Raw genomic sequence first — 56,642 nt, forward strand, 5'->3', positions numbered from 1 at the left:
TTCCGATTCTCCCTCACCCTTTTCTCTCCTGCTCTTCCTTCCCCCTGTCCCGGCGCCCCCCCCCCCCCCCCCCCCCCCCCCCGGCACGCGTCTCAGGGCTGCAGGGGCATCGTCCAGCAGTTGGAGGTGGCCCGCCGGCCGGAGAGGCGGTCGGTCAGCCAGGAGATGGCGTCGCCCTGGTCGGTGATGAGGGGCGCGATGTGGTTGGTGAGCAGTCCGTCGCCGAGGTTCGGCAGGTTGATGGCGTCGTAGGTGATGTTCGCGCCCTTGCGGCACCAGTCGACGGCGAGTTGACGGGCCTGGCCGTGCGGGACGATGTCGTCCTGGATGCCGGTGGCCAGGCGTACCGGACTGGTCGGCTTCAGGTTGCCTATGCGCTGGTTGTCGAGTGTGGCCCGAAGTGCCGGTGTCCTCGCGACGAGGTCGCTGACGGACTCGCCGTCCGTCGTCCAGGACGTGCTCTTCTTGAACGCGTATCCGAGGATGGCGTCGCCGACGCACATCGTGGACAGGTCGTTCAGCGCGGCCTTCCCGGCGGCGTTGAGGTCGGCGTCGGCGACGGCCCGCAGGTCGGGGTCGGACTGCAGGAAGCCGTTGAGGGACCAGCCGAGAGCACCGGCGAGGGCGCTGCCGTCGATGCCCTTGATCACATCGGTGAGGTTGGCGGGCGGCGCTCCGGAGTAGGTGCCGGCCAGGGTGATGTCCGGGGCGTAGGAGGGCTGGAGTTCGGCCGCCGACGTGCTGGCGCCGCCGCCCTGGCTGTAGCCGAAGAGGCCGACGGGCGAGGCGGAGGTGATCGACGCCCCGGTCAGCGCGCGGGCCGCGCGGACGGCGTCGAGGAGTGCGTGGCCGCCGTCGAGGCGGTTGACGTACGTGTGGAGCCGGTCGGTCGCGCCCAGTCCCGCGTAGTCGGTGACGACCACCGCGGTGCCGGAGGCCAGGAGCCGGTAGATCGCGAGGTCCTCGTAACCGACCGACACCGTCTCGCCGTTCAGGGTGATCGGGTGCTCAAGGCCCATGGAGGCCGCGCACTGGTCGCCCTGGCCCATGGTGCCGGGGGCCACGGCCACCAGGGGTCGCGGTCCGCCGCCCTTCCAGGCGGCCGAGGGCTCGATGTAGGCGCCGGTCACCGCCACCGGCTGCCCGTTGGAGTCGGTCGACTTGTACATCAGGCGGGTCGCGGTGCCGGGGAGCGGACCGTCGAGGCCGGGCAGGCTGAGGGCGAGCGGAAGGGGTTCGCTGCGGACCAGGGTGCCGTTGGCCGAGGGGAGGCTCGCGGGCGGCGTGTAGAACGCGGGAATGGTCACGCCCCGGGAGACCACGTCGCCGGTACCGGCCGCCGCGGCGGGGATCGCCTGGACACCGAGGCAGGCGAGAGCCGCGATTGCGGTGGCGAGGAGGCGGCCGCGGTTCGCTGCGGCGGGCCCGGGGCGCGCGGCGGGGGAAGTCCGCTCCGGGTGGGGACGTCGGCTGGACGCCGGATGCGGCTGATGGGTGCTGTGGGGTCGTTCCATGCGGCTCACTCCCTGCTTCGTCAAAACGTGGGGGTCGTGCGGGCGGCCTACGGCGTCAATGGCGTGACACCGGCTCGGGCCGAGGTGCCGACCGGGCCGCCATCTCGGGACCGCTGATGGCGGATTCAGGTCGGTGCGGGGGAAAGGGCAGCGCCCGGAGTCGGACGGGGGCAGGTCGTGACCGCACCCGCCCGCGTCGCGGGGGTGGGCGGACAGAGGCACCGCACCGCGCGCCGTCGGCCGGGCGGCGCGCGCTGCGGTGCCCGCCCACGCGTCGTACGACGCCGGGCGAGGCGAATGTCCTGGGGGTTCCGTATACGGCGCGGCCCTGGTGCTCGTGGCTGTGGCTCCGCCGTCCCGTGCTGTCTGTGCTGCCCTGTTCCTGAACCTGTCCTCGACAGCGGCGGACGCCGAAGTCCCTTTCGACGCGCGCTAGTTACTCCCGAGTCACATAAGGAGAGTAGGAGCGGATGTCACCCAGTGACAAGATGTCTGCGTGCGTCATTTCCGAGGAGCCCGCTATGCTGCCGACGGTCGAAGAGACAGGGGCGGTGGGCAACGGTGCGCGATGCGGCACCCGCAGACCGGGCCACGACGGCCGCCTCGGCCGCGAGGCCGTCACTGGGCGAACGACGCAAGAAGGCTCTCCGCCTGGACATAGCCCGCGAGGCCGTCCGCCTGTTCGTCTCACAAGGCGTCACGAGCACCACGGGCGACCAGATCGCGGAGGCGGTGGGTGTCTCGACCCGCACGTTGTGGCGCCACTTCCCCACCAAGGAGAGCTGCGTACGCCCCTTGCTCACAGCGGGACTTGACGCCGCCACGGATCAACTGCGGCACTGGCCGCCGGAGACCGGCCTGCTGGACTTCCTCACCCATTCCTGCCGGCACGGGAAACTGCCGTCCGCCGACCCCGCGGTGCTCGACCTGATCCGCATGACCCCCACCGAGCCGGCACTGCGTGCCGTCTGGCTCCAGGCGCACGACGACGCGCTGCCCGTCCTCACCGAACTCCTCGCCCGGCGTTCCGGCAGGAGCGCCGACGATCTACGGGTGAAGGTGCACGCCGCCACCGTCAACGGCGCGCTGCGGGCGGCGGCGGAGGACTTCGCCGTGCGCTTCGCCGACGAGGCACGGGCCTCGGAAGAGGATCTCGCCGCATGCCTGCACGCCGCCCTGCACGCGGCGTCGGAGGGCCTGCCGTACTGACAACGGCCCACCGGACTTGGCCAGTTGAAGCCGGGTCGCACTTGAGCGGAGATCCCGCTCCGGCGAGGGCGCCCGGGCTCACGAGCGTGAATCGTCCCCTCGCGCCCCACAAGAGACGAGAAGAGAGGGCGGCCGGGTAAAGAGTTCACCTGGTCTAGTCCAAAGACCCGTCTGGTCTAGTCCAACAATATTGACGTGATCGCGACAGGGACCGGAAGCTGGGGCTCCCCCACCCCTCTGGAGGCACAGTGAGACGTTTTCGCGCATGTCTGGGCGCGGCAGCCGCCGTCAGCCTGGCTGCGGTCGGCACTACCGCGCTCGTCGCGGGCAGCGCCTCGGGCGCGACCAGCGCGCTCAGCAACCGGTGGTACGCCGCCGCCCCCTACCTGATGCCGCTGGACAACGATCCGCCGGACGCGGGCGCCATCATGGACGCGACCGGTCTCAAGGCATTCCAGCTCGCCTTCGTCCTCGCCCCCAACGGCGGTGGATGCTCGCCCACTTGGGGCGGGACGGCCGCGGTCTCCTCGGACACCGCCGTGCAGTCGGTCATCAACACCATCCGTGCCAAGGGCGGCGACGTCTCCATCTCCATCGGCGGCTACGGCGGCACCAAGCTCGGCCAGACCTGCTCGGACCCGGCCGCGACCGCTGCCGCGTACCAGCAGGTCATCACCAAGTACGGCCTGCACGCGATCGACTTCGACCTTGAGGAGCCGGAGTACGAGAACACGGCGGCCATCAAGAACGAGATCGGCGCCGCCAAGATCCTTCAGCAGAACAACGCGGGCCTGTACGTGTCCGTCACCACGCCCGGAACGGCGGACGGAACCGGCTGGTTCGGCAAGCAGATGCTGCTGGAGGCGAAGTCGCAGGGCTTCACTCCGAACAACTTCTCCATCATGCCGTTCGACGGCGGCTTCAACGGCGCCGCGTCCCAGACCAGCGCGCTCGCCAACTTCAACACCATCCTCCAGTCGACCTTCGGCTGGGACCAGGCGACCGCGTACGCCCATGAGGGCTTCTCGGGCATGAACGGCCGCAGCGACAGTGGCGAGTACTTCTCCCAGGCCGACTTCCAGACGGTGCTGGACTTCGCCACCAGCCACAACATGGACCGCTTCACCTTCTGGTCCCTCAACCGGGACCGTCAGTGCTCACCCGCCGACAACGGCGGCCGTACGTCGGGCACTTGCTCCAGCGTGGCCCAGAACTCCTGGGACTTCGCGAAGTACTCGGTGAAGTTCGCCGGCGCGACCCCGCCTACCGGCACACCCACCCCCACGCCCACGCCGACTCCGACCCCGACTCCCACGCCGCCGAGCACCGGCTGCAAGACGGCTTGGAACTCGACCACGGTCTACACGGCCGGCAACGAGGCGTCGTACAACAATCACAACTGGAAGGCCAAGTGGTGGACCCAGAACGAGACGCCGACCGGCGTTGACTGGGGTCCGTGGCAGGACGAAGGCGCCTGCTGACAGCTGATCGGCTCCGGACGGGGTTCCCCACGGGTGCCCCGCCCGGCTCCATCGGCTCCACGGCCCGCCGAGCGGTACCTCTGGGGGGGATGGCGTCACCCGAGTTCCGGGCGACGCCATCCCCCCAGTGCGTACGCCACTGGTCGGCACGCGGGCTACTCGGCCGGCGGGGCCTCCCGCATCGCCCTCGCGGTGGCCGTCGGGTCGTAGCCGTCGGGAACGCCCGGGACCAGGATGATGTCCCCCTCGACGTGCCGCGAGCGCAGCGGTGCGATCTCCCGGTACGCGGGTGAGTCCCACCAGGCACGCGCCTCGGCGATGGCGGGGAAGCCGATCACCACGACATGACCGGGCCAGCTGCCCTCCATCACCTCATGCCGTGCGGCGTGCACGAGGAATCGGCCACCGTACGGTTCGAAGGTGGCGCCGATCCGCTCGATGTACTCGGCGATCTCCGGATGCGGTGCGGCTTCCCGCAGGTGAGCTATGGCGTACGCGGTCATGGCGTCCTTCCGGCCGTTCGGGCTCCGTACACGGACGACCCTGCCGGAAGGGCACACCGGAGTCGATTACCCGAGAGGTAAGCGCCCCCCTCTGACCTGGCTCCGTGACGCGACGAGTGAGCACGGCCGTACTGATGTGTGGTCTTCCGGGGCCGGGCAGGACCACCTACGCGATGACGCTGGTGCGACGGGGCCATGCCCGGCTCTCGATCGACGAGGCCGGGTGGCGACGACTCGGGCGGCGCGACGCCGGCCTGGTTCTGGAAGCGGCGGCCTGAAGCCACGCCGCGGACAGCGGGTGACGCCGGCGCAGGCCCTTCTCGTCACGGCCTCGGGGGCGTTCGCGACATCGGGCGGCGACGATGCCAGGTGGCGGGCGTTGTTGCGCCGACGTACCCAGGCGCGGCCGCAGTTGAGGACCACGGACATGACTCCGGCGGTGACCGTCAGCCGCGCCCACACCACCGCCACCGAACACGTGAAGCTGCCCTGGAAACGCTTCAAGGGCTCTCCGACCTGCCGCTGACGTGACAGGACTCCGGCGGATGGCCACGGGTCCCTTCTCAGGGACCGGCTGCTCCTGCGCGATACGAATGCCCGCTTTGTCACCCAACTCCCGCCCGCGACGCGCGTTCTCGCTGTTCAGGGTCTTGTCGCTGCTCCCGTTGCCTGGTCTTCTGTACCCCCGGTGAGCAAATGGCGCCTCGCCTCACCACGGTCTCCCGGCAGCCCGGAACGAGGCGAGGCCGGCAGGAAAGGCGACAACGTGGACTCAGTGGCTGGGCAGGACGTGCGGAGGCCGCTGCCCGAAGGACTGGGCGCGGCGATACACGAGACCGCCGAGGAGATCGCCGCGCTGCTGCGGACCGACGCCGACATGGAACGCCGCATCCCCGGAGCGGAGTGGAGCGTCGGTGAGGCGGCGGCGCATCTGGCCCTGGCCAACGAACTGATGGCGGAACTGGCGGCGGGACATGCGCGCCCCTACGGGGACGGCACACCGCAGAGCCTCGCCGGGGCCAACGAGCGGTCGCTGGCGGAGTTCGGGGAGCGGACGGCCGAACCCTTGGCGGCGATGATCGTCGAACACGCCGATGCCTGTGTGAAGGCGTTGGAGGAAGGGGCGCAGGAGGGGCCCGTCGTCACTCCGCTGGGCTCGATGAGTCCCCAGGAACTGGGGTCGTACCTGCTCGCGCACATGCTCGGCCACGGCTACGACCTCGCCCGCGCGCTGGGCCGGGCGCACATGCTCGACCGGGCCCGGGTCGGGCTGACCCTGCCGTTCATGCTCACCGCGATGCCAAGGGTGACCGATCCGCTCCGCACCGCCGGCATGAACGCCCGCTACGGCATACGGCTGTGGGGCGGCGACGGGTTCGGCGTGACGCTGGCCGACGGCGTACTGACCGTCGACGGGCAGCCACCGGACAGGCCGGACTGCACCATCTCCATCGAGCCGGTCACCTTCCTCCTGATGGCGCTCGGCCGCCAAGGACAGGTGGGCCCCATCGCCCGCGGCCGCATCCTCGTCCGGGGCCGCAAGCCCTGGCTCGCGCCCCGCTTCCCGGGCCTCTTCACCGCGCCCTGAGCCGGGCAGGGGGTCAGCCGAGTTTGCGGTCGAGGTTGAAGGCGGCGCTGATCAGGGCGAGGTGGGTGAAGGCCTGGGGGAAGTTGCCGCACTGTTCACCGGTGTGGCCGATCTCCTCCGCGTAGAGGCCGAGGTGGTTGGCGTACGTGAGCATCTTCTCGAAGGCGAGTCGGGCCTCGTCGAGCCTGCCCGCGCGGGTGAGTGCCTCGACGTACCAGAAGGAGCAGATCGAGAACGTGCCCTCCTCGCCCTTGAGGCCGTCGGGGCTCGCCTGCGGGTCGTAGCGGTAGACCAGGGAGTCGGAGACCAGGTCCTCACCCAGGGCGTCGAGGGTGGCGAGCCATCTCGGGTCGGTCGGGGAGATGAACTTCCCGAGCGGCATCATCAGCAGCGACGCGTCGAGGATGTCGCTGTTCTCGGTCTGGGTGAAGGCGTTGCGTCTGGTGGACCAGCCCTGGCTCATGATCCGCCGGTAGATCGTGTCGCGGACGGTGCCCCACCGGATGACGTCGCCGGGCAGGCCGCGGTGCCGGGCCAGCCGCATGGCCCGTTCGATGGCCACCCAGCACATGAGCCGGGAGTAGAGGAAGGGTTTGCGGCCCCCGCGGGTCTCCCACACCCCCTCGTCGGGCTGGTCCCAGTTGTCGCACACCCAGTCGACGAGCCCGCTGACATTGTCCCAGTGCGCGCTGGAGAGGGGCTGCCCCCACTTGTCGTAGAGGTAGAGGCAGTCGACGAGGGCACCGTAGATGTCCAGCTGGAGCTGGCCGACGGCGCCGTTGCCGATGCGCACGGGAGCGGATCCCCGATAGCCCTCCAGGTGCGTCAGCTCGCGTTCGGGCAGGTCACGGCGCCCGTCGATGCCGTACATGATCTGCAGCGGGCCGTCCGGGCCGACACGTTCGGGAATGTCGCTCTGGACGTGCTCGGCGAGGAAGCCCATGAAGGCCTCGGCCTCGTCGGTGAAGCCGAGACGCAGCAGGGCGTACACACAGAACGCGGCGTCACGGATCCACACATAGCGGTAGTCCCAGTTCCGCTCACCGCCGATCCTTTCGGGCAGGCTGGTGGTCGGCGCGGCGATGATGGCGCCGGTGGGGGCGTACGTGAGCAGTTTCAGCGTGAGGGCGGAGCGGTGCACCATCTCCCGCCAGCGGCCGCGGTAGCGCGACTGGGACAGCCAGCGCCGCCAGTAGCGCACGGTGGCGTTGAAGTCCCGCTCGGCCTCGGTCACGGCGCAGAAGCGCGGGGCCACCTCGTCGTCGATCTGGTCGAGGGCGAAGACCGCGGTCTCCCCCTCGCGCAGCTTGAACAGGGACCACACGTCGTTGCCGGCGACCTCGATCGGCACGGTGGACGTCAGGGCCAGCTTGAGCGCGGGCGAGGTGAAGACGGCCTGGCCGCCGTCCACGCGCACGGTGTGCGGGACCGACCCGTACTCGAAGCGGGGGGCGACCCGCGCCCGAAAGGGCAGCGTTCCGCGGACGCACACCACACGGCGGATCAGGCGGTGCCGGTCGGCCTCGTGCGAGTCGTCGACGACCGGCATGAAGTCCTGGATCTCACCGACCCCGTCGTCCGCGAAGAACCGGGTGATCAGTACATTCGTGTCGGGAAAATAGAACTGCTTCGTACGCGCCGGGACGTCGGCGGCGAGTTCGAAGCAGCCGCCGCGGTCGGCGTCCAGGATCGAGGCGAAGACGCTGGGCGCGTCGAAGCGCGGGCAGCAGTACCAGTCGATGGTGCCGTCCGTGCCGACCAGGGCCGCGCTGCGCAGGTCGCCGATCAGACCGTGGTCGGCGATGGGCAGATAGCGGGGAGTGCCGGTGCCACGAGGTCCACCGGGCACACCACGAGTCTCATCGTTCACCCTGGCCTCAGGAGTCACATCAGCCATTCCGGCCTCCTCTGGGCCGCAGCCCGAGCCTCCCCCTCCGCTCCAGGCTAACGAGTTATCCGAGGTCCGGGGCGTTCGTACGTTCCCGGGCCTGGGTTTCGTACACGCGACCACGCGGCCGCTCGGCCGATGGCATCAGTGCTTCAGGACGACTTTGGCGGCCACGATGATCAGTCCGAGAAACAGGTTCACGAATCCCTCGGCGACGATCAGCCCGCGGGAGGCACCGGCGCGGGCGGCTCCGAGGCACGCCCACATGACCTGCTGGGCCACCGCGATGCCCAGAGCGATCCACAGGCCCGTGCTCACACTCATGTCGAACACGGCGGTGAGGGCCACGGCGGCGGCGGGAAGGGTGGCGGCCTCGACGATGGACCACTCGTGCCCACCGATCCGGCGGATCTCCCGCCAGGACCAGGGCTGACCGACCATGCGTTCCCCGGCGATCTGCGCGTAGACATGGGTCGCCCAGAAGACCAAGCCGGTGATCACCAGCAGCACGACGGCCTCGAGCCGTGGGTACTCCCCTCCCGTTCCGGCCGTGGCCACCACCGAGGCGGCCAGGATCGAGCCGTAGATGGCGCCCGCGTAGTCGGTTCGAGGGCCGGCCGGCCGGTCTGCACGATCTCCACGCTCAGGTGGAACGCTGGAGCCACTCACCAATTCAAGATAGGCAGAGGGCGACCGCCGCGCCCGCCGAGTGGGCCGTCCGGCGCGGGTCGCGGTCGGGGAACCAGCTCGCCGAGGCCGCCAGGGGCTCCCCTACGATGTCCGCTCACGTCATCGAGGGGACTTGTCGACCGGCGCGGGATTCATGTTCCGCACAGCCTGCGGTGCCGCAGTCATGCCGCGGGGCGGCTACTGCGCTCACTGCGGACAGCCGCTGCGAGGGTCCATACCTGCTCGCCGTTCAGCGCCTCCCCTTCTCGGAGCCGCACTGGTCCGGGTGCCGCCCTTGTTCCGGCGCTGACGAACAAGGCACCGACCATCGCCCACCGCACGATCGGCCGAGAGCCGGCTCCCGCGCCGGAGAGAACCGGCGGGCACATGGGTCATCCATGATTCCGATCCCGGACGGGCTTCCGGCTCAAGCGGTCCAGCCCGGCCCGGCGCCGGCCGCCTCGGCGGCGAGTTCGCCGCGGATCACTTCCGGCAGGCGTCCGTTCCGGTTCCGTCCGCGCCGGCCGGGGCCGATCGGATCATCAGGTCGTCTTTGAGTTCATCGGCGTCGCGTTCGATCCGAGCCGAGCACGGCGCGATGTCTGTACGCGACCCACGTCCTGAGATAACGTCACCTCGCCCACCACGATTGAATCGTTTCAATCAGTTGAGGAATGAGGCGTCATGCCGTCGAACAGCACTTCCGAGAACGCCCCGCGGTCCGGTATTCCCCGGCGAACGGCCGTCGCCGCCGGGGCCGGTGCCCTGGCTCTGTCCGCCGTGGGGCTCCCGGCCGCGGGGACCGCGTCCGCCGCCGAGAGATCGGCCGGCGCGGCGGCCCCCTCGACCGCGCCGCGCTCCGGAACAGGCTGGCAGCGCTACGTACAGGCTCCGGCGTCGCGTGCGGTGCGGCCCGTGCGCGTCATCGCCTCCACCGGAGATGTCACCGGCCCCGAGGGCCTGTTGCGACCCGGCGGCCCCCGCACCGTCCTGCGGCGCCCCCAGCCCGCCCCGGCCCCGCGCTGGCCCGACGGCACCGTGGCCGAGGCCTCCTCGGCTCACGCGGGCAACAACGGCGACGACGGACAGCCGCGCACCTACGACGCCAAGAACGCCATCGACGGCGATCCTGACACCTTCTGGAACGACGACACGCCGGGCGTGTTTCCCGACACCCTCACCATCACGCTTCCGGCGACGCGCGAACTGCCGGGCATCACGCTGATCTCCAACAGCGACGGCGTCCCCACCGGCTTCACGGTCGACGTGTGGCAGAACGGCGCGTGGCAGACGGTCGCCACGGTCGTGGACAACGATGTCATCCAACGTGCCGTGCCCTTCGCGGCCAAGGTGTCCACCACCAAGGTCCGCATCACGGTGACGGGCGTCCAGAACACTCCGCGAGGGGCCTTCACCCGGGTCGACGAGGTGTGGCCGGAGCCCGTCTCGGCGGTGGTGACACCCGGTGTCACGGTGGACTTCGGCAAGGTCGTCGTGGGACATCCGCGCGTCCGCTTCACCTCCGCGTCGGACAACTCCCCCGGTGTGCGGCTCGCGTTCTCCGAGACCCAGCAGTTCCTGACCGACCGCTCCGACTTCACGCGCTCCGACCAGTCCGGCGGGGCGGGACAGGGAACCGACCAGTTCGCCGTACCGGCCGCGGGCGCGGACTGGACCGGCCAGAAGGGCTTTCAGGCGGGCGACAAGGTCTACGCGGACGGACTGCACGGCTTCCGCTATCTCAGGATCACACTCGACGCACTGGCGGGCGACGCGCCTGCCGCTCAGCCGTGGGGAACCGTCGAGATCGACTCCGTCGGCCTCGACTTCAGCGCTTATCTGGGCACGCCGAGCACCTACCGCGGATGGTTCCTGTGCTCCGACGACGACCTCAATCGCTACTGGTACGGAGCCTCGTACACCAATGAGCTGGTCACGGACACCTTCCGTCAGGACGACGTCGACCCCCGCAACGCCTGGAGCCCCTCGCTCGAAGGCAAGTCGGTGCTGCACGACGGTGCCAAGCGCGACCGGGACCCCTATGTCGGCGACTTGGCGGTGTCGGCGCGCACCCTCTATCTGACGCATGACGACGCGGCCGCCGCCGCACGCAACGTCCTGGCCGACCTCGCCGACCATCAGCGTGCCGACGGCTGGATCCCGCCCGCCTCCATCTCCGGTTACGCGCTGCCCCTGTTCGACTATCCGCTGTGGTGGGTGACGTGCAGTTGGGACTATGTGCTCTACACGGGTGACCGCTCCTACGCGAACCGCTACTACCCGAACCTGCTGAAGGTGCTCGACACCTGGTATCCGAGTGTCACCGACAGCGCCGGCCTCCTGAGCAAGGGTCTCAACGGCACCGGGGGATACGGCGATTACGCGTTCCTGGACCGCACCGGACGCGTCACCTACTACAACGCCAACTACGTGCGGGCCCTCAACGACGCGGCGAGGCTGGCTCGTTGGCTGGGGCGCGAGGAGGACGCGAACCGCTGGACCCAGCGGGCCGTGTCGGTGAAGGACGCCGTCAACACCCATCTGTGGGACGAGGCCGCCGGCGCCTACCTCGACTCCGCGACCGGACCCGTCAGGCACGCGCAGGACGGCAACGCCATCGCCATCACGGCGGGTGTCGCCGACAGCGGACGCGCCGCCTCGGCCCTCGCCCATCTCGACGCCACCACACAACGGCCTTACGGCAACGCGTTCATGGACAACGACACCATCTTCGACGACGCCTCACAGCGTGTGTACGCCTTCACCTCGTACCCCGAGATCGTGGCACGCTTCGAGGCGGGCCGGGCGGAGTCAGCCGTCGACCAGATCCGGCGCACGTACGGCTGGATGGACAGCCACGACCCCGGCATCACGAACTGGGAGGGCATCGGTCCCGGCGGATCGTTGTACGAGGGTGCCTACACCAGCATGGCGCACGGCTGGTCCACGGGCGTTCTCCCGGCGTTGACGCACCAACTGCTGGGCGCCGTGCCGACATCCCCCGGATACGTCACCTGGGAAGTGCGCCCGCATCCCGCTGGCATCGCCTGGGCTCAAGGACAACTGCCCACACCTCAGGGACCTTTGAAGGTCTCGTGGGAGAACAGCACGAAGGTCTTCGCGTTGACCGTGCAGGTGCCCGCGGGAACCCGAGGTGCGGTCGCGTTCCCGATGGACAGTCGTGGTGTGACGGTTCGAAAGGGCGGGCGCGTGCTCTGGGGCGGGCACCGGGAGTCGGCGGGCGGCGACGTCCGGGTCACCGACGGCCGGATCACGGTCACCGGCTTGCGCGCGGGCACACACCGCTTCTCCGCCGTTCGGCACGACTGATTCGACACGGCCGAGGGGTGTCGTGGGAGGTGTGATCGGGCCTACCCGGGCCGGGGCCGGGGAGGGAATCCATCCGGCTGCCGTCGTCGGTGACCGCACACCCGCCGCGTTCCGCTGCCCTTGACGCACCGGGCGCGGGGGGGGGGGGGGGGGGGGGGGGGGGGGGGGGGGGGGGGGGGGGGGGTGGGTTGCTCTTTCCCTCCCGCCCCCCCCCCCCCCCCTCCCCCCCCCCTCCCCCCCCCCCCCCCCCCCCCCCCCCCGCCCCCCCCCCCCGCTCACCGGTTCCTGTCCCGTCCGTTCCTGCCACCCGGACCCCATGACCTCCCTTCGGCATCGGCACGCAGACCTCACGCGCACGCTCCGCCCATGAAAGTCAGGGAGCCTCAGTCACCGTCACGGTGCTGTCCTGCGCCGGTCGGGCGGAAGCACGCCGTGACCGTTTTCCCGTGCCGCTGACACTTCATGGCCCACTCGTCGGCGAGCATCCGCACGATGCCGACCCCTCGGCCGGACACCGCGCCCGGCTCGGGATCACGCTGGAGCGGCAGCGTGGAGTCCTCGTCGTGGACACTCACATGCAGGCAGTCGCCGTCCCACGTGAGGACGAGATGAGCGTCGCTGTGAGCGTGGATGTGTGCGTTGGTGAGCAGTTCGGACACCGCCAGCACGACGGCGTCCACCGTCTCGGGTTCCTCGGCCGTCCACGCCAGGGACTCCAGGTGCCCACGGGTCCAGCGCCGCCCGGCGCTCACCCCTCCGGAGACCGGGAACGAGTGCGCCCAGCCCATCGCCTTGACCGCCATCGCCCGACCTCACTCCCGTATCGCGTCTCCCGTGCCCTCTCGTACTGGCCGAGTACCCAAAAGCCGCCCACACAGTCGACCTACCGCCAACGCGGCTGAGACATCGCGGCGACCTTCCGTGCGCGCTCCTCGACGGGTTCAAGCAAGGCCTCGCGCACGAGGTGTGCGGGGCGCTGACGACACCTGCGGGAGTCGATCGGAGTCAATCCGGCACCACAACCCGAGCTCCCCTTTGGGGCGAACCAGCACGCGAAGGGAACAACAGGCCAACAGTGTCCGTACTATCTGTAAGCCGGGGCATACGCATCAAGTGCGGTCGCCCAGCCACGCAGCCCGGTCAACAGGAACACGCCCCACCCTCCGGCACCTTCCCGGTGTGTTCATGTGGCGACCGCGCGCCGAAGAGAGGTCTCCATCGTGCCCGACACCAAGACTCCCACCGAACTGACATCGCAGTACACCGCTCAGGTGGTCGGCGACCTGGAGCGCAACGCGAAGGAGCAGGAGCGCGTCAGTGCGGAAATCGACGCACTGCAGGAGCAGTTGAACGCTCTGCGGCACGACCACGCAGTCCTCACCAACCTGCACCAGGCGCTGGGCGGTGCCACGGGCACGGTCGTCGAGGCCGGTCCCGAGCCGACGTCGGCATCCTCGGTGCCCCGCCAGAAGTCCCCCCGCAAGTCCGCCGACGGCAAGCGCACGCGGACCAAGAAGGCCGACGCCGTGAAGGAGACGGCGGCCCCGACGTCGGCGGCCAAGAAGCCCGCTCCAAAGGCCACCTCGGCTCAGCCCACGCTCATCGATCTCATCCGCCGCTACCTCACGGAACAGCGGGAACCGCGCTCGGCCGCGGAGGTGTCGACGGCGCTCGGCCAGACCCACCCCGAGCGTCGCATCCAGACCAACGTCGTCCGGACCACGCTCGAGAACCTCGTGGCCAAGAGCCATGCCCACCGCGCCAAGCAGGGCAGTTCCGTGTTCTACACGGCCGTCGGCGCTCAGGAGCCGTCCGCGCCGGCACCGAGCGCGGACCGGCCGACGGAGGCGGCGGCAGTGGCGGACAGCAACTGAATCCGGTCAACGCCGTTTTACCGCAAGGGACTTGGACGTCCACGCCGACCTCGTCGACCGAACGGCGGGGCACTCGCGATGACCGTCGATGTGTCCGGCGCGGCTCGGCACCCAACACCTTGATGTGCCCTCTCCCGAAGGTGGTCCCGCCTTCGGCGACACGGTGAAGTCCGCTGCCACGGCCGCGGCGTTCGCGCTGCGGCCCGCCGCCGCACGGCGAGCCGGTACCCCGGCGGGATCCCGCACATCCCGGCGGCCTGGCTCACCACTACGGCCGAGCGCCACGCGAGAGGCTCCGACAGACCGACGCGTCCTCACTTCGGGTGCCGGACGCCCGGGGAGTCGCTCAAGCCGTCACCTTGGCGATGAACGCGGCCAGGTTCCCCACGGTCCGCTGGATCTTCTCCTCCAGGGTCAGCGACTCGTGGAGCCGCCCTCCGACGCCCGCGTCCTTCCTCCCGCGTACGTACAACGAGCAGGCGAGGTCGCTGCACAGATAGGCGCCGACCGAGTTGCCCTGCTGTCCGGCCTTCCCCGCCTTGGGCGCGACCATCAGGGAGACACCTCCGGTGTGGGTCGTCACGCACACCGAACACATGCTGCGCCGCTGCTGGCCCGGCGTCGCGGCCGGGCAACGGAGTTGGAGGGCCTTCGGACCGCCGTCCAGTTCGGCCACGATGTACGCGCGATCCGGCGCCTGCGGGTCCCGCCAGCCGAGGTAGTCCAGGTCGTCCCAGGGCCGGTCGGCCAGGTCGCGCGGAACGGAGAGGCGCTTCGCCTCACCCTTGGTGCAGTTCACGAACGCGGCACGGATCTCTTGCTCGGTCAACGGCTTCATATGGCTCACCGTAATTTGCCTAAAGGCATTAGGCAAATGCATAATCGACCACGCCGAGGGAGAGGAAGGACATGGTTCGCGCGGGACTGAACGCCGAGCGCCTGACACGGGCGGGGGCAGAGCTGGCCGACGAGGTCGGCTTCGACCAGGTGACCGTGTCGGCCCTGGCCAGGCGCTTCGATGTCAAGGTCGCGAGCCTGTACTCGCATGTGAGGAGCTCCCACGACCTCAAGACCAGGATCGCCCTGCTCGCTCTGGACGAACTCGCCGACAGAGGGGCCTCCGCGCTGGCCGGGCGGGCCGGCAAGGACGCCCTGACCGCCTTCGCGAACGTCTACCGCGACTACGCCAGGGAACACCCCGGCCGCTACGCCGCCGCTCAGCTCAGGCTCGACCCGGAGACGGCGGCGGCGAGCGCCGGCGTCAAGCACGCGCGGATGATGCGAGCGATCCTGCGCGGCTACGACCTGACGGAACCGGACGAGACCCACGCGGTCCGGATGCTGGGCAGTGTGTTCCACGGCTATGTGAGCCTCGAGGCGGGCGGAGGGTTCAGCCACAGCTCACCCGACTCACAGGAAAGCTGGTCGCGTGTCCTGGACGCACTCGACTCGCTGCTGCGGAACTGGCCCGCACCCTGAGACCGACCCGACTCCTCCATCGGCCGGGTCGTCGGCGCCCCCGGCGTCTTTCCGGTCCTGTGCCGGTCACCGCCGACTCTGCCGGTGTCCGGCACAGGACCATCCGCCGTGCTCCCCTGCCGACATCGTGCATCTCTGTGTGTGAGGGGCGCATTGCCGGTTCCCGGCAGTGTTGCCTACGCTCTGCGTGCCGGTCACCGCTAAGAAGTCGTCACCGGGCCGTCAAGAAACCGGGGGACGAAGTGATGGAACGGCAGATACCCGAGCAGTATCTGGAGGGCTATGCCCGGATACTGTCCGATGTCTCCGTCACCGGCAGGCGCCTCACCCGGGACGAGATCGAGTCCCGGCGAGCCCTGGGCGAACGGGCCGCCGACGCCGGTCACGGCCTGCCCGCCCTCGTCAGTGCCCACCTCTCCGCGGCCCGCGCCGCCTGGCCCGCCTCACCCGCTTCGGCCGACTGCACGCTCGCCGCGGTCCAACAGGTCATCGACGCCTTCGCCGAAGGCTACGGGCGGGCCCAGTTCCTCGCCGTACGCAAGGAGGAGGCCGCGCGCCGCGAGTTCATCGACGACCTCCTCTACGGGCGCAGCGACCTGGGCCGCCTCGCCGAGCGCGCGGAACACTTCGGCCTGCGCCTCTCCCACGCGCACGCGGTCGCCGTGGCGGAGGGCCCGACGGCCTACGACGAGTCGGCGCCCGTCCCCCGCCGGGTGGAGCAGGCCCTCATCGCCCGCTTCGGCGACCGCAACATCCTGTTCACCACGAAGGACGGCAGGATGCTGTGCGTCGCGCCCGGCGAACAGGAGGACGTCCTCACCTGCTTCGCCCAGCAGGCGCACGCGGCCACCGACGGCGGGCATGTGGCCATCGGCCGGCCCCAGCCCGGCCCCGGCGGCGTCGTCCAGTCCTACGAGGAGGCGCTGAAGACCCTCGAACTCGCCGAGCGGCTCGGCCTGGACGCTCCCGTGCTGCGCGCCGCGGACCTGCTCGTCTACCCCGTTCTCACCCGGGACCGCCAGGCGATGGCCGACCTGGTCCTCGCCGCGCTCGGTCCGCTCACCGGCGCCCGCGGCGGCGCCCAGCCGCTCCTTGACACCCTCACCGCGTACTTCGACACCGGCTGCGTCGCCGCCGCCGCGGCCCGCCGTCTCTCCTTGAGCGTGCGCGCCCTGACGTACCGACTCGAACGCATCCACCAGCTCACCGGGGCCGACCCCGCCGACCCCGCGCAGCGCTACATGCTGCAGACCGCGGTCATCGGCGCCCGACTGCTGGACTGGCCCGCGCGGAGTCCGTGACTCAGCGGTAGTCGGGGTTCGGCGCGTCGGGACTGCAGCCCGCGTCCCATTGCGAACGCTGGTTGCCGTGGGCCGGAATGCCGCCGGACCGCTTCAGCAGGGCCGCCATGTGCATCAGGTTCCAGGTCATGAAGGTGGTGTTGCGGTTGGTGAAGTCGTTCTCCGGGCCACCCGAACCGGGGTCCAGATACGACGGGCCGGGACCCGCCGGACCGATCCAGCCGGCGTCGGCCTGCGGCGGGATGGTGTAGCCGAGGTGCTGGAGGCTGTAGAGGAGGTTCATCGCACAGTGCTTCACGCCGTCCTCGTTACCGGTGATCAGACAGCCGCCCACCCGCCCGTAATAGGCGTACTGCCCCGCGGAGTTGAGCAGTCCCGAACCGCTGTAGAGGCGCTCGACGACCTGTTTGGTGACCGAGCTGTTGTCACCGAGCCAGATCGGGCCCGCGAGAACGAGGATGTCCGCGGCCATCACCCGCTCCTGGATGGCCGGCCACTCGTCCGTGGCGAAGCCGTGTTCGGTCATGTCCGGGTAGACGCCCGGCGCGATGTCGTGGTCGACGGCGCGCACCTCCTCGACCGTGACTCCCTGGGCCTCCATGATCTGACTGCTCTTGTCGACCAGTCCCTGGGTGTGGCTCTGCTGGGGTGCCGGTTTGAGGGTGCAGTTGATGAACAGCGCGCGCAGATCGTCGAAGCGGTACGCGTCGTCGGCTGCCGGGGTCGACGGAGACTCGGTCACGGGGGACTCCTTCGTGCGGGGCTGCGGTGGTGGGGGCCGGGACACGGGACGACTCGGCGTCGGCCCGCTGGGTCGGTTGCTGCCGGCCCGATGGGCCGGTTGCTCAGGAGCAGCGTCTCCCGCGCACCCCGGCTTGTCCCCGAACGACGCACGGGCGCGCGTCACGCAAGACGTGCGCCGGGGTGTCACACGCCCGCGCGGGTGTCAGCCGTACGCCGTACGCCGCGTGCCGTGCGCCCTCTCGTGTACGCCCTGCGGTGTGCGCCATGTGAGAGGCCGATCGTCGGTCGCGCGACGGCCCCGACCCACACGGCTCGCGGGCCGCACCTGTCCGGAACCCGTCGCTCGTCACCGATAACACCCTCCGCCGGAGGACTAGGGTGGTGATCGTGACGACTGAACGATGGGCACTCGGCGGCGACTTGAGCGTCGCGCGAATCGGCTACGGCACCATGAAGCTGACCGGTTGGCCGAGAGGCGACCAGCCGGACCGGGACACCGCACTGGGGATTCTGCGCCGGGCCGTGGAACTCGGTGTGAACCACATCGACACCTCGTACTACTACGCGCGCGACGGGGTGTCGGCGAACGAGCTGATCCGGGAGGCCCTGCACCCCTACCCGGACGACCTGGTGATCGTGACCAAGGTGGGCGCGCTGGTCGAGGGCGCCGACATCACCCTTCCGGCGGACGAGAAGACGGGTCTCACCGCCGACAATCTGCGCCGCGGCATCGAGGCGAACCTCCGCTCGCTCGGCCTGGACCGGATGGACGTCGTGAACCTCCGGCTGGGCGATCTCGACGGATCCGGGGCGTCGTCCCTGGCCGAGCCCCTGGAAACCCTGCTGGCACTGCGCGACGAGGGCCTGATCCGGCATCTGGGCATTTCCAACATCACGGCCGACGAGTTCGCCGAGGCCCGGAAGATCGCGCCGATCTCCTGCGTCCAGAACCTCTACAACGTGTCCCAGCGCGATGACGACCCCCTCGTCGACGCCTGCGCGGAAGCCGGCGTCGCCTACGTCCCGTTCTTCCCGGTCGGCGGCTTCCAGCCGGTCACCGCCGAGCACCTGGAGTCCGTCGCCGCCCGCCACCGGGCGACCACCCCCCAGGTGGCCCTGGCCTGGCTGCTGGCCCGGTCGCCCAACATCCTCCTCATCCCCGGCACCGGCTCCCTGGCCCACCTGGAGGAGAACATCGCCGCCGGAGCACTCGAACTGAGCGCCGAGGACGTCGCCGAACTGGGGTAGCGCATGCGTTTCGGGAGTGCCGGCCCCACGACTTCGATCCCCTGCGTGTCTCCCGCGGCCTGTCCCGCCGCGACGCCCGGGGCCTCGCGCGCGTCGGCTGAGCGAAGGGCCCGGAACCGCGCCACGACCGCCCTGGACCGGCGACCACCGCCGGTGTGACGCGGATGACGGCGGCCGGGCGACGCGCACCCCGGCCGCCTGCAACCGAAGCGGCTCCAATCGTGTCTCACAGCACACGACTGGAGCGCGTGGGGACCGGAATGCCTCACGTGCCCCACGTCATGGGGAGGCATGGGTCATGAGCACATGGGCGGTACCGGGCTACACCGAGTCCCGCGAGCTCGGTTCGGGGGCGAGCGGGCGCGTCGCGCTGGCCGTTCACGAGGAGACCGGCCATCCGGTCGCGGTCAAGTACCTCAGTGAGTCGCTGCGTACGCGTCCGGGCTTCGTGCACGAGTTCCGGGCGGAGGCACGGCTGCTCGGCGGGCTGCGGAGTGACCACGTGGCCGGCCTGTACGAGTACGTGGAGGGGCCGGAGGGCGCGGCCATCGTGATGGAGCTGGTGGACGGCGTGTCTCTGCGGGCCGTGCTCGCCCGGCAGGCCCCGCTCGATCCGGAAGCCGCGCTCGTCCTCCTCAAGGGCTCGCTGCTGGGCCTCGCCGACGCCCACCGCGTCGGCGTGGTCCACCGTGACTACAAACCGGAGAACGTCCTCGTCCGCCCCGACGGCACGTCGAAGCTCGTCGACTTCGGGATCGCCGCCACCGACGGCACCACCGCGGGCATCGCGGGCACCCCGTCGTACATGGCTCCCGAGCAGTGGACCGGCGCCCCCGCCTCGCCGGCCGCCGACGTGTACGCCGCGACCGCGACGTTCTTCGAGTGCCTGACCGGCCGCAAGCCCTACACGGGCGAGAACCTGGCCGAACTCGCCCTCCAGCACGTGGACGGAGCCATCCCCGCCGACGAGGTCCCCGAGCCGGTGCGCTCCCTCGTCCAGCGCGGCCTCGCCAAGTCACCCGAGCAACGGCCCGCCCATGCCGAGGACTTCGTCGCGGAACTCGAGGCCACGGCCGGCGGCGCGTACGGTCCGGACTGGGAGGAGCGCGGCCGCGGGCGGCTCGCGGCGCTCGCGGCACTGTCCCTTCTGCTGCTTCCCTCCGCCCCCTCCGTTCCGCGCCGCGCCACGGACACGGCGCGCACGGTCCTCGGCGGGACACCCGACTGGCTCCGAGCCTGGCAGCCGAGCCTGCGCTCGCTGCTCGTGGCGGCGGCCGCGCTCGTCGCGGCCCTCCTCCTGACGTACGGCATCGACCGGCACGCCCCGGACTTCGGCACACCGCGAAGGGCCGCGCAGGCACTCGCCACCACCAGCGCGCAGCCGACCGGCGACAGCGGCCCCACGACGACGACGGATCCCGGCTCCCCGACGCCGTCCTCCGTGTCGTCCTCATCGGCCGCGCCCACGGCTTCCGGATCGGCCGCGGAGGCCACCACGCAACCGCCCGCGTCGGCGTCCGCGGCCACCACCGCGTCCGGGTCCGCCACCGTCGCGCCCCCGACGGCACCGGCCACGACAACGGCCGCGCCGACCACGGCATCCCCGTCGCCCACCGTCGGCGTCAACGTCAAGTCCGTCACCTTCAGCGGCTTCCGGCAGACGGGCACGGCGACCGCGGCGGCGACGGCCACCGTCACCACCGACGGAACCGGACCGGTCACCATCACGGTCGCGTGGTTCACCGGTGAGGTCAGCGGCCAGGCCGGGTCCCAGGACGGGGCGGCGGACACCTATCAGCGCAGCGGGTCGACCCAGTACACGATCGCCCTCGCCCACACCTTCCAGGGAACGGGCTGCTACTGGAGTGTCCAGGCCAGGACCCAGCCGGCCTCCGCCGACGGTGGCGCCTTTCAACAGCTACTGACGCGGCGGTGCATCATCACATGACCGAACACCCCGGCGCCGCGGGCGCCCCCTCCCCCGACGACGAGTACAGCGCGACCGTGCTGGCCAGTCACTGGATCCAGCGGCCGGACTCCCCCGACACGCTTCCCCTGTCCGGGGATACGGCGACGGTGACGCTGTCGGGTCCCACGGCAGCGACGGTGGCGCTGTCGGATCCAACGACCGGGGACACCCGTCCCGACCGGGTCGAGGGCACCCTGCTGCGCTTCGGACCCGGCGTGAACGCCGACACCATGCGCAGGGTCACCGAGGCTCCTCCGGCGGTCCCGGTACGCCGCCGGACGTGGCGCAGACACGCGCTGCCCGCCGTGGTGCTGCTGGCCGTCGTCGCCTTTCTGTTCTGGCACCGCGCCGCGCCGTCCCTCGGCGTGGACGGCGTCACGGTCTCCGCCGCGTCGCCCTCCCCCGGATGCGACGGAACCGCCGACATCACGGGCACGGTCACCACCAACGGCAGACCCGGCACACTCGCGTACCGCTGGGTCCGCAGCGACGGCACGTTCTCGGAGGTCCTGCACGAGGACATGACGCATGGTCAGAAACAGGCCCGGCTGCACCTGTTGTGGACGTTCCAGGGCGACGGCCGCTACGAGGCGAGCGCCGAACTGCATCTGATCTCACCCGTGCGCCGTACTGTCTCGACGAGGCTCACGTACGACTGCCCATGACAGGGCGACAGGGCCGGGCGGCCTGCCCTGCGGTACCTCTCTGGCCTTCAGGGAGCCACCGCGGATCCACGCGCGCACATCACCGGAGCGCACAGGATCCGCTTTCTGCGCGCCCGCTTCCCCTCGATCGCGGATGCGGTCAACCGGGCGGCCTCCGCGGCGATCTGGGTCAGCCCCCAGCCCACCGTGGTCAGCGGCGGTGTCAGGACCCGGGAGACGGGGTGGTCGTCGAAGCCGACCACCGACACGTCGCGCCCCACGACGAGTGACGCCTCCGCCGCCGCCGCGTACACCCCGTAGGCCAGGGAGTCCGAGAAACAGAAGACGGCCGTGGCGCGCCGGTCCCCTTCGAGGACCCGCCGTGCGACCACGGTCGCCGCACCCAACTCCTGCGGACAGGGCACGAGTTCGACTCGCAGCCCTATCCGGTCCGCCGCCTCGCGCACATAGACGTCGGCGGGCCGGTCGGGCGTGCTCGGCCGGGTCGGGGTCAGGACGGTCACCCGGCGGTGGCCGAGGCCGTGGAGGTACTCCAGTACGGCGTCGATCCCGGCCCGGTTGTCGAAGATGACCTGCCCGGCCGTACGCGCCCGGCCCAGCGAGTCGCCGACGGCGACGACCGGCAGCGCGTCGGCGATAGCCGCCCACGCCTTCGCCGCCGGGTTCACCGGGGACACCACGAGCGCGTCGACCCGCTGATCGCGCAGCTGCTTGGCGAGGACGAGCTCCCGGTCGGGGTCGCCGCCCGCGTCCAGGATCAGCGCGTAGCGGTCCCCGGCGAGGAGTTCCCGGCCGATGGCCGCCATGAGCTGCTGCTGCCACAGGTCCTGGAGATCGCCGGCGAGCACGCCGACCATGCTGGTGCGGCCGCTGGCGAGGGCTCGGGCGATGGGGTCGGCCTCGTAGCCGAGTTCGGCCGCGGCCTTGCGTACGCGTTCCTCGGTCTCCTTGGAGACCTGCTTGCCGCGCAGGGCGTAGGAGACAGCGGCGGTGGAGAGGCCGGTGGCCTCGGCCACCTCCCTGAGGGTGGTGCGCTTCTGGGGCCTGACCATGCCCGGAAGCCTACCGGGCCGCGTCCGGATCACGGGCATGTGCTTGACACGTCTCGTTGTTAACCGCTTAAGTTAAGCGCATCACTGAAGCGCTTAACCAATGACACTCCCGTGCGGTCACCGCACGGATCTCCCAAGGACTTCAGGGTGCCCATCGACGTCCACCAGCACATCTGGCCGCCCGACTTCGTCGATCTGCTGCGTGCGCGCACCGCGCCGCCACACCTCGACGGCTGGACACTGCGCCTGGAGGGCGAGCCGCCCTACGAGGTGGACCCGGCCGACCACGACATCGACGCCCGTACCCGTCTGGCCGCCGCCGACGGCCTCGGCCTCGCCCTGGTCTCCCTCTCCAGCCCGCTGGGCATCGAGTACCTGCCGGCGACGGAGGCGCTGCCGCTGCTGAGCGCCTTCCACGAGGGTGCGCTGGCCCTACCGGCCCCCTTCGGCGTCTGGGCCTCCCCCTGTCTGAGCGAGCCGGACCCCGATGCGGTGGAGCGCGACCTGCGCCGGGGCTGCGTGGGCCTTCAACTCCCGGCCACGGCACTGCTGGACGCCGCGGGCTGGCGTGACCGCGCCCCGTTCCTGGACCTCCTCACCCGCTTCGACAAGCCCTTGTTCGTCCATCCGGGCCAGGCTCCGGCCACCCTCCAGGCCCCGCCCTGGTGGGCGGCCCTGGTCCCCTACCAACAGCAGTCGCACGGTGCGTGGTTCGCGTTCCGGGCCTTCGGCCGCGCCCGCCATCCGGGACTGCGTGTCTGTTTCGCCGCGCTCGCCGGGCTGGCCCCCTTGCACGGCGAACGGCTCGCGGCCCGGGGCGGCGGCCGTGGTGAGGTCGACTTCGACGTCTTCTACGACACCTCCTCCTACGGCACGCGAGCCGTGGACGCGCTCGTCCGGACCGTCGGCATCGATGTCGTCGTCAGCGGCAGCGACCGGCCGTACGCGCCGCTCGTCATCCCCGACCTGGGGTCGGACGCCGCCGTCCACGCCCTGCGCACCGCCAACCCCGCCCGTCTGCTGCACGGCCGAACCTGAGCCGCCCGGCGGACCACTTCTGGAAGGGAACCTCGCCGTGACGTACTCGGCCCTGCCGGACCGCACGCTCGACAAGCACGAACTCCGGCGGCTCGTCGACGATCTCGCCGCCCGGCCCGAGCTCTGGCGCGACCGGATCGCCTTCTCCCACGAGGAGCGGCACTACGCCTCGCTGCACCGCGACGAGTACGTCGACGTCTGGCTGCTCTGCTGGACCCGGCGCAGCGACACCGGCTGGCACGATCACGACGTCTCCTCAGGCGCCGTCCGGGTGGTCCAGGGCGCTCTGACCGAGTCCAACCCCCGTATCGGGGGCCGTCACCTGTCCGTCGGCGTCGGCGCGGGCGACTCGTTCTGCTTCGGCCCCGACCACATCCACCGCCTCACCGGCGCCACCGACGACGCGGTCTCCCTGCACGCCTACTCGCCGCCGCTGTGGCGCCTGGGGCAGTACGACATCACCGAGGACGGCCTGATGCGCCGTATCTCGGTCTCGTACGCCGACGAACTCCGGCCCCTGGGCAGCCCGGCCGCATGACGGCGCCCTGCCGGGCCGCACGGACCGGAGACCCGGGCGAGGGGAGAGACCCGTCGCCCGGGTCGGCACATGTGCGACGACGTCACACGGTCGTCGGTGTGCAGGTGCTCAGGCCCGTGACGTAGTTGAGCTGGGGACCGTAGCCCGCGAAGGTGGCGATGGCCTGGGGCAGCAGGGTGCGGCACGGGGCGCTCTGGCCGTCGGTGTATTCGACGGTGACGTTCACGGTGGTGTCGCAGTCGTTGACGACGGTCGTGTAGCGCCAGTCGCTGTAGTAGTGGACGCAGTCGGGAACGGCTGTCGCCTGGGCGACATCGTCGGCGGGGGCGACCCGGCCGGCGTCTCGCGCGGTGGCGGGTGCGCCGGTCGCACCCAACAGGCCCAGAACCGCGGCGGACAGACCCAGGACCGTCCTGAGCCGGAGCGGGGATACGAAGCGGCTGACGGGGAACATGGCGGCGTCCTTCATGTCGGCGAAGCAGCGGCCTTGGAGCCTCTGCGCGGTGCCACCCTGCAACGCCTGCAAGAATTGCGCAAAGCCATGCAACTCCTTTCAGTCGATGATGAACTCTCAACCGCAGCGGTGCAGTTCACGAAGATGCCCGGATCCGGGTCTTGTGCCCGCTTCCGGGGCGACATGTGCGCATGGCAGTTCGCCGGTCGCGCGGACGGCGCGTGGACCGCGGCGTTCACGCGCGGGCCGGGCGGTGACCGACGGGAACCGCGGACAGAGCCGTGCGCGCCGGCCGGGACGTCGGTCCGGTCGGCCGGACCGGCGCGTGTCGCGCTTTCGCCGCAGGGGTGGAAGCGGACCCGGGCCTCGCCTTCGCCCGGGTCGCGTCGACCGCCGGTCGACGACCGTCGACGGCGTGGCGAGTGGCCGCGGTGAGGCCGCGGCCGACCGTGGTGGACCGTGGCCGGCCGACCGCCGAGGCCGTGGTCAACGGGCTGAGGCCGTGGTCGGCCGCATGCGGGCGGGGATCCGGTCAGCCGACCGCGAACGTGGTCAGCCGCGAGATCTGCCCTGGTCCCGCCGGCCCTGTCGGGGCTGGGGGCGGCCACGGCCGACGGCGCGCCGACGTGACGGTGCCGGGGGTGCGTCCGCGCTGTTGAAACCCGGCCCGCTCGGGGCGCTGAATCCGCCGGGGACCGCCGGGGCGACCACGGGGGCACCGGTGGTGGCCGCCGGCTCGGAGGGCGCGGAGGGCGTACGGGTGCGGGGCACGGCACGGCCCACGACGCGGGTGTGCGTCATCAACGGGGCACAGGCGGCGCAGACTTCCATGAGGGTCCACACCTGGGCAATGGCCTGATCATGGCGCAGCACGAGCAGCACACTGCCCATGCAGTGCACCTGACTGCCCTCGTGGGAGGCGCACTGCGTCTGCCGGCAGGCGCAGGCGGCGTCGGCGTGCACGGTGGCAGCGCGGCCATGCGCCCCGACGTGGGCCTCGGCGAAGCGGCGCAGCGAGGCGAGGTCACGGGACCGCGGCGGCATGGCACAGGGAGAGGAGCACGTGACCGACGCGGTGCGGTCGCTGTGGCCGGAGATGCGGACGGTCCAAGTGCGTCCCGGACGTCGCGCGGCAGCAGATTCGGAGTGTGGGAGGTCCAAGACCGGCAGTCCTTCGGCAGTGGGATGTTCGCGCTGGTGCGCATAGTTTCTTTACCCGCGCGGGCCGGTCCGTCATCCACCGGTGGGCCGCGAGCGTCCTCGAATCTACGAGCGATGGCATGCGCGGGCCCGGACTGCTTCGTGCGGGGTTGCGATCTTCCCACAGCGGCGCGTCGGACACGTTCGACCCGCCTGGGGCCCTTGAGGATATCCCCGCCGTGACATGCGGGACCTGGGGGGTGGGTAAAGAACTGGGCTGGTGACGCCTGCCCGCCGGTCAGCGTTCGGGGCGGCCGCCCGCGACGCGGTTCCACAGGGAGCGGGTGGCGCCGAATCCGGTCTCGTGGACCCAGACATGGGTGCACGACGGGCACTGCAGGTGAAGCAGGCTTCCGGTGGTGGAGAGCAGGTAGCGCCAGTGGTCGGAGCACGACCGCCGCTGTTCGCAGGACGCGCACCCGTGACTGTCGGCGCAGTTCGGACACGTCACCCAGGCGCGGCGCCCGATGTCCGCCTGAGGGTCAAGCGGCAGCACTGTCGTCTCCGCGCCGGGGAAGCACGCCGGACGCGACCAGGTCGTCGTACACGCGCTGCTGCTGCTCGTCGAGACCGGAGTAGAGCAGGGCGTACGCGGCTTCCTCTCCGCGCATGACCTCCATCGGGTCCCAGTCGGGGCCGAGGGCGGCCAGGATCTGGGCCTGCCGCTGGACCTCCTGAGCGGTGAGGTCGATGGCGAAGTCGACGAGAGCCGGGGCGTCCGGTCGACCGGCACCCGTGAGGCGCGGGGCGTCGGCCTCACCGGGGCCGTGGGGAAGCGGGGGATTCTGTGGGGCCATGGGACAGAACTTAGGTATGCCTTCCTTGCCGGGACAAGAGGAGGTGGGAGAAGTCACAGCAGGTCGGCGGCCACGATGACGGGTCCCACGACGGATGGACAGGCCCGTCCGCCGGGCCGCACCGGACGTGGACGGCACGAGGGCGTTCACGTGTCCGACACATTTCCGCCATCCGTCGATCACATCATCGGTATGCTCCTGGAGCTTCATCCGCACCACCGAGGGGGGATTCCTCATGCGTATTCGCAACGCCCTGGCTGTCACCGCCGCCGCTGCCGGCACGCTCGCCGCCATCGCCACGGCCCCGGCCCAGGCCACGGAGTACTCGTCCGCGCTGAAGATCAAGGGCGTCCAGTACGACGCGCCCGGCCGGGACTCCAACAGCTGCTCCAGCGGCAACACCAGAGACGAGTACCTGACGATCAAGAACTACTCGTCCAGCTCGACCGTGAACCTGAAGGGCTACGTCGTCAAGGACGCCACGGGCAACAAGTTCACCTTCCCCGCGAACCACTACCTCGAGCCCGGGGACTACATCAAGCTCCGCGGCGGGCACGGCACGGACTCGGACTCCGGCAACGTCGTCTACCGCCAGAACTGCAACTTCATCTGGAACAACGACAAGGACAGCATCTACCTGTACAAGTCGTCCGGTGCCCGCGCCGATGTCCACTCGTACACCAAGTCGGCCAACGACCGTGACGGCAACGGGTACATCACCTATCACGGCTGAGCCGAACGCCGGAGCCCGTTGACCGGTCTTCGGACGGGTGCCGGGCTCCGCCCGCTCGGATGGACCGTCCCAGGTGCGGGCGCACCGGCGCGCGGCGGCGCGCTGCTGCTCCACCCGGGGCCGGTCCGGTCCGCACATCGGCCTCTCCCGTATCGCGTGCGATCCGGTCGGGCTCCCGTCGCCAGGGGCGGAGAGCCGATCACCCGGATCAGCGGCCGGCCGCGGGTCACCCGCTCGAAACGGGGCTTTCGCCCAATTCCACGCCGTGACAGGCCTGTCCGAGGCGTTCCGGGGCAGTCGGCAGTGGACCCGGGAGGAAGCGCGGCCCGGGCGGAAACCGGCCGCACCGCGCTGCCCCCTGGGAGTCCCGATGCCGACCGCCGTACCGGACAGAACCGCCGGAACATCCGGCAGCCGAACCGAAGCCATGGGCTCGGCCCGCTCGTTCGCGCTGCCCCGGGGCACCGGCTGGACCACCGCGCGCATCGCTGCGCTGACCACGTGCCAGGCGGCGTTCATGGTGGGCATCGGACTCCTGATCACCGGTCCCGCCCGCGGGCTGTGGCCGCTGACGGCCGAGGACGGCGTGAACGAGGCCCTCGAACGAGTCCGCACCGGCCCGCTCACCACGCTGTCGTCCATCGCCTCGGAAGCCGGCAACACCCTCACGGTGATCACCATCACGCTTCTGACCTGCCTGGGCCTGCTCCTGCTGCCCCGTCTGCCGATGTGGCGCCAGGCGATCTTCCTCGCCCTCGCCGTCTCGCTCCAGTCGCTGGTCTTCCTGGCCATCACCGAGTCGGTGGACCGGAACCGGCCGGACGTGGACCGCCTCGACGCCTCGCCGCCCACCTCCAGTTACACCTCCGGACATACCGGGGCGGCCACCGCGCTCTACGCCGGTCTGGCGGTGGTCGCGCTGTCCCGGATCCGCGGACCGTGGCGCAGGGTCGTGGCCGGACTGCTGCTGCTCCTGCCGCTGCTCGTGGGCACCGCCCGGCTCTACCGGGGCATGCATCACCCCACGGACGTCCTGGGCGGCCTCGTCAACGGCGGCCTTTCCCTGCTGATCGTGGGCCGCGCCCTGCTCGTCGACCGGTCGGTGACCGCCGCTCCGTCCACGGGCGGCGTACCCGCCGCCCGGACCGCCGGCGAGCGCCGGCCCGGCACCACCGCCGTGATCCTCAATCCCACGGTGACCGACGAGGCCACGCGCAACGATCTGCGGCGGACCCTTGAACGGCACGGCCACCGCGGCCCCGTGTTCCTGGAGACCACCGCGGACGACCCCGGGGCCGGGCAGACGGCCCGCGCGGTCCGCGAGGGCGCGACACTCGTCGTGGTCTGCGGAGGGGACGGGACCGTCCGCACGGTCGCCGACGCCCTGGTCGAGAGCGGTGTTCCGCTGGCCATCGTCCCCTGCGGCACCGGCAACCTGCTGGCTCGCAATCTCGGTCTGCCGCTCTCCCCCACCGCCGCGCTCGACGCCGCGCTGGGCGGGAGTCCGCACCGGCTCGACCTCGGAAACATCAAGGGCGACGGCCTGACCGCCACCCGGTTCGCCGCGATGGCCGGGGCGGGCCTCGACGCCGCGATGATGGAGCACACCGATCCTCGCGCCAAGGCCCACCTGGGCTGGCCGGCCTACGCCCTGGCCGGGTTCGGGACACTGCGCACACCCCGTATGCGCGTGACGATCCGGCTGGACGGCTCCCCCGCCATGCGCCGCACGGCCCGTATGGTGCTCGTCGGCAACGTCGGAACCGTGCAGGGCGGGATGACCCTGCTGCCCGCCGCCCGTCCCGACGACGGGCTGCTCGACCTCCTGGTCCTCGATCCCCGCGGCCCCGTCGGCTGGCTGCGCGCCGTAGGGACGCTGCTGCGCGGCCGCGCAGCAGCGTCCCGGCCGTCCACCCTGCACACCCTCGCGGCCGAGGGCGACGACCAGAACAAGGTCCCCGTCGAGTTCTTCACCTTCCGGCGCGCCGAACTCACCTTCGCCACCCCGCAGTCCCGGGAACTCGACGGGGATCCGGTGGGCCCCGGCCGGCGCCTCACCGCCGAGGTCGAGCCCGGCGCGCTGACCGTCCTGCTGCCCTCCCGGGAGAAGTGAATGGGTACCGCGACGAAGGTCCCCGAGACCCGCGCCATGACGGGAGACGAGCTCTCCGTCGACGAGGCACTGGCGTCCCTGCGCCGCTACGGCGGCTGGCCCCTGCTGCGCGACGCGTTCATCCGGTTCCGCTACGCCGACGGGTTCAGCCACTCCCGTGCGCTCGCCCTGCAGACGGTCCTGGCCTTGATCCCGCTCGCCATCGCGTTCGTGGGTCTCTCCTCGGCCCTGCACACCGAGGACATCGGCAGAGTCGCCGAACTGACGATCCGCCGGATCGCCGCGGGCCCGAGCGCCGACGTCGTCGACGACGCGCTGCGCCGCAGCCGGCACACGGCGGGCGACGGGGCGCAGGTCGCCCTGTGGTTCGGTCTGGCCTTCTCCCTGGTCAACGTGACCACCGCGATGTGCCAGATAGAGCGCGGCGCGAACCGGATCTACGGGAACGAGCGCGACCGCGTCTTCCACCGGAAGTATCTGCGCGGCCTGGTGATGTCCGTGTGCGCGGGAATCCCGCTCGGCCTCGGATTCGTCCTGATGGTGGCCGGCGGCGATCTGGCGTCCGCGGTCGTGACCGTCTACCACCTCGACGGAGACGCCAAGACCGCCTGGGACGTGCTGCGTTGGCCCTTCGGACTGCTCCTCGCCCTCATCTCGGCCAGCGCGATCTTCCGTCGTTCGCCCCGCCGCCGGCAACCCGGGTACACCTGGCTGGCCTTCGGCGCCGCCGTGTATCTGGTGCTCTGGACGGCGCTGACCTGGCTGTTGAGCCTCTACCTCGGGATCAGCGGTTCCTTCGACACGGTCTACGGCCCCCTCAGTGCCTTCATGTCGCTGCTGCTCTGGGCCTACCTGACCTCGATCGCCCTGTTCCTGGGACTGTCCTTCGCGGCGCAGTTGGAGGCCTCACGCGCCCGGCGCCCCGGTCCGATCTCCCCAGATCCGGGAGTCTGAATGGCGGCGCGCGTCGCGGTCCGGAGCCTGCTGGACCACCGTCGTCGGGCGGCCGACCGCCGATTCGGCGCCCGGCTGCTCGGCTCGGCCGCCGTGGCGGCGATCGCCGCGGTGCCCTTCGGCCTGCTCCTCGTCCTCGTCGAGGGACAGTGGCAACCCCTGCGCCGGCTGGACGCGGGCGCTGCCCGGCGGCTGCACGGGATCGCCCTGGAGCATCCCGCCTGGACGAGTGCGCTGCGCTTCCTCTCCGACCGGGTCTGGGATCCGCTCACCTTGCGCACGGCTGTCGCGCTGCTGACCGTCTGGCTGCTGTACCGCCGGGCATGGCGTCTGGCCGCCTGGTCCGCGGTGACAGCCGTGGCCGGCGGACTCATCGGACTCCTGGTGAAGACGGTCGTCGAGCGGGCACGTCCGTCGCTGGAGGATCCGGTGGCGCGGGCTCCGGGGTTCTCGTTCCCGTCGGGCCACGCGATGACCGCCACCACCTCGTTCGCCATCCTCTTGCTGGTCCTGCTGCCCGTGGTGCCGCGCTCCCGGCGAGTGCTCTGCTGGTACGCGGCGGTGCTCTCCGTCGTCGGGGTCGGCTTCACCCGCGTCGCCCTGGGCGTTCACTGGTTCAGCGATGTGCTGGGCGGCTGGCTGCTCGGCCTGGCCGTCGTCGCCCTCACCGCCTGGGCGTTCGAAGCCTGGCGCGCCGACGCGGGGCGGCCCCGTGCCGCCGTCGGCGAAGGCCTGGAGCCCGAACTCACCGACGAACGGCCGGAACCGGGGGCATCCGACGCGCAAGGGGAACGCGAACGGCCCGTCACATGACGGTTCGTTCGGGCGCCTTGGCTCTTGGCACCGGCACGGCCTGGAATCCTGGACGCATGGACAAGGTCAGCAACCGCGAGATTCTTGAATCGATCGCGCACGGGTCGAGCGACTGGCGCAAGCTCGCTCAGCCCCTCGCCGCCCGCTACCGGACCGTCGATATGGGCTCGGGAGCCGCTTTCGTGGGCGCGGTCGCACAGGCGTCGGTCACCGCCGGACATGACGTACCGGAGGTCAGGCTGGGGCCCGGTCTCGTCGACGTGAGCCTGTTCAGCGTCGACGAAAAGGGTGCCCGCTGGGTCACCCCGAAAGACCTGGAGCTGGCTCGCGTCATCTCGGCGCTCGCACGCGAACACGGGCTGACGGCCGCCCCTGACGAGGTGGCACAGCTGGAAATCGCCCTGGACACCGCGAACGACACGGTGGCAGGCCCCTTTTGGGCGGCGCTGCTCACGGGAGACGCCGACAACACGGTGTACGACTCGGTCTTCGACCCGACGAGCCGTGTCCCCAGCGTGTGGTTCCAGCGGACCGATGCCCACAAGACCCCGCGCCAGCGCTGGCACTTGGATCTGTGGCTGGCCCCCGAGGCGGCGCTGACGCGCATCGGGGCCGCCCTCGCCGCCGGGGGCACAGTGGTCGACGACTCCCACTCCCCGTCGTACACCGTGCTCGCCGACCCGGAGGGAAACAGGGTCTGTGTCTGCACGGCGGTCGAGCGTGATTAGGGAACTCCCCCACCGGACGGGGCCCTCGCGGGCCTCCGCGCTCAGTGCGGGCGATAACTGAGGAGATCGCCCGGCTGGCACTTCAGCACCTCGCAGAGCCGGGTCAGGGTGGTGAACCGTACGGCTCTCGCCCGGCCGTTCTTCAGGATCGACAGGTTCACATGGGTGACACCGACCCGGTCGGCGAGCTCGGCCAAGGTCATCCCGCGTTCTTCGAGCAGGCGGTCGAGGTGGACCTCGATCGCGTGCTCCTCCTTGTCCTCGGACATCAGACCGTTCCGTCGAGGTCTTCGCGCATGGCGATGCCGACGCGCATGACCCGCGCGAAGGAGAGCACGCCGAGGCCGGTGAGTACCGCCATGTAGGGACCGTTCCACGAGATCAGCCCGGTGAGAGCGCTGACGTCGCCACCCCTGCTCAGAGAACCGACGAGAGCCTTCTCGGTCACCGACTCCGCGATCGCGGCGAGCACACTGCCGGCCAGCAGCCACCAGCCCAGCCCGCGCAGCCGCCCCGCGGTCCGCGCGGTGTAGAGGCCCTCGCGCTCCGCGCCCCGGATCAGCCGGAGAACGAGCAGGAGCGCTCCGACGGTGAAGAGGAAGGAGGGAACCAGGTTCGCGGTGTGGAGCAGACTCTGCGCCGTGGTGGGGTGGTCGGTGCAGTATCTCGGGTGGGCGTCCAGGCCTGCCGACGCCCCCGGTGCGGGCTTGAACTCCAGGGGAGACGCGTCGCCGCCCGTCGTCGAGGACGCGTCCGTCACACAGACGGGCTTGTCGCCGATGCCGAGGACGTGCACGCCCAGGCCGTCCACGAACATGCCGAACACGCTCGCGACCATCAGCACCGCGAGCATCGTCACGATGCCCCGGACCGCGCTCGACATCGGCTCCAGCGGATTGCGTACCGTTGCCACGACTTCCCCCGTATCGATTATCGATGTTATCGAAAAACGATACAGAGTGAGGCGGGCGCCGGCAACATCAATCGACCGTGGACATCGCGTCGGCCGGACATGCCCTCGTGGGGGTTCCCCCGGTCGGCCTACGGACCCATGGTGTTCAACCGGTGTGGACGGCAGAGAATGGCTCGACACAGACCCGGAGGAGCTTTCATGATCTTCATTACCGTCAAGTTCAGCGTCCGCCCCGAAGACGCGGAGCGGTGGCCGGAGATCACCGCCGACTTCACCGCCGCCACCCGCGCCGAACCCGGCTGTCTCTGGTTCGACTGGTCCCGGAGCATCGAGGATCCGACGGAGTACGTCCTGGTCGAGGCCTTCCGGGACGACGAGGCCGGAGCGTCGCACGTCCAGTCCGCGCACTTCAAGGCGGCCCAGCAGACCCTGCCCGGCCACCTGGTCGCGACACCGCGCATCGTGAACATGAAGCTCGCCCAGGACGACTGGTCCCTCCTGGGCGAGATGGTCGTGGAGGGGCAGTCCTGAGGGTTGCCGCACCAGTCGTCGACCGGGCCCGGACCCCGGGTCCGGGCCACCGGCCGCTGGCTGGCGACTAGAAGTCGTCGGCTCCGTTGCGGAGTTCGGGGGTCCAGTAGCCGGTGGCCCACTTCGTGGAGTCGACGGCGATGCCGTCGGCGCCCGGGGCCTTGACGGTGGCCGGACCGCTGCCGCCCTGGAGTGTCACGGAGAAGGCGATCACGGGCTCGGTGTCCTCGTCCTTGCCGCCGTCCGACAGCCTCACGAGAGCGTAGGCGGGTGCCCCGGCGGACAGGACGACGGGAGCGGCCGGCTTGCTCTTGGCGACGGCGGGCACGTTCTCCCGGTGGCTCTCCAGGAACCGGACCTCGGGGAAGCCGTTCATGCGGCAGCTGTGGCCCGAGGTGTTCTTGGCCGTCAGAACGATGTGGGTGCAGGGCGGGCCACCCTGGTAGGCCGCGCTGATGGCGACGTCCTTGGTGGTGCAGACAGGCGTGGAGCCGGACGCCGACCCGGTACCCGACGCCGCGTCCGAACCCGATCCGGAACCGGTCGACGTCTTCGAACCGGCCGAACTGCCGTTGGTGTCGCCGTCCTTCGCGGCGCCGGCGTTCTCTGCGGATGCCGTCGGCGAGGCGGCCTGCGAGGTGCTGCCGGTCTCCGGGCCCGACGACTTCGTGCCGGATCCGTCCGGCCCGCAGGCGGTGAGGCCAGGGCGAGCACGGCCGTGGTCGTGGCGGCGAGGAGCGCGGCGCGAGCGGCAGCCCGGCGTGAGTGGGCCGGGACTGAGGCATCTCGCGCGGGACCCTGCGGACGGCCGGGCACACCCACGACCGGGGGCCGGCATGCCGACAGCCCGGCACACAGTGCCGGGACTGCCGGGGCAAGGCCCGCGACCGCCCTGTCGCGGCACGAACCCCTGCGGCAAGGGGGCAACGGGTGGAAGCCGTGCTGCGGGGCCGTCCGCCTCGAACCGCCGACGCCTCGGCCGGACGCGGGAACGGAACTCCCTGAATCGTGTCCCTGCGAGAAGGTGCCGGCGAGTCAGCCGACGAGTTCCTCGGCCGGCTTGGAGAACTCGGCTCCGAGCTGCGACATCATGTTGCCGAACTCCTTCTCGCTGATCGCCTCGCGCAGCGTCACGAGCACGGCGCGGACGCCGCTGTCGGCCTCGTCCTTCTTGAGCATGTTGCGTTCGGCGACCCGCCGTACGGTCTCGTCGTAGCCGAAGACCTCGATGGCCGAGGTCGCACCTCGCTGAACGGCTTCGGCCAGGCCGTCCGGGAGCTCCAGCGCCAAGGCCCGGTCCTTGCTCCCGCTCAGCCGGTGGGCGAGCGTCTCCAGCGTGGCGCGGGTCAGATCGGCCGACTCCTGTCGCGACAGGCCCGTGCGCTCCGACACCGCTTGGATGAATTCCCTCTCCTCCACGCGCTGTCTCCTTTTCTGCCTCGTCGGTCCGACGGCTCGGCGGTCTGAGGGCCTGGCGCCCGAAGTCCTGGTGAACTCGCGGCTACGCGGCCCTGAATCCACCCTGACACGCGGGTGCCGGGCCCGCGCGGGCAAGCCGTGGGGGCCTGTGCCCGAGCACCGCGGAACGGGGGCCTGGTTCAGCGGACTTCGAGCTGGGTGAGCAGCCGCAAGGTGTCGGAATTGACCCAGTACTCGACGAACCTGTCCTCGCGGACGCGGAGGGTGTCGGTGCCGGTGAAGTCGACCTCGGTGCCGGGGGCGGCCTCGGCACCGGGGAAACCGCCGGCGTAGGTGCCGGTGGCCGTCCACCGTACGGACACATGTCGGCCGTCCACCAAAGGGGCGACCTGTATCGCGAAGCGCAGGTCGGGGAACGCGGCACGGGTCTGCGCGATCCAGGCCACGAGGCCGTCGGCGCCCCGGATGGCGCTGCCGTCGCCGCCGCCGATGAGGGCGGCGTGGACGCGGAAGTCGGACGCGATGACGCCGGGTGCCTGGGCGTAGTCGCCGTTCCAGAGGCGCAGCCACGCGTCGAGCATGGCCCCCGGCTTCCGGGCGGTCCCGTGACGGCCCGCGCCGGAGGACGTCCCAGCGGACGTGCCGGTCGTCGAGGTGTCCGCCGCGGCCGTCGTCGCGGTGAGGCCGACGGCGGTGAGCGCGGCGGGGACGAGCAGGAGCGTCCGGCGGCGCGGCGGGACGGCGCGGGTGTCGGTCATGGCAGGTCCTCGCGTTTGGGGGAGGGAGGGATGAGCTGCGGTCAGGGGCGTCGCGGCCTGGCCCTACGGATGGAGGACGACCTTTCCGGCGACGGTGCCGGACTCGGCCAGCCGCAGGGCCTCGGCGACCTGGGTCAGCGGCAGTTGGGCGGCGATCCGGGCGGTGACGTCACCGCGCTGGAGGGCGGTGAAGACCTGCGAGAGATCGGCGCGCAGCCGGGCCCGGAAGCGGTTCTTGGACAGGGCCCGGCCCGCCCAGACGTTGAAGAAGTAGGCGTGGCGGCCGTTGGGCAGGGTGTTCCACAACCACACCCGGCCGAGGAGCTTGAGTACGGGCCCCTGCTTGGACCCCGTGTCGTCCCGGGTGGAGGCGCTGCCGTAGGCGACGAGCGTGCCGCCGGGGGCGAGCAGGTGCCAGGAGTCGACGGCGCTGCGGCCTCCGACGTGGTCGAAGACGGCGTCGACCCCGCCGGGGGCGAGTTCTCGCACGCGTGCCGGGACGTCGCCGTTGCGATAGTCGACGGGGGTGACGCCCCGTGCCCGCAGGGCGTCGTGGTGGCGCGCGGAGGCCGTACCGATCACCTTCGCGCCCGCGGCGTGCGCGAGCTGGACGAGGACCGAGCCGACCCCGCCGTTGGCGCCGTGCACGAGGACGGTCTGCCCGGCCCGGACCCGCGCCTTGCGGTGCAGCATCTGCCAGGCGGTGATGCCGTTGACGACCACGGTCTCCGCCTCCGCCGCCGCGATCCCCTCGGGCACCGGCACCACGTCCGCCGCCTCCACGCACACGTGACTGGCCCAGCCGCCGACCTTGACCAGAGCGGCCACCCGGGTGCCGGCCAGCCCCGGGTCGACGCCCTGGCCGGCGGTGAGGACCGTGCCGACCAGGTCGTAGCCGGGCACGAAGGGGAACGGCGGCTGGTCGTAGTACCGCCCGCGGCGCATCTGCTGTTCGGCGAAGGAGACGCCGGTCGCCTCCATCCGGATCACGACCTGGCCGGGGCCCGCGACGGGGACCGCGCCGTGCCGGATCTCCAGCCCTTCCGGCTCCACCTTGCCCGGCAGGACGACCTCGACGAGTCCTTCGGCGTTCATGACGACCTCCACTGCGCTCCGCGCGAGTTATCTACTATCGCTTTCGTTAGAAGCTATAACTCACGGGCGTGAACGTCCAGAGCTTTCGTTATAGGTTCTAACTTGAGGCAGGGTCTACGAGACGGCTTCGGCGGTCCACTCGATCTCCGGCGGCACCACACGCGCGCACCGCGGGTGGCCGCTCTCGTCGGTCAGGCCCAGACGCCCGACGAGGAGTCCCTCGCGCGCCGCCTCGGCCAGTACGTCGGAGGGGACGGCGTCGATCATGAGCTTGGCGCGACGGAACATGCTGAAGACACCCGCCTCGTCGACGGTGCCCCACGACAGATAGATGAACCGGTGGCCCAGGCGGTCCTGCACGTAGGGACCCTTCACCTCGATACCCGTCGGCGAGGGTGCCGCCGTGCATTCGAGGGTCCAGGTCGCGGACACACCGTCGCCCGGCTGGGGATCCAGCAGCTCGGCCGGGCGGTCGCGGCGTTGCACAGCCACGTGGATGTTGTCGTACGCCGAGACGGTGCGGCCCTCGGGGGCCGGGCACGTGGGGCCGGGCAGGTCAGTGGCGTCGATACGGATGCGCATGCGGGCCATCATGCCGCCGAACCGCCCCGCGGCGAGATCCGCGGAACGCGCCACCCGCGCCGAGCGCCGGGCCACACACACCGAAGACCCGGACTACCCGGCCCCGAACGCCTCTGAGCCCGGCACCGAACACCCCGGACCTCGGCACCGAACGCCGCATGGCCCGCCCCGCCGCCAAAGGGCGCCGGCGCCGGGTCGCGGGGACCACGGCGCCGGTGACGACGTGGTCTCAGCCGGACAGCGCCGCCGAGACGACCGCCTTCGCCTCGTCCTGCACCTGGCGGAGGTGATCGGTTCCGCGGAACGACTCCGCGTAGATCTTGTAGACGTCCTCGGTACCCGACGGGCGGGCCGCGAACCAGGCGTTCTCGGTGGTCACCTTGATACCGCCGATGGGCGCGCCGTTGCCCGGGGCCTCGGTGAGGACCGCGGTGACCGCTTCCCCGGCGAGGGTGTCCGTGGTGATCTGCGCGGGCGAGAGCTTCGCGAGGAGAGCCTTCTCGTCGCGGGACGCCGGGGCGTCGATGCGCTCGTAGGCGGGTTCGCCGAAGCGCGCGGTGAGCCCGGCGTAGTGCTCGGATGGCGTCTTTCCGGTCACTCCCGTGATCTCGGAGGCGAGCAGGGCCAGGATGATGCCGTCCTTGTCGGTGGTCCAGACCGAGCCGTCGCGGCGCAGGAACGAGGCGCCCGCCGACTCCTCCCCGCCGAACCCGATGGAGCCGTCGACCAGCCCGTCCACGAACCACTTGAAGCCGACGGGCACCTCGACCAGCCGGCGGCCGAGGTCGGCGGCGACCCGGTCGATCATCCCGGAGGACACCAGGGTCTTGCCGATCCCCGTGTCGGCGGGCCACCGCTCCCGGTGGGAGTAGAGGTAGGCGATGGCGGCGGCGAGATAGTGGTTGGGGTTCATGAGTCCGGCGTCCGGGGTGACGATCCCGTGGCGGTCGGCGTCGGCGTCGTTGCCCGTGGAGATCTGGAAACGGTCGCGCCGCTCGATGAGCGAGGCCATGGCATACGGCGACGAGCAGTCCATGCGGATCTTGCCGTCCCAGTCGAGCGTCATGAACCGCCAGGTGGGGTCGGTGAGCGGGTTGACCACGGTCAGGTCGAGCGCGTGCTGCTCGGCGATGCGCCCCCAGTAGGCGACCGAGGCCCCGCCCAGGGGGTCTGCGCCGATACGGACACCGGCCGCGCGGATCGCGTCCAGATCCAGCACCTGCGGCAGATCGGCCACATAGGTGCCGAGGAAGTCGTAGTGGCCGGTACCGGGAGCCGCGAGTGCCCTGGCGTAGGTGACACGCCGTACGTCCTTGAGGCCGTCCCCGATGAGTTCGTTGGCCCGGTCCTGGATCCAGGAGGTCGCCTCGGAGCCCGCCGGGCCGCCGTTCGGCGGGTTGTACTTGAAGCCCCCGTCGGCCGGCGGATTGTGGGAGGGCGTGACCACCACACCGTCCGCGAGGCCCGAGGACCGTCCGCGGTTGTAGGTGAGGATGGCGTGCGAGACCGCCGGAGTGGGGGTGTAGCCGTCCTCGCTGTCGAGGAGCACCGTCACGTCGTTGGCCGCGAACACCTCCAGGGCGGTGACCTTCGCCGGCTCCGAGAGCGCGTGGCTGTCGGCCCCCAGGAAGAGCGGGCCGTCGATGCCCCGGCCGTCGCGGTACTCGCAGATGGCCTGGCTCGTCGCGGCGATGTGGTCCTCGTTGAAGGCGGTCGCCAGGGACGAGCCGCGGTGTCCTGACGTACCGAAGGAGACGCGCTGGCCGGGCTCGGCCGGGTCGGGGTGGAGCGCGTAGTACGCGGTGACCAACCGGGCTACGTCGACGAGGTCCTCGGGGCCTGCCGGACGGCCCGCTCGCTCGTGCTGCATGTGCCCGCACCTCCACATCGGTGGTTCATCGCTGGTGGTCTCATCTTTCCCCACCGGGCCGCGTGGCGGCACAGTGCCGCCACGGCCAACAGTGCCGCCACGACCGCTGTGGGCAGCGCCGGGCCGCACCCCGCGGGAGGGCGACCCCGGCCCGTACAGGGGAGGCAGTCACACCCCTCGGGAGGGCGGCCGGGCACGCACGAAGACGGCGACAGCGCCGACGCCGCTGCCGCCGAAGAAGCGGGACGGCCCGGGACGCGAGAAATCCACCCCTCGGCCCTCCCCCGCCGTCAGCTCAGGCCGTCCTCGTCCGCGGGCGGCGGTCTGGGGGTGGGATTCCCGGCGGTCAGGTGCTCCAGCACCTGCACCAGTTCCTGGCAGGCCAGTTCCACGGAGTGTCTGGTGTTGCGCTGTTCGGTGATCACGGCGGACAGGAGAAGCGCTGTCAGGGCCATGGTTCCGTTGAAGGCCTGTAGCTTGATCATGATCTCCGTATGGCCGAGCTGGTCGAACGGGCCGACCTTCTGCGTGGCCGCCACCGTGGCCATGACGGAGGCGAAGAGGGCGCACGCCAGGCTGCCCGGGAGCTCGAAACGCAGCGCCGCCCAGATCAGCAGCGGGTAGACGAGGAACAGCAGGCTGATGGAGCTGCGCGTGGCGAGCGGCACCATGACGCAGACCGCGGCCAGGAGCACGGCGGCCTCCTTCCATCGCGTCAGGCTCACCGGGGCGCGTACCGCGTACAGCATCAGAAGGATCGGGGTGACGATCAGGACTCCCATCGCGTCACCCACCCACCACGCGAGCCAGACCGCCCAGAAGCCCTCCGGGGCGAGTTTGTCCGTGAGCACCAGCAGGCCGACGTCCGCCGTCGCGCTGATCATCATGCTGCCCAGGGCCGCCAGGAACACCAGGGCGAGGCCATCGCGCAACCGGCTGAGATCGGGGCGGAAACGCACCCCGCGCAGCAGGAAGTAGGCGCAGATCGGGGCGACGGTGTTGCCCGCGACGATGCCTATCGCGGAAGGCTGGAACGTGGCGAACGAGGACAGGGACAGGACGACCAGCAGGGCTCCGATCGCGATCCCGAGCCACGACCAGAGCCCCAGGAGCAGCAGCGCGGCGACGGCCACGCCGGTGGGCGGCCAGATGGGTGTGAACACCGCTCCCTCGACCGAGAGCCGCCGCAGGAGTCCCAGCCGCCCTGCCCCGAAGTAGCAGGCGGCGATCGCCAGCGTCTGAAGAGCGACGACGGCCGGTCGGCGCAGCTCGCGTGTAGCCACCACAGAGCCATCAGACACCGCCGGGGCACTCTCGGCGAGGCGAGCGGCGCCCTGCGCTGAGGGCGGACGAAGGGTGGCACCCATCGGGGCGGACGGTGGTGGCGACTCAGGGACCGGACGGTGGGCGCCCACCCAGGGGCCCGGACGGTGGTGGCACCCCTGGGGCCGGACAGCGGGCGCCTACCCAGAGGCCTGGACAGTGATGGCACCCCTGGGGACAGACAGTGGGCTCCTACCCAGGAGGCCGGACGGTGGGCGCGCCGTGGCCGACCACGAGTACGGCCGCGTCGTCCTCGTGTCCCACCCGCTCGGCGCCCCTGATCACCGCGGCGGCCAGCGAACCGGCCGACAGGCCCGCGACGGCGGCGATGCCGGCGAGCCGTACGACCTGGTCGAGCCCTTCGTCGACGTTCATCAATGGTCCCTCGACGACGCCGTCGGTCAGCAGGACGAAGACTCCGCCGGTGGTGAGGCGGTGCCGTGTCACGGGGTACCGCATGCCCGCCTCGATGCCGAGCGGCGGCCCCCCTTCGTCCTCGGTGATGCCGGATTTCCCGTCCGCCGTCGCCCAGACGCACGGTATGTGTCCGGCCCGCGCGCTCTCCAGTACGCCGGTGGCCGGGTCGAGCCGCATGAACGTACAGGTCGCGAACAGGTCGGTGCCGATGGACAGCATGAGGTCGTTGGTCCGGGCGAGGAGCTCTCCCGGGTCGCTCGTGACCGAGGCGAGTGCCCGCAGGCCGACCCTGACCTGTCCCATGAACGCGGCGGCCTCGATGTTGTGGCCCTGTACGTCGCCTATGGACAGGCCGATGCGATCGTCGGGCAGCTTGAAGGCGTCGTACCAGTCCCCGCCCACGTTGAGCCCGTAGCAGGCGGGCGCGTACTGGACAGCCACGTCGAATCCTGGGGCGGACGGCATGTCTCCCGGAAGCATGCCGCGTTGCAGCGCGATGGCCAGCTCGACCTGCGAGCGCTGGAACTCCGCGCGTTCGCGCGCCTGGGCGGTCAGCGATCCGAGCCTGGCCAGCAGCTCGTCGTCGTCGCCCGTCGGGGCCCTGCGGGACATCGACCACCCCGGGAGAAAGCCACACGATGAAAGAAATGTCAGGAAAACATCTTTATCGGATGATAACGGACCCGACATCGGCAGCCCTCGGCCGGCAGCCCCGTCCCGCCCGCGAGACGGTGGTGCACTGTGCGAGGAACGCGGCGACTCGCCCGATGCCGATGATGAGGGGCAGACGTTCGGTGACGGTGTCGCGGAACTCGAGCCGGCCCGCGGTGCCGCCGGTCAGACGGCCCGTCGCGCCGGTGGCCTTGAGGGAGTCGGGGAGGGCAGGTCGGCGAGCCGGACCGCGGCCTGGTCGGCGGACGCGGTCGCGTCGGCGAGGTCGACGACCGGGGTGAAGGGGCCGTTGACCCCGGGTCCGAAGCCGGGACCGTCGGCGCCGGCTATCCGGTCGCAGGCGTCGCGGGTGGTGCTGCCCGCCGGATCCGCGCCGTCGTCGATGTGCCCGAGGCGCGTCGAGAACAGCGGGATCGCGCAGAGGGCGACGAGGACGAATCCCGCGGTGAAGGACTTCCACGGGTGCCGGGCGACCGGGCGCGCGTAGCGGTGCCATCCGTCGTGGTACCCGGCGCTCTCGGCGACCGGCCGGCGGCGGACACGGAGTACGTCGATACGGCGGCCCACGAGTCCCATGGCCGCGGGCACCGGAGCGAGCGCCGCGACGGCGGTGACGACCACCGCGATGGTGGCGGCCGGACCCAGCCGCCCGCGGCTCCCACCACGGCGGCGGTCGGGCATATCGCGGTGACGACGACGCGACGGCGATGGCTCACGAGGGGGTGGCTCCGACCATGGCGAGGAAGGTGAACGCCCGCGGGAGCAGGCGGTCGGGCTCCACGGGGACGCCAGGCCGTACGGCGGTCGCGCGGGGTGCGCAGGACGGCACGCGCGGCCGACAGCGCGCAGTCGGCGATCACGGCGGCGCAGGTCGGCGTCGGGTCTCGTCCTTCTTCCGTTCACGCGTTCACGCAGACCGGGCCTCTCGGTTCTCTCCGGCACGGTGACACCCTCACCGCAGGCGCCGGGTCCGTCGATTGTCAGCTCTGCCATTTGGGCGGCTGTCGGCGTCCGGGGTTCCCCGGCCTGTCATCCGAGCGCCCGACCCGAGTGATACCGCGGTACTACGGGCCTCACGGCAACCCAGCTCTCAGGTGCCACGGATCCCGGGAAATGACCTCTTAGCGTTGAGGGTGAGCAGTCAGGTGGGGGGCCTGCCCCCGAACGTAAGGGAACATCGATGATCGAGGCACATCAGCTGACGAAGCGGTACGGGGAGAAGACGGCGGTGGACCAGCTGGACTTCGTCGTGAAGCCCGGCACCGTCACCGGCTTCCTGGGCCCGAACGGAGCGGGCAAGTCCACGACCATGCGCATGATCGTCGGCCTGGACGCGCCGTCCGGCGGCAGCGTCACGGTCAACGGCAAGCACTACGCCCAGCACACCGCGCCCCTCCAGGAAGTCGGCGCTCTGCTCGAGGCCAAGTCGATCCACCCGGGCCGGTCCGCGTTCGACCACCTCATGGCCCAGGCCTACACCCACGGCATTCCGCGCCGCCGGGTGGAGGAGGTCATCGAGCTGACCGGCCTCCAGACGGTGGCCAAGAAGCGCGCGGGCGCCTTCTCCCTCGGTATGGGCCAGCGCCTCGGCATCGCCGCGGCCCTGCTCGGCGACCCGGCCACCATCATGCTCGACGAACCGGTCAACGGGCTGGACCCCGAGGGCGTGCTGTGGATCCGCAACCTGCTCACCGGGCTCGCGGCGGACGGTCGTACGGTCTTCGTCTCCTCGCACCTGATGAGCGAGATGGCGCTGGTCGCCGACCACCTGATCGTCGTCGGACGCGGACGTCTGCTGGCGGACACCACCGTGCAGGAGCTGATCCAGCAGGCCGGCGGTGACACGGTCACCGTGGCCACCGACCAGGCCGCCCGCCTGCGCGAGGTGCTGGCCGGCCCCGGCGTCGAGATCACCGGCGCGGCCGGATCCGAAGAGCTCCAGGTGACGGGTCTGACCCCGCGGGCGATCGGTCTCAAGGCCGCCGAGCACGGCATCCCGCTGTTCGAGCTCAGCTCCCGGACCGTCTCCCTCGAAGAGGCGTTCATGGATCTGACCCGCGACGCTGTCGAGTACCACGCCAGCGCCACCGTCGAGGCCCCTGGGAGGGCGGCATGAGCACCGTCACCGTCACCGACAGCCCCGCACCGGCACCGGCGCGGGCGGCCCGTCCGACGTACAAGGTCACCGGCCGCCGTGTGCTGCGCTCCGAGTGGGCGAAGCTGTGGTCGCTGCGCTCCACCTGGATCACCCTCGGCCTCGGACTGCTGTTCCTCGTCGCGTTCGGCGTGATCGCCGCCGCGCACTACAAGTCCGAGCTCGACTCCGGCCGTCCGATGCACCGCGACGACGTCGCGGCCACCGCGCTCAGCCTCTCCGTGTTCGGCACGAACTTCGCGCAGCTGGCGCTCGGTGTGCTGGGTGTGCTGATCACCGCGGGTGAGTACTCGACCGGCATGATCCGTTCCACGCTGGCCGCCGTGCCGCGCCGCCTGCCGGTGCTGTGGTCCAAGGCCTCGGTGTTCGGCCTGGTCGCCCTCGTCGTCTCCACCGTCGGCGTCTTCGTCGCGTTCACGATCGACAGCGGCGTCGTCTCCGGTACGCCCGCGGCCCTCACCATGTCCCACTCCGGCGTGGTCCGGAGCCTGCTGGGCGCGGGCCTCTACCTCGGTCTGGTCGGCGTGATCGGCACCGCCCTGGGCGCCCTGCTCCGCTCGGTCGCCGGTGGCATCTCGGTCCTGGTCGCCTCGCTGATGCTGGTGCCCGGTCTGATCTCGCTGCTGCCCAGCTCGTGGCAGGACAACATCAGCCCGTACCTGCCGAGCAACGCGGGCGAGTCGATGTTCGCGCTGACCCACGACTCGACCACCCTGTCGCCCACCGCCGGGCTCGTGGTCTTCCTCGGCTGGACCGTGCTCGCCCTGGCGGGCGCCGCCTACCGTCTCGTCCGCTCGGACGCCTGACACACCGCGCACCGCGCCGCGCCGCACGACCGGCACGGCACCCGACCGGCTCACCCGGTCCGGTGCCGTGCCGTCCGGGCACCGGGGACCGGGCACCACGACGGACCTGCGCGGTGGCGCCCGTACGACGACATGAGGAGGCGCGTACGAGGACGCGGCCGGACCCACAATGGACAGGTGAGACCCATGAACGCGGACCAGTGACTCCCATGGACATCGACGACACCGCCCCGCTCGACCCGGCGGACGACCGGCCGTTCGCCGAGGCGGACCTGCCGTGGAACCACCCGCTGGCCCGTACGCTGTCCCGTTCCGGCCGCCGGCTCAAGCAGGGCGACCGGAAGCGTCCGTGGATCCTCGACGCGGCGGTGACGGCTGTCGTGGCGCTGCTGTTCTGCGTGCCTGACCTGGTGCACGACGACGACGGCAGACACCATGGATTCGACACCCGGTTCACCCACCTGCCCTTGCCCTGGACACTCGCGCTACAGGCCGGACTCGTACTCCCCCTGCTGTGGCGGCGCAGAAGGCCGTCCCTCGCCTTCGCCGTGATCACCGCGGTGTTCATCCTCCAGCTCGCGCTGGGCGTGTTTCTGCGCGCCGACGTCGCCGTGCTGATCGCCCTCTACAGCCTGGTGCTGCACGGAGAGCTGCGACGGCTGCCCGCGGCCTGCGCGGTCACGGCCGGTGCGCTGGGGCTCGTCGCCGTACGCCTGCCGTCCGACGTGCATGTCCTGGACGCGCTGTTCTTCCTGTTCAGCACCATAACCGCGGCCGTCGCGCTCGGACTGGCGGTACGGATCCGGCGTGGCCAGCTGGCCGTCCTGCGGGACCGCGCGACCCGCCTGGAGGTCGAACGCGACCAGCGCAGCAAGCTGGCCGCCGCCGCCGAACGCACCCGCGTGGCCCGCGAGATGCACGACATCGTCGGCCACAACCTCTCCGTCATCATCACCCTCGCCGACGGCGGCGCGTACGCGAGCGACCTGGCGCCGGAACGCGGCAAGCAGGCCCTGCTGCTCATCGGTGACACCGGGCGGCAGGCGCTCGGTGAACTGCGCCGCATGCTCGGCGTCCTGCGCGAGCAGACCCAGACTCCCGCGACGCCCGAGCTGAGCCCCCAGCCGGGCATCGGGGACATCGACGGCCTGTGCGAGCGGATACGGGCCGCCGGACCGCGCGTCGTCCACCGCAGCAGTGGCGAACTGGGCACCCTGGACCGCGGCGTCCAGCTCGCCGTCTACCGCATCGTCCAGGAGGCTCTCACCAACGCCCTCAAGCACGGGGGCCCCGAGACACGCGTCGATCTCTTGGTGAGCGTCGAGGACACCCTGCTGCACATCGACGTCCACGACACCGGCCCGGGCACCGGCACCGCCCGCTCCCGGGCGCACGACGACGAAGGACACGGAATCCCCGGCATGAGAGAACGCGCGGCCCTCTACAACGGGACAGTCGTCGCGGGACCCGCCCCCGACGGCGGATGGACGCTGCGGGCCACCCTCGACCTCACCCCTCTGGACGGGACCGACCTCGCTCCGTCGGCCGCCGCGGGCGGTGCGGCGTGACCAGTGTGCTCATCGTCGACGACCAGCCGCTTCAGCGCCTCGGCTTTCGCATGCTCCTGGAGAGCACGCCGGACACCGATGTCGTCGGTGAGGCGTCCCACGGCGGCGACGCCGTCCGCCGGGCGGCCGAGCTCCGCCCGGACGTGATCCTGATGGACGTACGGATGCCCGGCATGGACGGCATCGAGGCCACCCGCCGGGTCGTCGCGTCCGGCGGCCGGTCCCGCGTCCTGATCCTGACCACCTTCGACCTGGACGAGTACGCCTACGCCGCGCTGCGCGCCGGAGCCAGCGGATTCCTCCTCAAGGACGCCCATCCGGAGGAACTGCTCGCCGGCATCCGCGCGGTCGCCGCGGGCGACGCGGTGATCGCCCCCGCCCTGACCCGCCGCCTCCTGGACACCTACGCCAAGCACCTCCCCCACGATCCGGTGACGGGAAAACCGCAGGACGACACCCGCGTACGCGCCCTCACCGAGCGGGAGTACGAGATCTTCGTCGCCATCGGCGAGGGCTGGAGCAACAGCGAGATCGCCGAGCGGCTGGTCGTGGCGGAATCCACCGTCAAGACCCATGTCGGCCGCGTCCTGTCGAAGGTCGGAGCCCGCGACCGCGTCCAGGCGGTGATCCTCGCCTACGACCTCGGCGTCGTCCGCCCGAACCCGCCCGACTGACCTCCCCGAGCCCGTTGAGGGCCGCGTACTACGGCGTCGGTGACCGGCGCATGCCTCCGCCCGGCGGACGACACGGCCGGTGGGGGCGGGGGCCGCGGCCGGTGACCGGGTCGAGCCGCATCCGAGGCGGGTGGTGCGGCGCGACACTAGGGTCGGCGGTATGACCGACGACAACCTGCGTCTCGTCACCGTGGAGCGGACCGGCACCGGGCACTTCACCGCGACGAACGCGCGTGGCGGGACCATCGCCTTCGGGACCGGCTCCGATCCGGACGGGGAGGACGCCTTCACCCCGGTCGAGCTGCTGCTCGCCGCCATCGGGGGCTGCACCGCGGCCGACGTCGATGTCGCGACCAGCCGCCACGCGGAGCCCTCGCGGTTCACCCTGACCGTGACCGGCGACAAGATCGCCGACGAGCTCGGAAACCGGATGACCGGCCTCGCGGTCACCTTCTCCGTGACGTTCCCGGACGGCGAGCCCGGCGACCGGGCCCGCGCCATCCTTCCCCGGGCCGTCAAGGCCTCCCACGACCGGCTCTGCACGGTCAGCCGCACGGTCGAGGCCGGTACCCCCGTGACCGTGACGATCGCCGACGGATGACCGCGCAGGGACCGGTCGGCCCGGCCCGGCGAAACGAACACGCGGCCGGGTGGAGTGAAGCGGCGTTTCCGGGGCAGACGCCGAACGTCGAAGACGGTGGACGCGGGACGGATCGTATGGGCCAACCGGTGAGCGAAGCGGGACAGCAGGAACAGCGGGGTGCACTCATCGAGGCGTCCGTGGCGTACGACGGTGATTCCGCGTGCATCGCCCAGGCGCGGGCGTTCACCCGCGACTTCCTGACGCGGGTGCAGGCGGTCGCCGGACTGCCCGTGTCCGCACGGGTGATGGGCATGGTGCCCCTGGTCGTCAGCGAACTGGTGACCAACGCCGTCAAGTACGCGGCCGGGCCGTGCCTGTTGTCGCTGGAGGTCGGCCAGGGCGTCGTGCGGGCGACCGTGTGGGATTCCGACCCGACCCTTCCGGTGGCGCGGGCCGCCGACGCGGGCCGGGTCGGCCAGCACGGGCTGGAAATCGTCATGGCCGTGTGCGACGCCTTCGAGGTGCACCGGGAACCCGTCGGCAAACGGATCACCGCCGTGGTGACACTGGCCGACACGCCGAACAGTGATGTGAGCCACACCGCCACCTGACGCTGGCCCCGTCACCCCCGCGCCAGTGGGGGCACGCGGCAGCGCGCGAAGTCTCCTTGGCAGCCCCGCAGGAGCGCCGTGGCAGCCCCGCGACATCGCCATGGCACGCTGAAGGACGCCTGAAGAGCCGAAACGAAATCGTGTCGCGTCACAACGGCCGGGTTGCGGGACAATGGTGAGTTCGCAGAACTCCTTCGGCAGGAAAACGGGTGGTTAACACAGTGCGGCAGGCAGGTGTACTAGACGTCGGCTGTCACAGCGCGCTGCTCACCGTGGCGCGGCGACGCGCCGGGGTCGACATGGAGCCGGTGCTGTCCCGAAAGGTACGGCTCCAACTGCACGAGACGCTCGACGCGACGGGACGTATGGACAAATCAGGCGTACGCAGTGTGCAGCGGGCCGTGGCCGAAACCCTCGCCGAGGACCGGGAGTCCTTGCCGGAGGTGTACGCGTTCGCCACGTCGGTGATTCGCGACGCGCCCAATCGCGAGGAGGTCCTCGCCCAGGTGGCCCGCGCCACCGGCACCCGGCTGAGGGTGCTGTCCGGCGAGGAGGAGGCCCGTCTGGCCTATGTGGCCGCACGCCATTGGGCAGGCGCGCGGGCCGGTTCCCTGCTGGTGCTCGACATCGGCGGCGGGACCGTGGAGATCGCGTCCGGCACGTCCAGGCAGCCCCGTACGGCCCTCTCCCTGCCGCTGGGCGCCCGCACGGTCACCCGCGACTGGAAACTGGCCGAGGCCGTGTCCTCGAAGCGACGGCTCGCCGAGGTACGCGATCACCTGAGCGACCGCCTGGCCGAGGTGGCCGAGCTGCCGCGGGCCGAGCCGGACGGGCGCGTGCTGGCCTGTTCCAAGACCTTCACCCAGCTCGCCCGCTACACCACCGCCGGCCGCGGCCGCTCCCGGGTCCCGCAGCGGCTGACCCTGGACGAAGTACGGGCCGCGGTGGGCGTGCTGGCCAGGAACGGGTCCGCCGGCCGCGGCCTTCTGCCCGGCATCTCGCGTCACCGGGCCGGTCAGTCCCTGGCCGGGGCGCTGGTCGCGGAAGCCCTGATGGAGGCCTGCCGGGCCACCAGCGTGGAGATCTCCCCCTGGTCCACCCGGGAAGGTCTGCTCCTGGAGCGTCTCGGGGCCCTGCGCTCCAAGGGTTCCGCCCACCGCTGACCCGGCCGGTCACCCGGCCGCGACGCCCCCGCGGCACCGGCTCGCGACCACCGGATCCCGTCAAACGCGTGAACAGCACCGCGCGTTGGAGACGTACGGGCCCGACGGACGGCTGGGCGGGAGCGGTTGCGAGGGCGCGCGACGATCGCGGGCCGGGAACAAACCCGTACCGCTCGATGCTGTTTTGGATAGCCCGGCGGGTGCCGGGGCGCGGAGTGTCACCTGGTGCGGTGTACCCACCGGCGGCTCTGTTCGTGGAAAGGCGTGAGAGCGATGATGGCGTCCGGACAGCGGCGATCGGGGCGGGCCGGGGCGGGCGAGTCGCCCCTGGTGACTTCTTGCGGCCGCAGGATCTCCGTGAAGGAGATGCGGCTGACCACGCCGGACCGGCCGATCGGCCGCGTCACTCTGGACGTGGGTCCCGACCAGGGCGACGAGCACGGGGTATGGGCGTCCCTCACCCCCGCCGAAGCACGTGAACTGGCCCGTCGTCTCCTCGTCCACGCCGCCCTCGTGGAACCGGCGGGGCCGCCCGACCGGGAAGCGCCCCGGGCCCACGACCTGCCTCTCGACACGACGGGGGTCGGCATGAGGGCGGCGATGGACTCCCGCTCCGGACACCCCTCCGCCTGAGCGGCGGCGGCGCCGGGCAGCCGTGGCCCGGCGCGAACGACGTGCGGGTGCCGGCCTCCCCCGGAAGAGGGGGAGGCCGGCACCCGCGTACCTGTCAGTCGGCGCCGTTCAGGGTCACGGGAACTGCGTGACCTTCGACGGGACGGTGTCCGTCCCCGAGGTGGGCGCGCCGGTGTTGTTGATGACGTGGGCGTACTGGCCCTTGCCACCCAGGGAGATCACCAGGATGTCGTGCATCTTGACCCCTGTCTTCACGGGGACCTGGAAGCCGTGCGCCTGGACGATCGTCGGGTCCGTGGTGAAGTTGCAGTAGCTTCCCAGACCCCACGCCTCGTGCACGTTGACGGAGTCGGCGACCTTGTAGGCCGCGTATCCGACGATGCCGTCGTGCGTGATGGCGGCGGCGTTGGGCACGTCGTACGCCTTCTCGTTCTGGAAGAAGATCGTGCGTCCGTTCTCGCCGTTCCACAACACGTCGTACTTGTTGAAGTGTTCGACGAACAGGCCGGTCGCCAGGACGTCGTCACCGTTGACCACGAGGCCGTAGTCGGCGCGGTTGGTGTCCCAGCCGACGCCGTCGCCGTGGTCGGCTCTCCAGAGCCAGGTGTGGTCGATCACGACGTCGTCGCTGTTGACCACGACCGAGTTGGTGGCGAGGCCGGGGCCCGCGCCGCCGATGCGCACGAACACGTCCTGCATGGTGGTGGGGTTGGCGGAGTGGTCGGCCGAGGAGCCCGCCGGACCGATCTGGAGCAGGGTGTCGGAGTTGGAGCGGCCGGCGTCGATGAGGAAACCGGCGAGCCTGACTCCGTCGACGTCCGCGACGTGCATGGCGTCGATGCCGTTGTCCGGCACGATGGTCGCGAGTCCGAGACCGAGGACGACGGTGTTGGCCCGGGTCACGTTGATGGTCTGGTCGAGGTGGTAGACACCCGGGGTGAACAGCAGGTTGAGGCCCTGGGCGAGGGCCGCGTTGATGGTCGCCGCGGTCGCGCCCGGCTTGACGACGTAGAACTGGTCCAGCGGGATCGACGAACCGGCCGTGTTGGGCCACGAGACGCCGCGGGCGTTGGTCCGCTTGGAGGGCACGAACACCTTGTAGGTGCTGCCGTCCATGTAGAGGAAGGGCTTCTCGCGGGAGACCGGGGTGGTGTCCAGGGTGGTGTACGGGCCGGAGTCGAAGTTCGTCGCCGGCGCTCCCTGGACGCCCGTGAAGGTCATGTTCCAGACGCCGTTGGTCCAGCCTCCGACCGAGCTGTCACGGGTGTACCACTGCTGCTGGGAGTACGGGCCGACCGTACCGTCGATCTTGGAGTCGGCGATGTAGCCACCAGAAGCCCAACCGTAGCCCGCCGGGGCGAGGTTGAGACCGCCCTGGACGTGGATGCGGCGGAAGGGAGCGGCCTGCGCCACCGCCCAGCGGTCGGTGCCGTTGGAGGGAGTGATCGACAGGTTCTCGGCCGAACGCCAGAAGTTCTGGGTGGCGTTGCCGTTGAACCAGCCCGCGTCCACGGTGATGTCGCCGTTGATGTGGGTGTCGTCGGGGTTGAGGCCGAGGCCCGAGACCGAGGTGTAGAAGCCGAGTTGGGCGTTGATGCCGTTGTAGGTACCCGGCTTCATCAGGAACTGGTAGCGGCCGGAACCGAACTGGTTCGACTCCTGCTGGGCGAAGACCTGGTCGAACTTGGCCTGTAGATCGGGCGTCGAGGGGTCCACGACGATGACGTTGGGCCCGAGGTCGCCGCCGCCCTGTACGGGCGGGGTGCCGCTTCCCGTACCGGTGTGGACAGCTACCTCCCACAGGGAGTACCCGTACGCGGTGCCGCGGGTCGTCCCGTAGATCCGTACGTAGCGGCCCTGGCCCGAGACGTCGTAGGACGCCGTGCCCCCGGTGCCGTCGGTGACGGTCTTGAGGGTGGTCCAGTTCTGGCCGTCCGTGGAGGCCTGGATCTGGAAGGCCTTGCCGTACGCCGCCTCCCAGTTGAGGTCGATCCGGCACAGGTCGCTGGTGGCTCCCAGGTCGACCTGGACCCACTGCGGGTCGGAGAAGGCGCTGGACCAGCGCGTTCCGGTGTTGCCGTCGAAGGCTGCCGAGGCCGGGCTCGCCGCGTTCTCGGTGGAGGAGGCGGTGGCCGTCTTGCCCTGCGCCGCGTTGGCCGTGTCGCAGGTCGCGGGCGTGGTGGTGCCGCTGGTGCCGAACACCTGGAACTCCCAGAGGGAGTAGCCGTATTGGGTGGCGCGGTGGACGCCGTACATCCGTACGTAGCGGCCCTGGCCCGAGACGTCGAGGCTGTCGGTGCCCCCGTCGCCGCCGGTCACCGTCTTGACGTCGGTCCAGGTACTGCCGTCCGGGGACGTCTGGATGCGGTAGTCACTGCCGTACGCGGTCTCCCAGTTGAGGACGACCTTGGTGATCGTGGCCGAGGCACCGAGGTCGACCTGGAGCCACTGGGTGTCCGTGGCGGCCGAGGACCACCGGGTGGCGGTGTCGCCGTCGACGGCGTAGGCGGCGGGAGTGCCGCCGTTCTCGTCCGAGGAGGACGTGGCCGTCTTGCCCTGGGACAGCGGGAGATCGGCCGCGGCGGCCGGTCTCTGCAAGGGCAGGGTGATGAGCGCGGCCATTGCGGCCAGCGCGACACCCAGGGTTCTGAGTTTCATGCCGTGACTCCATGCGGGTGGGGTGACGAGCGGAGCGGACACACTGAATCGGGAGCTGAGGACACAGCTCTGCCATGTGAGAAGGAGGGGTATGAACTGGCCTTCCAGCGCTCTTAGTTCACGGTTTGATTTAAGTAATGAACCATCAAGGTGGCAAGTCCCGCGACACGAGTTTCTTCAACTCGTGCTCGCGGAGGCCCCGTTGATGGGCCACTTCATGGGGTTTGACCTGGACGGGGGGCGTCACGGACGGACCGGAGGCCGCTCGGATCCGTCAAGGCTTGAAGGCGCGGGAGGGCGTGGAGGGGCGCGGGACACCCGGGCGGCCCGTCGCGGAACCCGCGTTCGAGAAGACTGCGAAACTCACGATCGAGGACAAACAGCCGAGGACGCACAGAAGCCGAGCGCCCGGGGGCATCCTGCCGTCGGAACGGCGGGACGCCCGCGGACACTCGGCGCGGACAGCGAGCCCGTCCGGTCCGCGGCGGCGGTCCGGACGGGCAGGGGTCATCGACGGATCAGGGCGTGATCCGCCACTGCTGGATGTAGCCCACGTCGATCGACGCGAGGTCCTGGACGCGCAGCTTCCAGGTGCCGTCGACCGGCTGTGCCGAGGCGTCCACCGTGAACGTCTGGTCCACGTTGTCGGCCGAACCCCCGCTGCGGTTCAGCAGCGAGTACACGGTGCCGTCGGGGCCGACCAGATCGACCTTCAGATCACCGCGGTAGGTGTGGATGATGTCGACGTAGACCTCGGTGCCGGCCGAGGCGTTGCCGGGCCGGCCCGTGATCGTGATCGGCGACTCGACCGCCGCGCCCAGGTCGGGAATGTCCACGCGGGTGCTGTTGGCGTAGATGTACGCGATCCGCCACTGGAAGGCCACGGACACGGTCGCGCCCGTGCTGTCGGTCACCGTGACCGTCGTGTCGCTGGTCCCGGTGGTGGTCGGGACCCCGGAGACCAGGCCGGTGTCACTGATGGCCAGGCCGTCAGGCAGTCCGGTGGCCGCGTAGGTCAGGCTCGCGTCGGTGTTGGTGGTGTACGCGTTCACCTGGAGGGACACTTCCTGGCCGACCCCGGAGGTCTGGTCGGCGACCGGGGCGACGTTGACACCCAGGGCGATACGGTCGCCGACGTTGATGCCCGCCCAGGCGTCCGCCACGGCGAGGTAGGTGTCGCTGTAGGCCCCGAAGAGATCGGCGGCGGCCTGGAGGGTGGCGACCCGCGCACCGGCGTAGTCGGTCGTCGACGTCATGTACGTCGTCAGCGCGCGGTACCAGATTCGGGCGGCGTTCTCGATGCCGATACCGGTCACGGGGAGGCCGTCATGGGTCGGACTGTCGTACGACACGCCGTTGACGGTCTTCGCGCCGCTCCCCTCGGAGAGCAGGTAGAAGAAGTGGTTCGCCGGCCCCGAGGAGTAGTGGACGTCGATGCCGCCCAGCGAGGAGTCCCAGTAGTCGCGGGAGGAACCGTCCCTGGAGGGCTTGTCCATGTAGCGCAGCGGTGTGCCGTCGCCGCGGATGTCGATCTTCTCGCCGACCAGGTAGTCGGGGACGTCGGCCGCCAGGTTCGCGTGGAACTCCACCGCCGCGGCGAAGATGTCCGACGTCGCCTCGTTGAGGCCGCCGGACTCTCCCGAGTACGTCAGGTTCGCGGTGGCGCTGGTGACGCCGTGGCTCATCTCGTGGGCCGCCACGTCCAGCGCCGTCAGCGGCTTGGCGTTGCCGGAGCCGTCGCCGTAGGTCATGCAGAAGCAGCTGTCGGACCAGAAGGCGTTGACGTAGTTGTTCCCGTAGTGGGCCCTGCTGTAGGCGGCCACACCGTCGTTGCGGATGCCGTTGCGGCCGAAGACGTCCTTGTAGTAGTCCCAGGTCGCCGCCGCTCCGTAGGCGACGTCGACACCGGCGGTCTGCCGGTCGGCCTGGGTGCCGTCGCCCCAGACATCGTTGTCATCCGTGTAGAGGGTTCCGGTGCCGGAGGTTCCCTGGTTGAGGTCGTAGGTGCGGTGGCCCGCTCGGTCCGCGTCGACCAGTTGGTACGCCGATCCGGACGGCGTGGTGGAGAGCGGCACGGCGCCGACGTACTGGCCCGTGCCCGTGCCGGTGTCCACGCCCTCGTACCGGGAGGCGACCTTGCCGTTGGCCGCGTCGGTGATGACGTGCAGCTCGCTCGGTGTGCCGTCGGGCTGGACGCCCTCGATCACCGACTCCCAGGCCAGGACCGGGCGGGCGCCCGCGGCCCAGACGACGAGCCGGGGTGCCCCGTCGACCCGGGATCGCGCGACGGCCGCCTTCCTGCCCACCGTGAGGGCCTTCGCCGCGGCGTCGGCGGCGGTGGTCCTCGGCTCGACGCTCGGCACGGTGATGGTGGACCGACTGGCCTCGGACACGGTGCTGCGGCCGTTCTTCAGATGCTCGACCAGGTCGCCGCCGACCACCGGAAGGCCCGCGAAGGTGCGCTCGTACCGCGTGTGGGTCGTACCGTCCGCGTCCTGGATGACGTCCTTGACGACGAGTTTCTCCCGCGCGCCGAGGCCGAGCCGCTTCGCGGTGGCACCCGCCGCCGCTCCCGCGCTCCGGACGAGGGCGGTGCGCCTGGCGGGCGACAGCGGGACCTGGGCGGCACCTGCCCGGGGCTGGGCGACGATCTTCGCAACGCTCCTGGCGGGAACGGGGTCCGCGGCGGCGGACGCGGAGCCCGGCTGGACGGCGAGGGCCAGTAACGAGCTCGCGGTGGTGAGGGCGAGGGCAGCGGCACGTCCGCGCCGGCGGGCGGAGAGGTGTTGCCGGTTCAAGTCGTCTCCTTCTGCGGGGGTTGACCCGGATGGAACCCTGGGCGACCGGACCGAAGGGGTCGGCCGGTCCACGGAGGGCCGGGCGGGAAGGAGCGCCGCAGGAAGTACCGCACGAAGGCGCTCGCGGACTCGGCGGCGCGTGGATCGCGAGGGGGCGGATCGTGACCGTGCGAATCGTGAGGGTGCGGACCGTGGGAGTGAGGGTGAGGGTGCGCCAGTGGGTGAGGAGGGGTGCGGGGCGCGAGGGGGTTGTGAACGAAGCGTGAACGTTCGACAGCAGAGTGACATCCCACCGATGGTCTTGTCATGGAGGCGACAAAAGATCGGCTTGAACTGACCATTGCCTAGCGCGAGTTCATCACCTCGGCCGCACCCCGGTCGGACCTGTTCGTTCGCTGTGAGATGGCTGTGAACACGACCGCCGCCGCGGACTCGTGCGGTCCGGGGCCCGGACGCCTCCTGGCGGAGAAGGGCGGGCTCCGCGGGCGGGGCGTAGCGGTCGGGACGGAGCGCGGGACCCGCGCTCGGAGGATCGGCCCTCAGAGCCGATCGGCGTGGGCGTGACTGTGGGGCAGTTCGGGTGGGCCGGGCGGACGCCGGGGCTTGCGGTCGCGCAACCAGTCGTGAACGGCGAGGCCGAGGGCGCCGAGAATGAACACGATCCCGGAACCGATGGAGATCACCACGGCGGAGCGGTAGTCGTGACGGCTCGTGCCGAGCACCACGTAGAACAGCCCCGGCAGCGCGGCCGTACCGACGGCGCCACCCAGCCGCTGGGCCGTCTGCAAGGCGCCGCCGGCCGCTCCCGCCATCCGTACGGGCACGTCCCGCAGCGTCATCGTGACGTTGGGCGAGATGACGCAGCCACTGCCCAGACCGCCGATGAACAGCACGGGAGCCGCGAACCACAGTGCGGTCCCGCCGGGAGCGAGACGCAGCACCAGCACCGCTCCGCCCAGTCCGAGAGCGACGGCGGCGAGACCGCAGACGGTCAGCAGCCGGCCCAGCCGCTCCACCAGCCGCCCGGCCACCACGGCCGCCGCGGCCGAACCGATGGCGAAGGGGGTCACCGCGAGTCCCGAGCGCAGCGGGGTGTAGCCCTGGCCGTTCTGGAAGTAGAGGGCGAACACCAGCCACACCCCGCTGAACCCCACGAAGTACAGGGCCGCGATGGCCGCTCCGGCGGCGTACCCCCGCGTGCTCGTCACCAGGCGAGGATGCAGGAGCGGCTGACCGCCGCCGGCCGCCAGGCGCCGCTCCCACCGGGCGAACGCCACGAGGAGGCCCAGCCCGACCGGGAAGAGCCACCACAGCCTTCTCATGCCGCCGGACTCGGCGAGGACCAGCGGAAGCATCATCGCGAGGACGCCGCAGCCGAGCAGCAGGACACCCCGCAGGTCCAGTCGCTCACGGCGCCCCGGAGCGACCTTGGGCAGCAGGCGCACGCCCAGCAGGAAGGCGACGGCTCCGACCGGTACGTTCACGTAGAAGATCCAGCGCCAGCCCTGGGGTCCGCCGGCGAGCATCAGGA

General features: G+C 71.0%; 54 protein-coding genes (1 of these 54 only partly in view). 28 read left to right on the forward strand and 26 right to left on the reverse strand.

What is annotated here, in order from left to right:
* Positions 1-92 precede the first annotated feature (92 nt).
* A complete protein-coding gene (locus ACZ6KY_RS21645; protein WP_469311914.1) occupies positions 93-1,514 on the reverse strand; it encodes a lipase family protein in 1,422 nt (473 codons plus the stop codon).
* A 561-nt stretch (positions 1,515-2,075) separates the two neighbouring features.
* Here ACZ6KY_RS21645 and ACZ6KY_RS21650 point away from each other — a divergent pair.
* Both ACZ6KY_RS21650 and ACZ6KY_RS21655 read left to right on the forward strand, forming a co-directional pair.
* Complete coding sequence (locus ACZ6KY_RS21650) at positions 2,076-2,723, forward strand: TetR/AcrR family transcriptional regulator (RefSeq protein WP_469311915.1); 648 nt, start codon at positions 2,076-2,078, stop codon at positions 2,721-2,723.
* Positions 2,724-2,971: 248 nt separating this feature from the next.
* Positions 2,972-4,204: a chitinase gene (locus tag ACZ6KY_RS21655; protein WP_469311916.1), complete on the forward strand. Its 1,233-nt coding sequence runs from the start codon at positions 2,972-2,974 to the stop codon at positions 4,202-4,204.
* A gap of 155 nt (positions 4,205-4,359) precedes the next feature.
* Here the strand turns inward: ACZ6KY_RS21655 and ACZ6KY_RS21660 are convergent, their stop codons facing one another.
* The gene (locus tag ACZ6KY_RS21660) at positions 4,360-4,707 is read right to left on the reverse strand and encodes a DUF1330 domain-containing protein (protein ID WP_469311917.1); all 348 of its coding nucleotides are present in this window, start codon (positions 4,705-4,707) and stop codon (positions 4,360-4,362) included.
* Between the two features lie 104 nt (positions 4,708-4,811).
* Between ACZ6KY_RS21660 and ACZ6KY_RS21665 the strand changes: the two genes are divergently transcribed.
* From ACZ6KY_RS21665 to ACZ6KY_RS21675, 3 genes are all read left to right on the forward strand, one after another.
* Positions 4,812-4,985 (forward strand): hypothetical protein, encoded by a 174-nt coding sequence (locus tag ACZ6KY_RS21665; protein ID WP_469311918.1) that lies wholly within the window; start codon positions 4,812-4,814, stop codon positions 4,983-4,985.
* Between the two features lie 20 nt (positions 4,986-5,005).
* Positions 5,006-5,233: a hypothetical protein gene (locus ACZ6KY_RS21670; RefSeq protein ID WP_469311919.1), complete on the forward strand. Its 228-nt coding sequence runs from the start codon at positions 5,006-5,008 to the stop codon at positions 5,231-5,233.
* A gap of 240 nt (positions 5,234-5,473) precedes the next feature.
* Positions 5,474-6,295, forward strand: a complete 822-nt coding sequence (locus tag ACZ6KY_RS21675; protein ID WP_469311920.1) for a maleylpyruvate isomerase family mycothiol-dependent enzyme — start codon at positions 5,474-5,476, stop codon at positions 6,293-6,295.
* A gap of 13 nt (positions 6,296-6,308) precedes the next feature.
* Here ACZ6KY_RS21675 and ACZ6KY_RS21680 read toward each other — a convergent pair whose 3' ends face one another.
* Both ACZ6KY_RS21680 and ACZ6KY_RS21685 read right to left on the reverse strand, forming a co-directional pair.
* Positions 6,309-8,192 (reverse strand): glycoside hydrolase family 15 protein, encoded by a 1,884-nt coding sequence (locus tag ACZ6KY_RS21680; protein ID WP_469311921.1) that lies wholly within the window; start codon positions 8,190-8,192, stop codon positions 6,309-6,311.
* Positions 8,193-8,327: 135 nt separating this feature from the next.
* The gene (locus ACZ6KY_RS21685) at positions 8,328-8,852 is read right to left on the reverse strand and encodes a hypothetical protein (protein WP_469311922.1); all 525 of its coding nucleotides are present in this window, start codon (positions 8,850-8,852) and stop codon (positions 8,328-8,330) included.
* Positions 8,853-9,536: 684 nt separating this feature from the next.
* Between ACZ6KY_RS21685 and ACZ6KY_RS21690 the strand changes: the two genes are divergently transcribed.
* Positions 9,537-12,182: an alpha-L-rhamnosidase-related protein gene (locus ACZ6KY_RS21690; protein ID WP_469311923.1), complete on the forward strand. Its 2,646-nt coding sequence runs from the start codon at positions 9,537-9,539 to the stop codon at positions 12,180-12,182.
* Between the two features lie 383 nt (positions 12,183-12,565).
* Here the strand turns inward: ACZ6KY_RS21690 and ACZ6KY_RS21695 are convergent, their stop codons facing one another.
* Positions 12,566-12,985, reverse strand: coding sequence for an ATP-binding protein (locus tag ACZ6KY_RS21695; RefSeq protein WP_469311924.1), 420 nt, complete (start codon positions 12,983-12,985; stop codon positions 12,566-12,568).
* A gap of 417 nt (positions 12,986-13,402) precedes the next feature.
* On the opposite strand from ACZ6KY_RS21695, the gene ACZ6KY_RS21700 reads away from it, so the two are divergent.
* Positions 13,403-14,056, forward strand: a complete 654-nt coding sequence (locus ACZ6KY_RS21700) for a hypothetical protein (RefSeq protein WP_469311925.1) — start codon at positions 13,403-13,405, stop codon at positions 14,054-14,056.
* A 346-nt stretch (positions 14,057-14,402) separates the two neighbouring features.
* On the opposite strand, the gene ACZ6KY_RS21705 is transcribed toward ACZ6KY_RS21700, so the two are convergent.
* A complete protein-coding gene (locus ACZ6KY_RS21705) occupies positions 14,403-14,894 on the reverse strand; it encodes an FBP domain-containing protein (protein WP_469311926.1) in 492 nt (163 codons plus the stop codon).
* Between the two features lie 71 nt (positions 14,895-14,965).
* On the opposite strand from ACZ6KY_RS21705, the gene ACZ6KY_RS21710 reads away from it, so the two are divergent.
* On the forward strand, positions 14,966-15,535 hold the full coding sequence (locus ACZ6KY_RS21710) for a TetR/AcrR family transcriptional regulator (RefSeq protein WP_469311927.1): 570 nt from the start codon (positions 14,966-14,968) through the stop codon (positions 15,533-15,535).
* A gap of 242 nt (positions 15,536-15,777) precedes the next feature.
* Complete coding sequence (locus ACZ6KY_RS21715; RefSeq protein WP_469311928.1) at positions 15,778-16,836, forward strand: PucR family transcriptional regulator; 1,059 nt, start codon at positions 15,778-15,780, stop codon at positions 16,834-16,836.
* Between the two features lies 1 nt (position 16,837).
* Here the strand turns inward: ACZ6KY_RS21715 and ACZ6KY_RS21720 are convergent, their stop codons facing one another.
* Entirely contained in the window at positions 16,838-17,578 is a 741-nt protein-coding gene (locus ACZ6KY_RS21720; protein ID WP_469311929.1) for a flavodoxin family protein, read from the reverse strand.
* A gap of 389 nt (positions 17,579-17,967) precedes the next feature.
* On the opposite strand from ACZ6KY_RS21720, the gene ACZ6KY_RS21725 reads away from it, so the two are divergent.
* From ACZ6KY_RS21725 to ACZ6KY_RS21735, 3 genes are all read left to right on the forward strand, one after another.
* On the forward strand, positions 17,968-18,828 hold the full coding sequence (locus tag ACZ6KY_RS21725; protein ID WP_469311930.1) for an oxidoreductase: 861 nt from the start codon (positions 17,968-17,970) through the stop codon (positions 18,826-18,828).
* A 298-nt stretch (positions 18,829-19,126) separates the two neighbouring features.
* Positions 19,127-20,776: a serine/threonine-protein kinase gene (locus ACZ6KY_RS21730; RefSeq protein ID WP_469311931.1), complete on the forward strand. Its 1,650-nt coding sequence runs from the start codon at positions 19,127-19,129 to the stop codon at positions 20,774-20,776.
* A complete protein-coding gene (locus tag ACZ6KY_RS21735; protein ID WP_469311932.1) occupies positions 20,773-21,462 on the forward strand; it encodes a hypothetical protein in 690 nt (229 codons plus the stop codon). Before ACZ6KY_RS21730 ends, ACZ6KY_RS21735 begins: the two co-directional genes overlap by 4 nt.
* Before the next feature lie 47 nt (positions 21,463-21,509).
* Here ACZ6KY_RS21735 and ACZ6KY_RS21740 read toward each other — a convergent pair whose 3' ends face one another.
* Positions 21,510-22,514 (reverse strand): LacI family DNA-binding transcriptional regulator, encoded by a 1,005-nt coding sequence (locus ACZ6KY_RS21740; protein WP_469311933.1) that lies wholly within the window; start codon positions 22,512-22,514, stop codon positions 21,510-21,512.
* A 147-nt stretch (positions 22,515-22,661) separates the two neighbouring features.
* On the opposite strand from ACZ6KY_RS21740, the gene ACZ6KY_RS21745 reads away from it, so the two are divergent.
* Together ACZ6KY_RS21745 and ACZ6KY_RS21750 are read left to right on the forward strand one after the other, a co-directional pair.
* Positions 22,662-23,552, forward strand: coding sequence for an amidohydrolase family protein (locus ACZ6KY_RS21745; protein WP_469311934.1), 891 nt, complete (start codon positions 22,662-22,664; stop codon positions 23,550-23,552).
* Positions 23,553-23,589: 37 nt separating this feature from the next.
* Positions 23,590-24,090 carry a cysteine dioxygenase gene (locus tag ACZ6KY_RS21750; protein WP_469311935.1) on the forward strand — a complete coding sequence of 167 codons (501 nt, stop codon included), beginning with the start codon at positions 23,590-23,592 and terminating at the stop codon, positions 24,088-24,090.
* 82 nt (positions 24,091-24,172) lie between these two features.
* Here ACZ6KY_RS21750 and ACZ6KY_RS21755 read toward each other — a convergent pair whose 3' ends face one another.
* The 4 genes from ACZ6KY_RS21755 to ACZ6KY_RS21770 form a co-directional block, all read right to left on the reverse strand.
* The gene (locus ACZ6KY_RS21755) at positions 24,173-24,544 is read right to left on the reverse strand and encodes an alpha-amylase (RefSeq protein WP_469311936.1); all 372 of its coding nucleotides are present in this window, start codon (positions 24,542-24,544) and stop codon (positions 24,173-24,175) included.
* Positions 24,545-25,096: 552 nt separating this feature from the next.
* Entirely contained in the window at positions 25,097-25,588 is a 492-nt protein-coding gene (locus ACZ6KY_RS21760; protein ID WP_469311937.1) for a hypothetical protein, read from the reverse strand.
* 394 nt (positions 25,589-25,982) lie between these two features.
* Positions 25,983-26,240, reverse strand: coding sequence for a hypothetical protein (locus tag ACZ6KY_RS21765; protein ID WP_469311938.1), 258 nt, complete (start codon positions 26,238-26,240; stop codon positions 25,983-25,985).
* Positions 26,227-26,541: a DUF6400 family protein gene (locus tag ACZ6KY_RS21770; RefSeq protein ID WP_469311939.1), complete on the reverse strand. Its 315-nt coding sequence runs from the start codon at positions 26,539-26,541 to the stop codon at positions 26,227-26,229. Before ACZ6KY_RS21770 ends, ACZ6KY_RS21765 begins: the two co-directional genes overlap by 14 nt.
* Positions 26,542-26,776: 235 nt before the next feature.
* On the opposite strand from ACZ6KY_RS21770, the gene ACZ6KY_RS21775 reads away from it, so the two are divergent.
* From ACZ6KY_RS21775 to ACZ6KY_RS21795, 5 genes are all read left to right on the forward strand, one after another.
* Positions 26,777-27,274 carry a lamin tail domain-containing protein gene (locus ACZ6KY_RS21775; RefSeq protein WP_469311940.1) on the forward strand — a complete coding sequence of 166 codons (498 nt, stop codon included), beginning with the start codon at positions 26,777-26,779 and terminating at the stop codon, positions 27,272-27,274.
* Positions 27,275-27,644: 370 nt separating this feature from the next.
* Positions 27,645-29,387, forward strand: coding sequence for a bifunctional phosphatase PAP2/diacylglycerol kinase family protein (locus ACZ6KY_RS21780; protein ID WP_469311941.1), 1,743 nt, complete (start codon positions 27,645-27,647; stop codon positions 29,385-29,387).
* Positions 29,388-30,341, forward strand: a complete 954-nt coding sequence (locus ACZ6KY_RS21785) for a YihY/virulence factor BrkB family protein (RefSeq protein ID WP_469311942.1) — start codon at positions 29,388-29,390, stop codon at positions 30,339-30,341.
* Positions 30,342-31,154, forward strand: coding sequence for a phosphatase PAP2 family protein (locus tag ACZ6KY_RS21790; protein WP_469311943.1), 813 nt, complete (start codon positions 30,342-30,344; stop codon positions 31,152-31,154). It abuts the gene before it with no gap.
* Between the two features lie 56 nt (positions 31,155-31,210).
* Positions 31,211-31,882, forward strand: a complete 672-nt coding sequence (locus tag ACZ6KY_RS21795) for a VOC family protein (RefSeq protein ID WP_469311944.1) — start codon at positions 31,211-31,213, stop codon at positions 31,880-31,882.
* A 41-nt stretch (positions 31,883-31,923) separates the two neighbouring features.
* Here the strand turns inward: ACZ6KY_RS21795 and ACZ6KY_RS21800 are convergent, their stop codons facing one another.
* Entirely contained in the window at positions 31,924-32,151 is a 228-nt protein-coding gene (locus ACZ6KY_RS21800; RefSeq protein ID WP_469311945.1) for a helix-turn-helix domain-containing protein, read from the reverse strand.
* Entirely contained in the window at positions 32,151-32,795 is a 645-nt protein-coding gene (locus tag ACZ6KY_RS21805; RefSeq protein WP_469311946.1) for a DUF2975 domain-containing protein, read from the reverse strand. Before ACZ6KY_RS21805 ends, ACZ6KY_RS21800 begins: the two co-directional genes overlap by 1 nt.
* A gap of 198 nt (positions 32,796-32,993) precedes the next feature.
* Between ACZ6KY_RS21805 and ACZ6KY_RS21810 the strand changes: the two genes are divergently transcribed.
* Positions 32,994-33,326: a putative quinol monooxygenase gene (locus ACZ6KY_RS21810; protein WP_469311947.1), complete on the forward strand. Its 333-nt coding sequence runs from the start codon at positions 32,994-32,996 to the stop codon at positions 33,324-33,326.
* Between the two features lie 67 nt (positions 33,327-33,393).
* On the opposite strand, the gene ACZ6KY_RS21815 is transcribed toward ACZ6KY_RS21810, so the two are convergent.
* The 9 genes from ACZ6KY_RS21815 to ACZ6KY_RS21855 form a co-directional block, all read right to left on the reverse strand.
* A complete protein-coding gene (locus ACZ6KY_RS21815) occupies positions 33,394-34,164 on the reverse strand; it encodes a DUF4232 domain-containing protein (protein WP_469311948.1) in 771 nt (256 codons plus the stop codon).
* A gap of 197 nt (positions 34,165-34,361) precedes the next feature.
* Positions 34,362-34,745, reverse strand: coding sequence for a DUF2267 domain-containing protein (locus ACZ6KY_RS21820; protein ID WP_469311949.1), 384 nt, complete (start codon positions 34,743-34,745; stop codon positions 34,362-34,364).
* Positions 34,746-34,924: 179 nt separating this feature from the next.
* Positions 34,925-35,503: an ester cyclase gene (locus tag ACZ6KY_RS21825; RefSeq protein WP_469311950.1), complete on the reverse strand. Its 579-nt coding sequence runs from the start codon at positions 35,501-35,503 to the stop codon at positions 34,925-34,927.
* Positions 35,504-35,566: 63 nt separating this feature from the next.
* Positions 35,567-36,598, reverse strand: coding sequence for a medium chain dehydrogenase/reductase family protein (locus tag ACZ6KY_RS21830; protein ID WP_469311951.1), 1,032 nt, complete (start codon positions 36,596-36,598; stop codon positions 35,567-35,569).
* Positions 36,599-36,712: 114 nt separating this feature from the next.
* On the reverse strand, positions 36,713-37,180 hold the full coding sequence (locus tag ACZ6KY_RS21835) for a DUF5990 family protein (protein WP_469311952.1): 468 nt from the start codon (positions 37,178-37,180) through the stop codon (positions 36,713-36,715).
* Positions 37,181-37,409: 229 nt separating this feature from the next.
* Positions 37,410-39,050: a phosphoglucomutase (alpha-D-glucose-1,6-bisphosphate-dependent) gene (gene pgm / locus ACZ6KY_RS21840; RefSeq protein WP_469311953.1), complete on the reverse strand. Its 1,641-nt coding sequence runs from the start codon at positions 39,048-39,050 to the stop codon at positions 37,410-37,412.
* A gap of 290 nt (positions 39,051-39,340) precedes the next feature.
* Positions 39,341-40,336, reverse strand: coding sequence for an MASE1 domain-containing protein (locus tag ACZ6KY_RS21845; protein WP_469311954.1), 996 nt, complete (start codon positions 40,334-40,336; stop codon positions 39,341-39,343).
* A 229-nt stretch (positions 40,337-40,565) separates the two neighbouring features.
* A complete protein-coding gene (locus ACZ6KY_RS21850) occupies positions 40,566-41,402 on the reverse strand; it encodes a PP2C family protein-serine/threonine phosphatase (RefSeq protein WP_469311955.1) in 837 nt (278 codons plus the stop codon).
* A 225-nt stretch (positions 41,403-41,627) separates the two neighbouring features.
* Positions 41,628-42,143, reverse strand: coding sequence for a hypothetical protein (locus ACZ6KY_RS21855; protein ID WP_469311956.1), 516 nt, complete (start codon positions 42,141-42,143; stop codon positions 41,628-41,630).
* A gap of 499 nt (positions 42,144-42,642) precedes the next feature.
* Here ACZ6KY_RS21855 and ACZ6KY_RS21860 point away from each other — a divergent pair, with 499 nt between their 5' ends.
* From ACZ6KY_RS21860 to ACZ6KY_RS21895, 8 genes are all read left to right on the forward strand, one after another.
* Positions 42,643-43,578 carry an ABC transporter ATP-binding protein gene (locus tag ACZ6KY_RS21860; protein ID WP_469311957.1) on the forward strand — a complete coding sequence of 312 codons (936 nt, stop codon included), beginning with the start codon at positions 42,643-42,645 and terminating at the stop codon, positions 43,576-43,578.
* Positions 43,575-44,423 (forward strand): ABC transporter permease, encoded by an 849-nt coding sequence (locus ACZ6KY_RS21865; protein ID WP_469311958.1) that lies wholly within the window; start codon positions 43,575-43,577, stop codon positions 44,421-44,423. The genes ACZ6KY_RS21860 and ACZ6KY_RS21865 overlap by 4 nt, the downstream gene beginning before the upstream one ends.
* 209 nt (positions 44,424-44,632) lie before the next feature.
* Positions 44,633-45,991, forward strand: coding sequence for a sensor histidine kinase (locus ACZ6KY_RS21870; RefSeq protein WP_469311959.1), 1,359 nt, complete (start codon positions 44,633-44,635; stop codon positions 45,989-45,991).
* Complete coding sequence (locus ACZ6KY_RS21875; protein WP_401336077.1) at positions 45,988-46,665, forward strand: response regulator; 678 nt, start codon at positions 45,988-45,990, stop codon at positions 46,663-46,665. Before ACZ6KY_RS21870 ends, ACZ6KY_RS21875 begins: the two co-directional genes overlap by 4 nt.
* Before the next feature lie 160 nt (positions 46,666-46,825).
* Entirely contained in the window at positions 46,826-47,266 is a 441-nt protein-coding gene (locus tag ACZ6KY_RS21880) for an OsmC family protein (RefSeq protein WP_469311960.1), read from the forward strand.
* 116 nt (positions 47,267-47,382) lie between these two features.
* Positions 47,383-47,859, forward strand: coding sequence for an ATP-binding protein (locus ACZ6KY_RS21885; protein ID WP_469311961.1), 477 nt, complete (start codon positions 47,383-47,385; stop codon positions 47,857-47,859).
* A 209-nt stretch (positions 47,860-48,068) separates the two neighbouring features.
* Positions 48,069-49,022, forward strand: coding sequence for a Ppx/GppA phosphatase family protein (locus ACZ6KY_RS21890; protein WP_469311962.1), 954 nt, complete (start codon positions 48,069-48,071; stop codon positions 49,020-49,022).
* A 366-nt stretch (positions 49,023-49,388) separates the two neighbouring features.
* Entirely contained in the window at positions 49,389-49,655 is a 267-nt protein-coding gene (locus tag ACZ6KY_RS21895; RefSeq protein ID WP_469311963.1) for a hypothetical protein, read from the forward strand.
* Between the two features lie 114 nt (positions 49,656-49,769).
* Here ACZ6KY_RS21895 and ACZ6KY_RS21900 read toward each other — a convergent pair whose 3' ends face one another.
* From ACZ6KY_RS21900 to ACZ6KY_RS21910, 3 genes are all read right to left on the reverse strand, one after another.
* On the reverse strand, positions 49,770-52,313 hold the full coding sequence (locus ACZ6KY_RS21900; RefSeq protein WP_469311964.1) for a discoidin domain-containing protein: 2,544 nt from the start codon (positions 52,311-52,313) through the stop codon (positions 49,770-49,772).
* Between the two features lie 518 nt (positions 52,314-52,831).
* On the reverse strand, positions 52,832-55,111 hold the full coding sequence (locus ACZ6KY_RS21905; RefSeq protein ID WP_469311965.1) for a M4 family metallopeptidase: 2,280 nt from the start codon (positions 55,109-55,111) through the stop codon (positions 52,832-52,834).
* Between the two features lie 539 nt (positions 55,112-55,650).
* Positions 55,651-56,642, reverse strand: partial view of an MFS transporter gene (locus ACZ6KY_RS21910; RefSeq protein WP_469311966.1) — the 3' portion only. Its footprint extends 553 nt past the window's final position; only the last 992 of its 1,545 coding nucleotides appear in the window; its start codon lies beyond the right edge, outside the window — the gene reads right to left on this strand; the stop codon is at positions 55,651-55,653.

The sequence above is a fragment of the Streptomyces sp. NPDC042002 genome, from assembly GCF_055588305.1.

Coding starts and splice junctions, on each gene's coding strand:
- ACZ6KY_RS21645 (WP_469311914.1), bottom strand. CDS start 1,514: ATGGAACGACCCCACAGCACCCATCAGCCGCATCCGGCGTCCAGCCGA.
- ACZ6KY_RS21660 (WP_469311917.1), bottom strand. CDS start 4,707: ATGACCGCGTACGCCATAGCTCACCTGCGGGAAGCCGCACCGCATCCG.
- ACZ6KY_RS21680 (WP_469311921.1), bottom strand. CDS start 8,192: ATGGCTGATGTGACTCCTGAGGCCAGGGTGAACGATGAGACTCGTGGT.
- ACZ6KY_RS21690 (WP_469311923.1), top strand. CDS start 9,537: ATGCCGTCGAACAGCACTTCCGAGAACGCCCCGCGGTCCGGTATTCCC.
- ACZ6KY_RS21695 (WP_469311924.1), bottom strand. CDS start 12,985: ATGGCGGTCAAGGCGATGGGCTGGGCGCACTCGTTCCCGGTCTCCGGA.
- ACZ6KY_RS21705 (WP_469311926.1), bottom strand. CDS start 14,894: ATGAAGCCGTTGACCGAGCAAGAGATCCGTGCCGCGTTCGTGAACTGC.
- ACZ6KY_RS21710 (WP_469311927.1), top strand. CDS start 14,966: ATGGTTCGCGCGGGACTGAACGCCGAGCGCCTGACACGGGCGGGGGCA.
- ACZ6KY_RS21730 (WP_469311931.1), top strand. CDS start 19,127: ATGAGCACATGGGCGGTACCGGGCTACACCGAGTCCCGCGAGCTCGGT.
- ACZ6KY_RS21735 (WP_469311932.1), top strand. CDS start 20,773: ATGACCGAACACCCCGGCGCCGCGGGCGCCCCCTCCCCCGACGACGAG.
- ACZ6KY_RS21740 (WP_469311933.1), bottom strand. CDS start 22,514: ATGGTCAGGCCCCAGAAGCGCACCACCCTCAGGGAGGTGGCCGAGGCC.
- ACZ6KY_RS21755 (WP_469311936.1), bottom strand. CDS start 24,544: ATGTTCCCCGTCAGCCGCTTCGTATCCCCGCTCCGGCTCAGGACGGTC.
- ACZ6KY_RS21760 (WP_469311937.1), bottom strand. CDS start 25,588: ATGCCGCCGCGGTCCCGTGACCTCGCCTCGCTGCGCCGCTTCGCCGAG.
- ACZ6KY_RS21770 (WP_469311939.1), bottom strand. CDS start 26,541: ATGGCCCCACAGAATCCCCCGCTTCCCCACGGCCCCGGTGAGGCCGAC.
- ACZ6KY_RS21775 (WP_469311940.1), top strand. CDS start 26,777: ATGCGTATTCGCAACGCCCTGGCTGTCACCGCCGCCGCTGCCGGCACG.
- ACZ6KY_RS21780 (WP_469311941.1), top strand. CDS start 27,645: ATGCCGACCGCCGTACCGGACAGAACCGCCGGAACATCCGGCAGCCGA.
- ACZ6KY_RS21785 (WP_469311942.1), top strand. CDS start 29,388: ATGGGTACCGCGACGAAGGTCCCCGAGACCCGCGCCATGACGGGAGAC.
- ACZ6KY_RS21790 (WP_469311943.1), top strand. CDS start 30,342: ATGGCGGCGCGCGTCGCGGTCCGGAGCCTGCTGGACCACCGTCGTCGG.
- ACZ6KY_RS21795 (WP_469311944.1), top strand. CDS start 31,211: ATGGACAAGGTCAGCAACCGCGAGATTCTTGAATCGATCGCGCACGGG.
- ACZ6KY_RS21800 (WP_469311945.1), bottom strand. CDS start 32,151: ATGTCCGAGGACAAGGAGGAGCACGCGATCGAGGTCCACCTCGACCGC.
- ACZ6KY_RS21810 (WP_469311947.1), top strand. CDS start 32,994: ATGATCTTCATTACCGTCAAGTTCAGCGTCCGCCCCGAAGACGCGGAG.
- ACZ6KY_RS21815 (WP_469311948.1), bottom strand. CDS start 34,164: ATGCCGGCCCCCGGTCGTGGGTGTGCCCGGCCGTCCGCAGGGTCCCGC.
- ACZ6KY_RS21825 (WP_469311950.1), bottom strand. CDS start 35,503: ATGACCGACACCCGCGCCGTCCCGCCGCGCCGCCGGACGCTCCTGCTC.
- ACZ6KY_RS21830 (WP_469311951.1), bottom strand. CDS start 36,598: ATGAACGCCGAAGGACTCGTCGAGGTCGTCCTGCCGGGCAAGGTGGAG.
- ACZ6KY_RS21835 (WP_469311952.1), bottom strand. CDS start 37,180: ATGCGCATCCGTATCGACGCCACTGACCTGCCCGGCCCCACGTGCCCG.
- pgm (WP_469311953.1), bottom strand. CDS start 39,050: ATGCAGCACGAGCGAGCGGGCCGTCCGGCAGGCCCCGAGGACCTCGTC.
- ACZ6KY_RS21850 (WP_469311955.1), bottom strand. CDS start 41,402: ATGTCCCGCAGGGCCCCGACGGGCGACGACGACGAGCTGCTGGCCAGG.
- ACZ6KY_RS21855 (WP_469311956.1), bottom strand. CDS start 42,143: ATGCCCGACCGCCGCCGTGGTGGGAGCCGCGGGCGGCTGGGTCCGGCC.
- ACZ6KY_RS21860 (WP_469311957.1), top strand. CDS start 42,643: ATGATCGAGGCACATCAGCTGACGAAGCGGTACGGGGAGAAGACGGCG.
- ACZ6KY_RS21865 (WP_469311958.1), top strand. CDS start 43,575: ATGAGCACCGTCACCGTCACCGACAGCCCCGCACCGGCACCGGCGCGG.
- ACZ6KY_RS21870 (WP_469311959.1), top strand. CDS start 44,633: ATGGACATCGACGACACCGCCCCGCTCGACCCGGCGGACGACCGGCCG.
- ACZ6KY_RS21880 (WP_469311960.1), top strand. CDS start 46,826: ATGACCGACGACAACCTGCGTCTCGTCACCGTGGAGCGGACCGGCACC.
- ACZ6KY_RS21885 (WP_469311961.1), top strand. CDS start 47,383: ATGGGCCAACCGGTGAGCGAAGCGGGACAGCAGGAACAGCGGGGTGCA.
- ACZ6KY_RS21895 (WP_469311963.1), top strand. CDS start 49,389: ATGCGGCTGACCACGCCGGACCGGCCGATCGGCCGCGTCACTCTGGAC.
- ACZ6KY_RS21900 (WP_469311964.1), bottom strand. CDS start 52,313: ATGAAACTCAGAACCCTGGGTGTCGCGCTGGCCGCAATGGCCGCGCTC.